The following is a 56,748-nucleotide window of genomic DNA, read 5'->3' on the forward strand; positions in this document are numbered from 1 at the left end:
TCGACCAGAACGGGGACTTTCGACTGTTCGACGATCAGGCGGATGTTGATCGGGTTCTGGATGCCGAGGCCGGAGCCGATGGGGGCGGCGAGCGGCATGATCGCGCAGCAGCCCATCTCTTCCAGCTTCTTCGCCATGATCGGGTCGTCGGTGCAATAGACCATGACCTCGAAGCCGTCCTTCAGCAGCGCTTCCGCCGCGCGGAGCGTTTCGATCATGTCGGGGTAAAGCGTCTTCTGGTCGCCCAGCACTTCGAGCTTCACGAGGTTCCAGCCGCCGGCCTCGCGCGCGAGGCGGAGCGTGCGCACCGCGTCTTCGGCGGTGTAGCAGCCGGCCGTGTTCGGCAGGTAGATCACCTTCTTCGGGTCGATGAAGTCGACCAGCATCGGCTCGTCGGGGTTGGTGACGTTCACCCGGCGGACGGCGACGGTGACGATCTCGGCGCCCGCCGCTTCGACGGCGGCGGCGTTCTGCGCCAGGTCCTTGTATTTGCCCGTGCCGACGATGAGGCGCGATTTCAGCCGGCGTCCGGCGACGATGAAGGGATCGTCGTCCGCCGCTGCCGGTGTCTCGATGCGCGCTGCCGCTTCAGTCACTTCACTCACTCCTGTTCAGGCGGCTATCCGCCCACCCTCTTGTTCTGGCGGCTATCCGCCGCCGACAAAATTCACGATCTCGATACGGTCGCCGTCGCCGAGCGCCACTTCGCCATAGGCCGAGCGCGGCACGATCTCGAGATTGCGCTCGACGGCGATCTTGGCGGGCTTCAGGCGCAGGCTTTCAATGAGACCGAGAACCGTCAACGGGCCGTCCATCTCGCGCGTTTCGCCGTTGATCGTTAGTTTCATCTGACCGTTAACGTCTTCTGGGTGCCGCGCGGGCCGCCGGATGGGCCGCTGGCCGGATAATGGGTGAGCGGGAGCCTCAGTTCAAGGCCGGGGCCGTGCCCCGACGGAAGGGGCCAAGCCCTTCTTTCCACATGTCTTTTACCGGCCTTTTACTGGCGGGGCGACTTGCGTATAAAAGAGACTTCCGAATCGGGGGCGAGCCGGGACAAGGCCGGGTGGCGGGGACCACAATTTCGCCCTTTTAGAGCCCTTATGTCCCCTTCCGAGATCAGGCGGTCACGCCGGAAAGCCCGTTCGACCCGATGGCCAAACCGAGTTCCAAAGCGGCCGCGAAGCCCATCTTCGTGCTCAACGGCCCGAACCTGAACCTGCTCGGGCAGCGGGAGCCGGAAATCTATGGCAGCACGACGCTGGCCGATATCGAGAAGCTGGTGAAGGCGCGGGCGAAGACGCTCGGCCTCACCGTCGATTGCCGCCAGTCGAACCATGAGGGCGAGCTGGTCGACTGGATCCAGGAGGCGCGCGGAAGCGCGGCGGGCCTGATCCTCAATGCGGGCGCCTATTCGCACACTTCCATCGCCATCCACGACGCGCTGGCGACGCTCGACATACCGGTCGTCGAGGTTCACATCTCGAATGTTTACAAACGCGAGAGCTTCCGTCACCACTCCACCATCTCTTCCGTCGCCACGGGCGTCATCTGCGGCCTCGGCACGATCGGCTACGAACTGGCGCTTGAAGCCGTAAAGTCAAAAATCTGAACAGGAGTTCGTTCACGTGGCAACACCCCGCCCACCGGCCAGCGGCAAACCCACGAGTGAAAAGGGAAGCAAGAAAAGCGAGATGAGCAAGTCAGGCGTCGATCAGGAACTGATCCGGCAGTTGGCCGCCCTCCTCACGGAGACGGACCTCAGCGAAATCGAGATCGAGACGGATAATCTGAAGCTGCGCGTCGCGCGCCAGATCACGCAGACCGTCGCGCATGTGCCGGCGCCCGCGCCCATGGCCGCACCGGCGGGCCACGCGGCTCCGGCGACCGCCGCCGAAGCGGCGGCGCATCCCGGCACGGTGACCTCGCCGATGGTGGGCACGGTCTATCTCGCGCCGGAGCCCGGCGCGCCGGTCTTCATCCAGCCCGGCAGTTCGGTCACCGAAGGCCAGACGATCCTCATCATCGAGGCGATGAAGACGATGAACCACATTCCCGCGCCGCGCTCGGGCAAGCTGACGGCAGTTCTCGTCGACGACGGCCAGCCGGTCGAGTTCGCCGAAGCCCTCTTCGTGATCGAATAGAGAGACCGGACCCGCACATGTTCGAGAAGGTCCTCATTGCAAACCGCGGCGAAATCGCGCTGCGCATCCATCGTGCCTGCCGCGAGATGGGCATCAAGACGGTCGCCGTCCATTCCACGGCGGATGCCGACGCGATGCATGTGCGGCTCGCCAACGAGAGCGTGTGCATCGGCCCGCCCGCCGCGAGCGAAAGCTACCTCAACATTCCGGCGATCATTTCCGCCTGCGAGATCACGGGCGCGGACGCGGTCCATCCGGGCTACGGCTTCCTGTCGGAGAATGCGAAGTTCGCCGACATCCTGAAGGCGCACGGCATCACCTTCATCGGACCGAGCGGCGATCACATCCGCCTGATGGGCGACAAGATCCAGGCGAAGGTGACGGCGAAGTCCTTGGGCATTCCTTGCGTGCCCGGTTCCGACGGCGCCATCACCAGCGACGAACAGGCCTACAAGGTCGCCGAGGAGACGGGATATCCCGTGCTCGTGAAGGCGGCGGCAGGCGGCGGCGGGCGCGGCATGAAGGTCGCGCGCTCGCGCGGCGAGCTGTCCTCCGCGCTCTCGACCGCGCGCGCGGAAGCGAAGGCCGCTTTCGGCGACGACGCGCTCTACATGGAAAAATATCTCGGCCAGCCGCGTCACATCGAAGTGCAGGTGATCGCCGACGCGCATGGCAACGTGGCCCATCTCGGCGAGCGCGACTGCTCGCTGCAGCGCCGCCACCAGAAGGTGCTGGAGGAAAGCCCCTCGCCCGCGCTCAACACGGCGCAGCGGGCGGAGATCGGCGGCATTGTCGCGAAGGCGATAAAGGGGCTCGGCTATCTCGGCGTCGGCACGGTCGAATTCCTGTTCGAGGATGGCGAGTTCTTCTTCATCGAGATGAACACACGCCTGCAGGTCGAGCATCCGATCACCGAGGCGGTGACGGGCATCGACATCGTGCGCGAGCAGATCCGCATTGCGGCGGGGCTGGAGATGAGCTTCAGCCAGGACGATGTGGAATTCTCCGGCCACGCGATCGAATGCCGCATCAACGCGGAAGACCCCAAGACCTTCGCGCCCTCCCCCGGCACCATCAAGGATTTCCACACGCCGGGCGGGCTCGGCGTGCGCGTCGACAGCGCGGTCTATTCCGGCTACCGCATTCCGCCCTATTACGACAGCCTGATCGGCAAGCTCGTCGTGCATGGCCGCAACCGCAACGAATGCCTGATGCGGCTCCGGCGGACGCTGCATGAATTCGTCATCGACGGCATCAAGACGACCATTCCGCTGTTTCAGGAACTGGTCAACGAGCCGGATTTCATCAACGGCGAATATCATATTCACTGGCTGGAAGATTTCCTGAAGAAGAACGCTTGAGGGACTGAGGGGAACGCATCGCGCGGCCGGACGTTTCAGTCCGGATGAACTGGCGTGCGCATCCCCGGCTCGCGGCCCTCGCCATCTTCGTGCTGGCCGTTGTTGCCGCTGTTATCTTCTGGGACTGGAACTGGTTCCGCCCGCTGGTGGAAGCACGCGCCTCCGCCGCTCTCAGGCGCGACGTCCGGATCGGTCACTTCGATCTTCATATCTCCCGCATACCCCTCGCCGTCCTCGACGATGTGACGGTCGAAAACCCGCCCGATTTCGGCGAAGGAGAGCCGCTCGCGACCGTCGAGCGGCTGAGCGTCAGCCTCGACGCACTGGCGGCGCTTCGCGGCCGGACCGTCATTCCCGAAATCCGCGTGGAGAAGCCCAGAGGCAACCTCCGCAGCGATGGCGAGGGACGGCGCAACTGGGTATTCGAACAATTCTCCGGCGAACAATCCGGCGGTGAAGGCGGGACACCGCCTGAGATCGGCAACCTCGTCATCGAGGACGGCACCGTCCGCTTCGCCGATCCCGAACTGCAGGCGGACGTGACCATGCGCATTCACACGGAGACGGCGGAGGACGGCGAGCCGATGCTGGTGGCGCGCGCGGAGGGGACCTATAACGGCCAGCCTGTCGATGCCCGCTTCCGGGGCGGCGCCCTCCTCTCGCTGCGCGAGACGGAGAAGCCCTATCCGGTCGACTTCAAGGCACGCAACGGCGACACGCGGATTTCGCTGCAAGGCACGGTGGTCGATCCGCTGCGCCTCGCGGGCGCGAGGCTTGCGCTCGAACTGGAGGGAAAGACGCTCGACGATCTCGAACCTCTGATCCTCATTCCCCTCGTCTCGACGCCGCCCTATCGGCTTGAAGGCCGGCTCGATTATGCGGACGGAAAAATCCGGTTCGACGATTTCGCCGGCCGGGTCGGCCAGAGCGACCTGTCGGGCACCTTCACGGTCGATCCCGGCGAGGAGCGTCCCCGCGTCGCCGCCGATCTGCGTTCCGAGCGGGTGCTGCTCGCCGATCTCGGCGGCTTCATCGGCGCCGCGCCCGGCGAGGCGGACCAGCCCGATATGTCGGCGGAGCAACGGGCCGAACATGCCCGGGCGGAAGCGAACCCACGGCTGCTGCCCAACGAGCCGTTCGAAATCCCCGACATCCGCGCCGCCGATTTCCATGTGCGTTACGAGGCCGCGCGGATCGAAGGCGAAGGCATGCCGCTCGACGATCTGGTGACGACGCTGAGGATCGAGAACGGCAAGGTGACGCTGAAGCCGCTCGATCTCGGCGTCGGCCAAGGCAAGATCGCCAGCAACGTCGTACTCGATGCGCGCGAAGATCCGATGCACGTCACCGCCGATGTCGATTTCCACCGGGTCGATCTCCGCCGGCTGATGGAGGCGACGGGCGTCTTCGAGGGCACCGGCACCATCGGCGGCCGCGCCGTGCTGGAAACGAGGGGAAATTCGATTGCGACGATGCTCGGCGCCGGCGACGGCGAACTGAAGCTCTTCATGGCAGGCGGCGACATGAGCGCGCTACTGGTCGACCTCGCAGGGCTCGACCTCGGCAATTCGATCCTGTCGCTGCTCGGCCTGCCCGACCGGACCGGCATTCGCTGCATGGTGAGCGACTTCGCGCTGGAGAAGGGCGTTCTACGGACGCGCACGCTTTATGTGGACACGGAGAAGGCCAATATCGTCGGCACCGGCACCGTCAACCTCAAGGACGAGACCATCGACTACCGGATCGTCACGGAGCCGAAGCAGCCGAGTATCGGCTCGGTGGCGGCGCCGATCGACATCGAGGGACGGCTGAAGGATCCCGGGATCGGGCCCGACGCGGAGGCGCTGGCCGCGCGGGCGGGCACGGCGGCGGTGCTGGGCGCGCTGCTGACGCCGCTCGCCGCCCTGCTCCCCACCATCCAGCTCGGCCTCGGCGAGGACAATGACTGCGCCGAAAGCGTGACGCGGCTGGAGCGCGAAAGCGAAGCCCTGCCCCGGAATTAAGCGCCGTCCGCGCGGGACCGGTATCGCCGCCGCCGCGTCTCCGCTACATTCCGACGGGTTGCGGCGTATCGACGGCATCGGCAGGACAGCAAGACCAAGATGAGCAACATTGATTCCGATGTGCTGCTCCGCGCCTATGCCTACGGCGTCTTTCCGATGGCAGAGTCGCGCGACGATCCGCAGCTCTACTGGATCGATCCGGACGCGCGCGGCATCCTGCCGCTCGACGCCTTTCATGTGCCGCGGCGGCTGCGGCGCACCGTCCGCCAACAGCCTTTCGAAGTCAGGATCGACACCGCCTTCCGCGACGTCATGCTCGGCTGCGCGGAAGGCGGGCCGAACCGCAACGGCACCTGGATCAACGACCGTATTCTCGCGCTCTATTGCGAGCTTCACGAGCGCGGGCGGGCGCATTCGGTCGAATGCTGGCGCGAGGGGCGGCTGGTCGGCGGGCTCTATGGCGTATCGCTGGGCGCGGCCTTTTTCGGCGAGAGCATGTTCAGCCGCGAAACCGATGCGAGCAAGGTGGCGCTGGTCTATCTCGTGGCGCGGCTGATCGCCGGGGGATACAGGCTGCTCGACACGCAGTTCGTGACGTCGCATCTGCAGCAGTTCGGGGCGGTGGAAATTTCGCGCAACGCCTACCGGGCAAAGCTCTTCGAGGCGACGGCGATGACGGCCAATTTCTATTCGCTGCCGCTCGACGCGCCGCCCGACGCGGTTTTGCAGTCGGTCACCCAGATGTCGTAGACCGGATGCTCCAGCCCGTTGAGGCCGGGGCTTTCGGCGAACATCCAGCCTTCGAATATCGGCGCCGGCTGGACCGCATCCTTCTCGCGGTCGATCTGGCGGATTTCGAGAAAGGCGGCCGTCTGCGGCGGCTCTTCGGGCGGCCGCTTGTCGCAGGCCCGGACGATGACCTCGAGCGAGCCGAAGCGGGCCGGCTCATTCACTCTCGCGCTGAAGCTCGTGACGCGGGCGGTGGTCTTGTCGAGGCCGCTGAAGACGGCGACCGGATATTTGTCGGCATGGGCCGGTGCGGCCGATAGCGCGAGGAAAAGCGATGCGGCTGCGAGCAGGCGCATCTTCTAGTTGCCGCCCGCCGGGCCGTCGCCCGACGAGTCCCCGCCGCCCTGCGTGGAGAACACGGCCTGGCCGATCAGGCTCATCAGGTCGACGGAGCCTTGCGTGAACATGATCTCGCTGCCGTCGGCGAGGTATTCCTCGCTGCCGCCCGGCGTGACCGAGATGTAGCTGCCGCCGAGAAGGCCTTCGCTTGTGATCTTGGCGCTGCTGTCGTCCGGCAGCTTCACGTTCCGGGCGATATCGAGGGTGACGACCGCCTGGAATGTTTCGGGATCGAGGTTCTGGCGCACCACGGTGCCGACCTTGATGCCGGAGACGCGGACGTCGGCGCCGTTCGCCAGCCCGTCGATGGCACTGAAGGCCGCATCGACGCGGTAGCCGGCGGAGCTGCGCATGCCCGATGTGCTGTAACCGTAGAAGAGGAAGACGGCGGCGACCGCGACAACCAGCGTGCCGATCAGCGTTTCGACGAGATTGCTTTGCATGGCGGTCCTTAAATCATCCTGTGTCGGAAATGCTCGGGCGGCACCGGGTTCACTCCGGCCGCCAGGCCTTGTAGTCGCCGGTCGCCTGCGGGCGGTGGGCGCCCTTGAGCAGGCTGCCCTCGGGCCGGTAGGCATGGGGCGTGCCGGTCATGTTCGGCATATGCGGCCGCTGCCACTCGCGGGGGGCATAGTCCTCCTCGCTCGGCGGCACGTCGACCGTGTGGTGCAGCCAGCCATGCCAGTCCGGCGTCACGCGCGACGCGTCCGCGACGCCGTTATAGATCACCCAGCGGCGCGCGTAGCCGCTGATCGCCGCGCCGTCCTTCGACTCATAATAGCGGTTGCCCTGTTCGTCGGTGCCGACCAGACGGCCCTTGCGCCATGTGTGGAAGCGCGTGCCCATGGTCTGGCCGTTCCACCAGATGAAGATTTCCTGAAACAAACCCATGGACCGATATCCCGTTGACGCTGTGACCCGAGCGAATCCGGCCCGCGGGGGCCGGAAGGCGCGCCGAATATGACATTGAGGGAGAGGATGGTCCAGACCGGAACGGCCGGAGCCTAATCGAGCGACCAGGTCGTCTGGGCGGCGGTACGGCGGCGCATGCCAGCCGTCTCGTGGATCAGCATGGGCTGGCGGTAAATGCCGCCCGCGACCTCGAATTCGCGCTGGTCGGCCAGCACCCATTCGATGCGGTGAAGGAGGCTTGCGGGCGTGACCGGCTTCACGAGCAGGTGGGTCGCGCCGATTTCGAAGGCTTCCGTGAGGAGCGAGCGAGAGGCGTGGCCGGTCAGCACGATGATGGGGGTGAAGCAGAAGGGCTCGTTGCCGACGGCGCGGATACGGGTGATGAAGTCGCGGCCGTTCATCGGCTGCATCTCCCAGTCGGAGATGACGAGGTCGATGTCGTAGACCTGCATTTCGATGAGGCCGTCGGTGCCGTCCCGGGCCTGGCGGATATTGGTGATGCCGAAGGTGGTCAGCATGGTGCGCAGCAACAGGCGCATGCCGCCGTTGTCCTCCACCATCAGAATATTGAGCGACTTCAGGTCCTTGCCGAAAGCCGTGCTCTTCTCTCCCACTCGCCTTCTCCACCCTTTCCAGGTTTTGAACCGAATTGGTAGCAGGTTGCAGGTTTCCACCTCGTTAACCGCCGATTCGGAGGGGAACTACACCGCATCTCGTGGCGGCGATGCCCGTCCCGTCTACATCTTGCGAGTCAAGCTTGACGGGCCGGGCCGATGGTCCCTAGGATTGATCTCCCTTGCGGGGGACGAGGCAGAAGAGACAGGCGGACATCCGAAAAGAGCGCATAGCTCAGCGACGAAAACCGTAACGGAATCAGACACTTGAATGTCTGGAGCCGGGCGGTGCGGCGCAACGGATTGCCATGCCTGAACGACCGGGGGAAGCCATATGGCCGAAGCCGCTGCCCCGCCTCGCGAGACGAGCCAGAAGCCGAAAAACCGGGGGCCAGATGCGTATCCAGCGTTGTTTCACCGTCGAGGGTCAGTCGCCTTACGAAGGCATCGCCTTCAGGACGACAGCGAGCGAAATCCGCAATCCGGACGGTTCCGTCGTGTTCCGCCTGCAGGACATCCAGGTGCCGGCGGAGTGGAGCCAGGTCGCCTGCGACGTGCTCGCCCAGAAATATTTCCGCAAGGCCGGCATCGCGGCGGTGCTGAAGCGCGTGCCGGAAGAGGATGTGCCGGAATTCCTGTGGCGGCATGCGCCGGACCACGATGCGCTCGAGGCGCTGCGCCCGGAAGACCGTTTCGGTCCCGAAATGGACGCGCGGCAGGTTTTCGACCGCCTTGCCGGCACCTGGACCTATTGGGGCTGGAAGGGCGGCTATTTCGACTCGGAAGCCGACGCCCTCGCCTTCTACGACGAACAGCGCTTCATGCTGGCGGCGCAGATCGCGGCGCCCAATTCGCCGCAATGGTTCAACACCGGCCTTCACTGGGCCTATGGCATCGACGGGCCCGCGCAGGGCCACTGGCGGACCGACCCGGCAACGGGCGAGACGGCGCGGACGGAGAGCGCCTATGAATATCCGCAGCCCCATGCCTGTTTCATCCAGAGCGTGAACGACGATCTCGTGAACGAGAACGGCATCATGGACCTCTGGGTGCGCGAGGCGCGGCTCTTCAAATACGGCTCCGGCACCGGCTCCAACTTCTCGGATTTGCGCGGCGAGGACGAGAAGCTGTCGGGCGGCGGCAAGTCGTCGGGCCTCATGAGCTTCCTCAAGATCGGCGACCGGGCGGCGGGCGCGATCAAGTCGGGCGGCACGACGCGGCGCGCGGCGAAGATGGTGATCGTCGATATCGACCATCCCGACATCGAGGATTTCATCAACTGGAAGGTGACGGAGGAGCAGAAGGTGGCGGCGCTCGTCACCGGCTCGAAGATCAACCGGAAACATCTGAACGCGATCATGCGCGCCTGCCTGAATTGCGAGGCGGATGGCGACGCGTGTTTCGACCCGAAGCGGAACCCCGCCCTCAAGCGCGAAGTGCTGGCGGCGCGCAAGGCGCATGTGCCGGAAAACTATGTGCAGCGCGTGATCCAGTTCGCTCGCCAGGGCTATGACGAGATCGACTTCAGGGTCTACGACACGGACTGGGATTCGGATGCCTATCTGACGGTGTCGGGGCAGAACTCCAACAACACCGTGCGCGTCACCGACGACTTCCTGCGCGCGGTCGAGGAAGACGGCGACTGGACGCTCAGGAGCCGCCTCTCGGGCGAGGCGACGAAAGTGCTGCCCGCGCGGGAGCTCTGGGAGCAGATCGGCCATGCCGCATGGGCGAGCGCGGATCCCGGCATCCAGTACCACACCACCATCAACGACTGGCACACTTGCCCGGCCTCCGGGCCGATCCGCGCCAGCAATCCGTGTTCGGAATATATGTTCCTCGACGACACGGCCTGCAACCTCGCCTCGCTGAACCTGATGCAGTTTCGCGACGCGGCCTCCTCGTCCGAAAAGAGAGGGCGTTTCGACGTCGAGGCGTTCGAGCACGCCGTGAAGCTCTGGACCATCGTGCTGGAAATCTCGGTTCTGATGGCGCAGTTCCCGAGCCGGGAAATCGCGGAGCGCAGCTTCCGTTACCGCACACTCGGCCTCGGCTTCGCGAATATCGGCGGCCTCCTCATGTCGCTGGGGCTCGGCTACGACTCCGCCGAGGCGCGCGCGCTCACGGGTGCCATCAGCGCCGTCATGACGGGCGTCTCCTATGCGACCTCGGCGCAGATGGCGAAGGAGCTCGGCACCTTCGAAGGCTATGAGGAGAACGCCGGTCACATGTTGCGCGTGATGCGCAACCATGCGCGCGCGGCGCATGGGCTGACGAAGGGTTACGAAGGTCTCGCCGTCGCCCCCGTGCCGCTCGACGCGGCGAACTGCCCGCAGGCGGACCTCGTCGATCACGCGCGCGCCTCATGGGACCTCGCGGTCGCGATGGGCGAGAAATACGGCTACCGCAACGCGCAGGCGACCGTGATCGCGCCGACGGGCACCATCGGGCTCGTCATGGATTGCGACACGACCGGCATCGAGCCCGATTTCGCGCTGGTGAAGTTCAAGAAGCTCGCGGGCGGCGGCTATTTCAAGATCATCAACCGCGCCGTGCCGCAGGCGCTCCGCACGCTCGGCTATTCCCAAGCCGATATCGAAGCCATCGTGAATTATGCCGTCGGCCAGGGCACGCTCGCCAATGCGCCGGGTGTCAACCACGAGCGGCTGCTCGAGCGCGGCTTCACGCCGGCGAAGATCAATACGATCGAGGCGGCGCTGGCGACCGCCTTCGACATCCGCTTCGTCTTCAACAAGTGGCAGCTCGGCGAGGAATTCTGCACGGAGGTGCTGGGCCTCGACGGCGACGCGATGGACGATCTCGATTACGACATGCTGGCGGCGCTCGGCTTCACGAAACAGGAAATCGACGCGGCGAACCTCCATGTCTGCGGCGCGATGACGCTTGAAGGCGCGCCGGGCCTGAAGGACGAGCACCTCTCCGTCTTCGATTGCGCCAACCCCTGCGGCCGCATCGGCAAGCGCTATCTCTCGGTCGAAAGCCACATCCACATGATGGCGGCGGCACAGCCTTTCATCTCGGGCGCGATCTCCAAGACCATCAACATGGCAAATGCGGCGAGCGTCGAGGATTGCAAGGAGAGCTACATGCTTTCCTGGAAGCTCGGCCTCAAGGCGAACGCACTCTACCGCGACGGCTCCAAGCTTTCGCAACCGCTCAACTCCCAGCTTCTCGAAGACGAGACGGAGGAAGACGAGGAGAGCGCCATCGAAACGCTGATGGCGCAGGCGCCGCAGGAGCGCGCCCGCGTGGTCGCGGAGCGCAGCGTCGCGCAGCTCGTCGAGCAGGTGACGGCGGCGGAGCAGAAGCGCGAGAAGCTTCCCGACCGCCGCAAGGGTTACACGCAGAAGGCGCTGGTCGGCGGCCACAAGGTCTATCTCCGCACCGGCGAATATGACGACGGCAAGATCGGCGAAATCTTCATCGACATGCACAAGGAGGGCGCCGCCTTCCGCAGCCTGATGAACAATTTCGCCATCGCGATTTCGCTCGGCCTCCAATATGGCGTGCCGCTGGAGGAATATGTCGAGGCCTTCACCTTCACGCGCTTCGAGCCGGCGGGCCTCGTGCAGGGCAACGACCGGATCAAGAACGCGACCTCGATCCTCGATTATGTCTTCCGCGAGCTTGCGGTCTCCTATCTCGGCCGCTCCGATCTCGGCCATGTCGATCCGAAGGAGTTCGCCTTCGACGCGATGGGCGACGGCGCCGACGAGGGCAAGGCGCCCGCGCTGCCCGCCTCCGCCGTGGTGAGCCCCGGCTACACGCGCAATGCGCAGATGGGGAACCTCTATCTCGTGCGCGGCGGCGCGGCGGCCCTCGCCAGGGCGACCGTCGCGGAAGCCGTGGCGGCGCCCGCGATCCGCGAGCAGACGGTGAAGGCCGAAGTCATGGCGGCCGGCGCGCTGATGCGCGCGGGCTCGTCCGAAAGCTTCGCGGCGGTTGCCGTCGGCGCCGTATCGTCAGGGGGCGGATCGTCCGGCGGCGGCATCAGCCGCGCCGCCGAAGCCCGCATGAAAGGCTATGAAGGCGAAGCCTGCAGCGAATGCGGCAACTTCACGATGGTCAGGAACGGCACCTGCCTGAAATGCGACACCTGCGGCGGGACCAGCGGGTGTAGCTGAGAAAGTCGGCGATACCCGATCAGCAATCCATGCGGGGTACTCGAGATCTTTTGCCGCCACGAGGCTTTTGGCTGACGCTTGACGATCTCATTTGAAGACGTTTATTGTCAAAGTTGACAAGATTCGTTTTCGTGAGAGATGCGATGGCGCGGCCGAGGGTTGGCGACGAGAGGCGGGAAGAGATTCTTGCGGCATTCGAGACGTGCGTCGTGCGCAAGGGATTCGCCAAGACCACGTTGATCGACGTTGCGGAACAGGCTGGCCAACCGCGTTCGCTGGTGCGCTATTTCATCGGCAACCGGGCGGACATGGTGAGCGCACTGATCGATCGGCTGCTTGAGCGGGGCGAGGCGCAGTTCAGACAATTGCCCTCTGACGGCACGGCTGGGCAGGCCCTGGACCTGGTGCTCGACACCATCTTTGCCGATTACACGACCAACATCGTCATCATGGAATTGTGGCATCTCTCGATGCGCGACGCGGAGCTCCGCGCGCGGCTGGCGGCGCTATATGAGCGTGTGATCTCGGAAGTGGCAGCGCTCATCGCGGACGACGAGACGTCAGGTCGGGATAGGGCCTTTGTCGCTGTGTCGCTGGCGTTCGGCGCGGCCTTTTTCCGCCATCTCGGCCTTGCACCTCATGCGCCGGACACCGTCCGTGCGGCGGCCCTTCACGTGGCGACCAGTCCTTTTGCACCCCCCGCCAAAACCGGAATCTGATTCCATGACCGATAAGCACATTACCGATCTCGGCCTGTTCACAGGCAAATCCCAATATGAGAATTTCGCCCGCTTCAAGGAGATGCTGCCCGTCTCCCGCATGGCGGCGTCCTCAGCGGCATATCGATTTGCGGATGGCCGGACGATTGCTTTGCCTGCGACCTATGCGTTCGAAGGCAAGGAGCGGTCATCGGATTCTTTCCTCACGGAAACCGACACGTCCGCGGTGCTGGTGCTCAAGGACGGCGAAGTTCGCCATGAGCTTTACCGTCTGACCGGCGGGCGCGATGTGCAGTGGATATCATGGTCGGTGGCCAAAAGTTTTGTCTCGGCGCTGGTCGGCATTGCTGTGGCCGAAGGCCATATCCGCGGGATCGGTGATCCGATCAGCGATTATATCGGCGTCGAGCCCGGTTCCGCCTATGACGGGGTGAGTATCAAGGACGTGCTGCAAATGTCTTCCGGCGCACGCTGGAATGAGGACTATACCGACACCGGTTCCGACGTGCACCGGCTGGCCGCAGCGATGGCGGGCGTAATGCCGCTCGATACCTTTGTCGCGACGATGGTTCATGAGGCGGAACCCGGCACTATCTGTCGCTACAATAGCGGTGACACGCAGGCGCTGGGCGGCCTGCTGGTACGCGCGACGGGCCGCTCGCTGACCGATTACATGCGCGAGAAGCTCGTCGAGCCGCTCGGCTTTGAATCTGATGCCTATTGGTTGATCGATGGCGTGGGGATGGAGATGGCCTTTGCGGGTCTCAACGTCACCGCGCGCGACTTCGCCAAGCTGGGAGAGCTCTATCGCAACCATGGCCGCTGGGACGGAAAGCAGATTGTGCCGGAAACCTGGGTCCATGCCTCTGTGCGGGCGGATGCGCCCCCTCACCAGCCGGGCCAACCCATACTCGCCGATCATCCGCTCGATCTGGGGTATGGCTATCAATGGTGGCTTCCGAATGGCGATCGCGGCGAATTCAGCGCAATCGGCATCTACAACCAGCTGGTCTATGTCGATCCCTCGCGCGGCGTGACCATCGTCAAGCTGTCCGCCAATCCGGCCTACGGCACGAGCATGGATGAGCGCACCAATCGCGAGATGGAAAATATCGCCTTCTTGCGCGCTATCGCGGCGTCTTTTGACAACCAATAAGGAAGAACCGTCCCACGGCATTTCCGGCCATTTTCGACTGCCTGCGTCCGCCCTCCCGAAAATAAACTTGTCCCCGCCTGTTCCTCCGTACCCATATTAAATCCATCTCGCTCCACCGAAGGGCGCGTCCGGACTGGCCGAATGCGTGGAGAGGGTGTCGATGCCTGCGGCGTGGGGAATTCCAGACCTCGCGTCCCGGGGGATCCCGTCGGTTGGTGGATACTACGGTCCACGGGCGTCCCGGCCGATAAAAGCCGGGAGTGCGCCAGAGTTGGAATGGGGGATCCGAAAAATCGCCGCGCGGAGCGTCGGAGGAGGACGCACCCCGCCAATATAAACAAACAAAGGCGGCGTCGCCGCCGCTCCGCGCATCCTTCTTTTCTCGAAGGCCGCAGACGAAAAGCAAAACCCCGGAGGCATCGCCTTGCGGGGTCGGTCGTGCGTCTCATGCGGCTTCCGCGAAAACCCGCTCCGCCAGCACCCTCGCCGCCACGCCCCAGGCGTCGAACTGAGCGATGCGTTCCTCCCGCGAGACTTCCTTGCGTCCCTCTTCCGCCAGCTTCGAGGAGAAATGCCAGGTATTGCCGCCGGGATTGACCTCGAGCATGTAGAGGTCGTTGGTCGTCCGCTCACGGATGATATCCATACCCTGCAGCGGGATGCGCGGCATGGCCTTCGAGGCGCGGCGGGCGAAGTCGAGCACCTCGGGTTCGGCTTCGAGCGTACAGGTGAAATGCGGATCGACATTCGAGGCGAAGGAGGCGCGCATCAGTTCCTCGTCCGGCACGTCGAGCGGAGGCCTCGGGTTTTTGGCGCGGTAGATCATCGACATGATCGGCTCGCCGAACAGCGTCAGCACGCGATAGCTCCAGGGGTATTCGCCCGTGTCGATGAACTTTTGCACGAGGAGCGGCGCTTCGCGCGCCGCATGGCCGGGCGGAAAGACGACGGGCGCGAGGTCCGCCACGCGCTCCGTCCGCATCACGAAGACGGCGTCGCCGTTCGACATAGCGCGCACCGCCGTCGGCTTGACGATGACATGCTCTCCCCAGACGGCGTGCTTCAGCCGCCAGCCGAGACGGTAGGCCAGCGTCCGGGGAACGGGGAGGCCGGCGGCGGCAAACTTCCGCATCTGCTGGAATTTCGGCACCGGAAAGCCGTGATAGAGCGGCCCGCGCCGGGGGCGGAAGGCCGGCAGCGTCATCGAAACCGTCAGCGCGGGGCGCTCCCACACCTCGCGCGGCAGCACGCCCGCGTTCCCCGCCGCATCGACGATATGCACGCCGATGCGCGGCGCGATCGCCGCCATCCGCTCCGCGATCTCGATGAAATCCTGCACGTCCTGCGCGCCGGGACGGTTCACAAGGATGAGGCTGTGTGTCTGTTCGGGCATGCCGGGAAAGTATAAGTGGCGGTGCGCCCGGCCTCGCTTTCGTTGCGGCCGGAATGGACCGGATTTTCGTCTTTAAGCGAAATGGGGAGGTGTGGGACCGTTCTGCGACCGCTAAATGGGGGCCGATTAACGCGGAGTTTTCGTCCGCAATTTTCCCGCAAACCGGGCGACATTCAATTTGACCGTCCCATTCTGAGACTGCTTAAATTAGCCGTTTCATCAAGGGGGGAAATCAAATGAAACATACATCCAAGCTCATCGCCGCCACGGCGCTTCTGACCATTCTGGCCTCGCCCGCTTTCGCCGACGAGGTTGCAGTCGGCGACACCTATTTCAAATTGTCGGGCGGCGTGCTGGTCATGGAGGACATCGACGGTACGGCCGGCGGCACACCGGTCGAGATCTCCTTCGATACGGGTTGGACCGTATCCGGCGCGATCGGCTACCACCTCAATCCGCAGCTCGCGCTTGAGGCCGAACTCACCTATCTGACCGCCGACTTCGATCAGGGCACCACTGGCGGCGTGTCGGTTCCCATCGACGGCGATGTCAGCTCGGTCCTGACGATGGTGAATGCGCATTTCCATCCGATGGCCGGCGGCAGTTTCGATCCCTATATCGGCGGCGGCGCCGGCGTGGCCTTTTCGAAACTGAAAGTCGATTCGATCGGTGGCGTGCCCACGAATATCGACGACAGCAGCTCCGACCTCGCCGTGCAGGGCACTGCGGGCCTCAACCTGGCCCTTGGCGGCGGCGCCAAGATCGGCGGCCAGTACCGCTACATCTGGACCGATACGGGCGGCAGCAACACGGACGAGCTCAGTGGCCACGCCTTCACACTGCAGTTCATCACCTCATTCTGATTTCTGTCCGCACGCTTTGAGAAGGGGATGGTGCGCCATCCCCTTTTTTCATTTCCGCCGCTACCAGGTTAGACTCCGGCAGATGCTGCAAGCGGGGGAAGCCGGTGGACGCCTATGATGTTCTCGTCGCCGTCGCGCTGCTGATCGTCGCCTACGGGCTCGTCTCGGGCGGGCGCATCGGGCGCTACGTCACGGGGCCGATGGTCTTCACGGCGGCCGGTGCCGGGCTCGCCGCCATCGGCCTTGGCGGCGGCGAAGGCGCGGCGGCGACCGAGATCGCCAACCAAACGATGCGGCTCCTGGCGGAATTCGGTCTCGCGATCCTGCTCTTCACCGATGCCGCGCGGATCAATCCCTCGCATCTGAAGCAGGAGGAAAACCTGCCCGCGCGCCTGCTGCTGGCCGGGTTGCCGGGGGCGGTCCTGATCGGCTTCCTTGCTGCATGGCTGCTTTTTCCGGGCGAGGCATGGTGGTGCCTCGCGCTGATCGCGCTCATCCTCGCGCCGACCGACGCCGCCCTCGCCCAGAGCGCCATCGCCAATCCGCAAATGCCGGAAACGGTGTCGCAGACGCTCAATGTCGAAAGCGGGCTCAATGACGGGCTGGTGCTGCCGCCCATCCTCATCGTCTTCGGGATCGCGGCCGGACATGGAACGGAACAGGGTATCGCGGCGACACTTGCCGGCCATCTCATTCTCGGGCCGTTGGCCGGTGCCGCCATCGGGTATGGCGGCGGCTGGCTCGTCCGGCGGGCGGCGAACCGGCGTGAGATGACACCTCTTTTCCAGCGCCTCTCCGCGCCCGCCCTCGCCGTAATCGCCTATGCCGGCGCCGAGGCCATCGGCGGCAACGGCTTCATCGCCGCCTTCGCCGCCGGCCTGATGATGCCGCTGACGTTGCATACCGACGCCCCGGCGCGGCGGCTGGAGGAGTTCGCGGAGGCCGAAGCGGGTATCCTCACCTCCGCGCTGTTCCTTCTGTTCGGCGCCCTGATCCTGCCCATCGGCGTGCCGCATTGGGATTTCGCGACGCTGCTCTATGCGGTCCTCAGCCTGACGCTTGTGCGGATGCTGCCGGTCGCCCTGTCGCTCGTCGGCACGGGGCTGGGACCCGGCGCCGTCGGTCTTCTCGCCTGGTTCGGCCCCCGCGGCATCGCTTCCGTTCTCTACCTCCTGCTGGCGGTGCAGGCGCTTGGCGGGGCCGAGGGTGGGCAAGAGGCGCTGGAGCGGCTCACTTCAGTCGTTTCCCTAACCGTCTTCATCAGCATCTTCCTGCACGGGCTCAGCGCCGCGCCGCTTGCGGCCCTTTACCTCAGGCACAAGGGCCCGCGGGGCCGCCGCGGATGATTATGTCGCATTCCGGTCAAAATCGGCGTCTAGGTAAGCTCTCTACGGGGCTTTCACGCGAAAGGCAGAATGATGAAAAAAACCGGTCTGTTCCTTGCGGCTCTGGCGATCGGCGCGCTCGGCGCCGCGCCCGCCTTTGCCGCCAATGTCTATGAGACGCTCAAGAGCGATCCGCAGTTCTCGACGCTGACGAAGATCATCGAGGCGAACGACCTCAAGTTCCGCTACACGGAAGGCAACATCACCGTCTTCGCGCCGACGGACGAGGCTCTCGCCAATCAGCCGGGCGGTGTCGACGATCTTCTGGTGGGCGACAATCCGAGCAACAAGGAGAACGCACGCGCCCTCCTCCTCTACAGCATCGTGAGCGGCCGCCACACGCCTGCCTCGCTGACCGGCAAGGTCACGGAAGCGACGACGCTCCAGCGCGGCAAGGTGACGATCGACGGCACGCAGAGCCCCATCCACTACGGCCATTCGAAATTTGGTGCCAATGTCTCCGGCGATGCCATCGAGGCATCGAACGGCGTCATCATCCCGATCGACGCGCTGCCGATTCCGGTTTTCGAGGAAACGACGCCGATGGCACCTGCAATCCAGTAAACCGGACAGGCGTCAGACGTTGTAGCCTTCCGAAAGCTGCTGCTTGATCTCGCGCGGGGTGAGTTGGGTGTAATCCTTGTTCACCTCGCCGACGATCCGCTCCTTCGTCTCCGAGGCGATGACGGGCCGGAGGTTGCCGAGCATTTCGGGCGTCGCAACGACAATCAGCTGGTCGAAGGCATTGTCGCGCGTCTTCTGCTGCAGGATTTTCGATATTTCGCGGGCAAAGTCGCGCTTCGCCTGCTGGTGCCAGTCGACCGGCGGCTCCAGCGCCGAGCGGCGGTTCCCGACGCTTTCGAAAGTGCGGCCGGGGCGTTCGGTGCCCTGCTCCCGCGTCGGCGGATTCGGCACGATCAGGTCGGGCATCGCGGCCACGGGGTCCTGATTGCGTTTCTCGCTGGTGAGAAAACGGCACTTCTCGCCATCCGTGACGACGATCCAGATACGCTTCGGCTGCATTATATCCTCCGGTGCTCGGACGCCCCTTGGAAGATGGTAGGGCGAGCGGGGCCCGGCGTCACGGGACAGACTGTCACAACCGTCGAACGGGCTGAAAACCGCCATTGTCCCGCGAGGATCAGCCTTCCTTCTTCTTCTCCAGCGGCGGCACGACGCGAATATGAAGCTCCTTGAGCTGCTTCGGCTCCACTTCAGACGGCGCCTGCATGAGCAGATCCTGCGCCTGCTGGTTCATCGGGAACATCGTCACCTCACGCAGGTTTTCGACGCCCGCGAGCAGCATCACCATCCGGTCGATGCCGGGTGCGAGCCCGCCATGCGGCGGCGCGCCATATTTGAAGGCATTCAGCATGCCACCGAATTTCGTCTCGACCACCGACCTGTCATAGCCTGCGATCTCGAACGCCTTGTACATGACGTCCGGCTTGTGATTGCGGATGGCGCCTGAGGAAAGCTCGACACCGTTGCAGACGATGTCGTACTGGAAGGCCGTCATGCCCAGGATCTCGTCGGCGTCGTCCTTGTCGAGCGCAAGGAATTTGTCGAGCGGATAGTTCGGCATCGAGAACGGGTTATGCGAGAAGTCGATCTTCTTCTCGTCCTCATTCCATTCGAACATCGGGAAGTCGACGATCCAGCAGAACTTGAAGATGCCCTCCTCGATCAGCCCAAGCTCCGTGCCGACGCGGGTGCGTGCGAGGCCGGCGAAACTTGCCGTCTTGGCCGGCACGCCCGCGACAAAGAAAACCGCGTCGCCCGCCTTGAGGCCGAGCTGCGTGCGGATCGCGTCGGTGCGCTCGGGCCCGATATTCTTCGCGACGGGACCGGCACCTTCCAGCGCGCCTCCTTCCTCGCGAAAAAAGATATACCCGAGGCCCGGCTGTCCTTCACCCTGAGCCCATGAATTCATGCGGTCGCAGAAGGCGCGGTTGCCGCCGCCCGGCGCCGGGATCGCCCAGACCTCGACCTTGGAGTCCTTCTCGATGAGCCCCGCGAAAACCTTGAAGCCCGAACCACGGAAATGATCGGTCACACTCTCCATGACGATCGGGTTGCGCAGGTCAGGCTTGTCGGAGCCGTATTTGCGGATCGCTTCCGCGTAGGGAATGCGCGTGAACGGATAGGGCGAGACTTTCTTGCCCTCCGCGAACGTCTCGAACAGGCCGTGCAGCACGGGCTCGATGGCCCCGAAGACATCGTCCTGCGTCACGAAGCTCATCTCGACATCGAGTTGGTAGAATTCACCGGGCGAACGGTCGGCGCGCGCGTCCTCGTCGCGGAAACAGGGCGCGATCTGGAAATAGCGGTCGAAGCCCGCCACCATGATGAGCTGCTTGAACTGCTGCGGCGCCTGCGGCAGTGCATAGAACTTGCCGGGATGCATACGCGACGGCACCAGGAAGTCGCGCGCGCCTTCCGGGCTCGACGCGGTCAGGATCGGCGTCTGGAATTCGTTGAAGCCGGCTTCCGTCATGCGGCGGCGGATGTCCGCGACGATCTTCGAGCGAAGGAGAATATTCTTGTGCAGCGTCTCGCGGCGCAGGTCAAGAAAGCGGTAGGTGAGCCGGATGTCTTCCGGATAGTCAGGCTCGCCGAACACCGGCAGCGGCAGGTCCTGCGCTTCCGACAACACTTCCATCGAGGAAACCGCAATCTCGATATCCCCGGTCGGCAGGTTCGCATTTACCGTTTCGGCCGACCGGGCGACAACCTTGCCTTCGATCGCGACGACGTATTCGGCGCGGACCTTCTCCGCCAGTGCGAAGGCCTCCGCCCGGTCCGGGTCGAAGACGAGTTGGGTCAGCCCGTAATTGTCGCGCAGGTCGATGAAAAGGAGTCCGCCATGGTCACGTTTGCGGTGAACCCAGCCGGCGAGACGCACCGTCTCCCCCACATGCGACTTGCGAAGCTCGCCACTGGTGTGGCTGCGAAAACTGCTCATGTCATAAAGCCTTGAGATTCCAGCACGAATCGGCGCAGCGCAAATGAAATCGATACACCGCGACGACGCGAAAAGCGCATTTATTGGGGGGACTTGTCAAGCGTTGGCAGGATTTCCCGACAGCCCGGTGCTACGGACGCAGTTCGTCCCCCTGGCCGTGGCTTCCCGTTACCAGTTCAAGGATGGTGCGCTGGGCTCCTCCCCTGCCGAAACGGCGGGGCGGCGAGGCAGGCCAGATGGACGACGCGGCGAACAGCGTGGCGATATGCCGCCTGAGCTTGGACAGGTGGCGTGTCAGATCGACATTGTCGGGAAGCCAGGATTCACGAACAAATGTCAGCAGGATATCTATCCGGATCAGCACGTCCTGCGGCGTAAGGCTGTCGCTTTCGAAAGCGCGGCAAAAAAACGAGCGGGCGGCGACGGCAAGCGCGATGTCCAGATAGAGGTCGCCCTCATCCGAACAGGCATTCGACGCTGCGATAAGCAGGTCGGCCATCCGGGCGTCCCGCTCGACTGACGTATGTGGAAAGGCTTCGAGCGCCGCCCAGGAAATTCGGCAGGCCAGCGGCGACTTCCACGACAACATGTCGAGTTCTTCCGCTGGCGTCCGCTTCATGACTTCATGGATCGCGCGAACGACGGTTTCGATAAGGGCTGCAGGGCCGCTTGCTAACACGAAACACCCGTAAAAGAGTTCGCCTGTATGCAAGACAGATAAGATAAAATGACCCTTTCAAATTTTATCTTAAGTCTCGCTCCACAATTGACTTTTCAATTAGTTCACAATGGTAGCATTCAGCATTCACAGGTCGTGATAAATGTACGACCCCTACTCTATCTTCTTGGGAACTGCGACTCGTCTATTTTTATATGATTGGTATCAATATGACAACTAATAGAACAAACACTAATCCCTTGAGTTTCTCCATGGGCCGTGTGCGCGGACGATTCGGACGCAGCGTGCGCATGAACACATTGCTCTGAAATGCTGACAGCAGAACAGATCAAAGCCGCGCGCGCCCTTCTGAACTGGGGACAGCGCGAGCTTGCGGCAGCGACGGGCCTGTCTGTTCCGACCATCAAGCGCGTCGAGGCATCGCGCGGCGCCATCCGCTCGACCTACACCACCGTGCTGGCCATTCAGAATGCCTTCGAGGCGGAGGGCATTGAATTCATCAATGAAGGCGGCCTCGGCGTGAAAATAACGGCGCCCAAGGACTGACGCCCGGCTCTATCTCCGGCCTTTCTACCCCCGCGACAGGCGCGGCCGGATCGGCTATAGAGCATTTCATGGAAATCATTACGACGAATGAGGCCTTGAGGGCCGCCTGCGACCGGCTCTCCACGGCCGGTTTTGTCACGGTCGACACCGAATTCATGCGGGATTCGACCTTCTGGCCCGTGCTCTGCCTGATCCAGCTTGCCGGCCCCGGCGACGAGCTTATCGTCGATCCGCTTGCTCCCGATCTCGACCTCGCCCCTTTCTATGCGCTGATGAAGAACCGGAACGTCGTGAAGGTGTTTCACGCCGCCCGGCAGGACATCGAAATCTTCTGCCATGAGGGCAAGGCAATCCCGGATCCCCTGTTCGATACGCAGGTCGCGGCGATGGTCTGCGGCTTCGGGGATTCCGTCGGCTACGAAACGCTTGTCCGGAAACTCACCGGCGGCAGCGTCGACAAGTCGTCGCGCTTCACAGACTGGTCGCGGCGCCCCCTGTCCGAAAAGCAGCTTCAATACGCCATGGCGGACGTGACCTACCTCCGCACCATCTACGAGGTGCTGGCGAAGCGGCTGACGCAGACGAAGCGCGCCCATTGGGTGGCCGAGGAAATGGCAGTGCTGCAGGACCCCGAGACCTATGCGATGCGGCCGGAGAATGCCTGGAAGCGCGTCAAGGCGCGGTTCCGCGGCCAGCGCGGCCTCGCGGTGCTTGTCGAGGTGGCGGCGTGGCGCGAACGGCAGGCGCAGGAGCGCGACTTGCCGCGCTCGCGCGTGATGAAAGACGACGCGCTGGCGGAAATCGCGACGCAGATTCCGCGCTCAATCTCCGATCTCGACGGGCTTCGCGCCGTGCCGAAGGGCTTCTCGAACAGCCGTTCGGCGGCAAGCCTGATGGAAGCCGTCGAGCGCGGCCTCGCCATGAAGGAAGAGGACATCCCCGTCGTCGAAGGGCCGGAACCGCTGCCGCCGGGCATCGGGCCGCTGGTCGAACTCCTCAAGGTTCTCCTCAAGATCAAATGCGAGGAGCATGACGTGGCGCAGAAGCTCGTCGCCAATGTCGCCGACCTCGAACTCATCGCCGCCCATGCGGAGGCCGACGTGGCGGCGCTCAAGGGCTGGCGCCGCGAACTGTTCGGCGAGGAAGCGCTGAAGCTCAAGCGCGGCGAACTCGCCATCGGCGTCAAGGGCAAACGCATCGTGCTGATCGAGACGAAACGCTAGGGTCCGCCTTCCACCCGTTACATATGCCGGGCGATGGCCCCGTGCTCCGCTTCGCCCATCAGCCGCGCGAAATCCGCGCCGCTCATATGCACCAGCGTCTTGTGGTCGCCCGCCTCGAAATAGATTTCAGGCTGCGTGGCAACGGCATCGTCGTAGCAGACCTTCATGCCATAGGGCTCGCCGAGCGGCGGCAGCGCGCCCGCGTCGCAATCGCGGAAGCAGCTTTCGATCTCGGCTTCCGTCGCAAGGCCGATGCGCTCGTCCAGCATGTGCGACAGCCGCGCCAGATCGAGCTTGCAGGTGCTCGGGATCACCGCGATCCGGTAGCCGCCGTCGCCCTTGACGAGGACGGCCTTGGCGAGCCTGTCGCCCGGCACGTGGACCCGCTCGGCGATGCGGCTCGTCGTCACCTCACGTGGATGCCTGACCTCTTCGTAATCGATGCCGTTGTCGCGCAGATAAGTGAAGAGCTTGATCGACATTCCCATGATCGTCTCCTCCGGCTGGCCGGACGACGGTTCCTGTTGAGAAGGCCGCGCAAATCCTGCCGCGCCTTCAGCGTCCGGCGATGGGCTCACGTCACGTGAAAATAATAGGACAGAAGGATATTCCCGGCCAGCGGAACCGGGTGGAATATCCTACCTCCCCACCCGGATATCGCCTTTCCGGCCGAGCGCGCGGGCGAGCGCGGCGAGGCGCTTCAGGACGATTTCGCCTACCAGTGCCTCATATTTTTTCGGCACGACAAGCGTGACGGTATTCTTGCCGATCTCGAAGCGGGTTTTGGGGAGCATGCCGAGCGTCGCGCCGGAAAGCGTGAAGGCAAGCCTGAGCGCGAGGCCCAGCACCAGCGCGCGTTCGTGTTCGCGCTCGGTGATGATGCCGGAAAGATTGCCGAGCAGTTCCGGCTCGCCTTTTCCCTCGTGCCGGTGATATCCGACGCGCGCCAGGAAGAGGCGGCCGGCATGATCGACACCTGAAAAAGGCGCCAGCAATATCTGCGTCATCGCGTGATGCGCACGATAGTCGGGATGCACATACCAGCCGATGTCCGCCAGAATGCAGGCCGCGTGACGCAGCCGCGCTTCCGCCGGCGTCTCGCCAAGCACATCCTCCGCGAAAAGTGGCGCCGTCCATTTGTTGAACTCGTTGCCATGCTGCGGAAAGCGCGCGAGCCGCCCGGCGAGATCGCGGCAACCGGCGATCAGCGGGTCCTTCGCCTGTTCCTTCTTGTCGAGCCGGTCGAACAGAATGCCTTCACGAAGGCCGTAAGCGGAGATTACGACCTCCTTCGCCTTCAGGGCGGAGATGAGCTTGTCGAGCACAAGCGCGCCGAACGGAAGCGCCTCGACGCGGCGCTCCGACACATCGGGGATCTGGGCCAGCGTTTTGGGGCCGAGCTTCTCGATCACCTTCGAGATGTCGGCGGCGTCGCGGGCGGGGATCACATACTGATGGAGAACGTGGATCGGGTAGTTGCGCTGTGCCATGTGGATGCGCGCGAGGTTTCGCCAGACGCCGCCGACGGCGTAGAAGCGGCGGCCCTGGAACTCCTTCAGCCATTCCTGCTCACCAAGCGCCCGGTCGACCACGGCTTCGGCTTCGGCGAGGCTGCCATGCGCGAGGTCGATCAGGCGCAGGGGCCCGAGGGGGAGCGTCGCACCGGGGCCGGGTTTGCCGCCCGAAACGGGCACCAGTTCGAGGCTGCCGCCGCCCAGGTCGCCGACAAGGCCTTCCGCCTCCGGTATGCCGGAGAGAACGCCCTGCGCGGAAAGCCTCGCCTCGTCCACGCCCGACAGAAGCTCAATGTTGAAACCGCATATCTTTTCGGCGCGGGCGAGGAAATCGGGTCCATCTTCCGCATCGCGCACCGCGGCCGTCGCCGCGACCACGAGGTGCGGCACGCCGATCTGTTCGCGCAGCGCCATGAAGCGGCGCAGCGCGTCCAGCGCGCGGTCGATGCCCTTCGGGTCGAGCCGGCCGGTCGAGGCGAGCGTCCGGCCGAGACCGGCCATCACCTTTTCGTTGAAGACAAGGACGGGGTTCCGCTCGGCGCCCGCATAGACGACGAGGCGCACGGAATTCGAGCCGAGATCGACAATCCCGAACCTGCTACCCGGCTTTCCGCGGCTCACAGCATCTCCTCCGCCGTTTGCCGCAAGCTATCCTTACGCAGACTTGATGTCGAACTTGGGTGGAAGGTTTTTCTTGAGGGAGGTACCACGCCCGGAAAGGCTCGCATTGTTCATGAAATATTTGTGCGCGTTGAAAGGCTCTTCCCCTTCGCGCACGGCGATTCGCCGATATGACCCATCCGGCTGGAGTTCGTAACTCTGCTGGTTGTCCTTCAGATTGGCAACCATGATCTGATCGAGGACCTGATCGTGAACCGTCGGGTTCAGGATAGGCACCAGTATCTCAACGCGGCGGTCGAGGTTGCGGGGCATCCAGTCGGCGGACGCGATATAGACCTTCGCCTGGTCGTTCGGCAGTCCGTGCCCATTGCCGAAGCAGACGATTCGCGAATGTTCGAGGAAGCGTCCGATAATGCTCTTTACACGAATATTTTCAGACAGCCCCGGCACGCCCGGCCGCAGGCAGCAGATGCCGCGCACGACCAGTTCGATGTGAACGCCGGCCTGGCTCGCCTTGTAGAGCGTGTCGATGATCTGCGCGTCGACCAGCGAGTTGAGTTTTGCCCATATTGACGCGGGCCGGCCCGCTTTTGCGTGCGCGATCTCGGCCTCGATGTCGGACAGCAGGCGCGAACGCATATTGAGCGGCGACACGGCAAGAAGTTCGAGGTCCTTCGGCTCGGCATAGCCGGTAATGTAGTTGAAGACCTGATAGGCGTCGTGCGCGAGGCGCGGGTCGCAGGTGAACATCGAGCAGTCGGTGTAGATTTTCGCCGTCACCGCATGATAATTGCCGGTGCCGAAATGCACATAGGAGCGCAGCGCGCCGTTTTCGCGCCGCACGACCAGCGAAATCTTCGCGTGGGTCTTCAGTTCGATGAAACCGAACACCACCTGAACGCCCGCCCGTTCGAGGTTTCGGGCCCAGACGATGTTGGCCGCCTCGTCGAAACGGGCCTTCAGCTCCACCAGCGCCGTCACCGACTTGCCGGCCTCCGCCGCCTCGATCAGCGCCTGCACGATGGGGCTGTCCTTCGAGGTTCGGTAAAGCGTCTGCTTGATCGCCACCACATCCGGATCCGCTGCCGCCTGGCGGATGAACTGCACCACCACGTCGAACGACTCGTAAGGATGATGGACGATGATGTCCTTGGAGCGGATCGCCGCGAAGCAGTCGCCGCCATGGTCGCGGATGCGTTCGGGGAAGCGCGCGTTGTAGGGCGTGAATTTCAGGTCCGGCCGGTCGTCGACGATGAGCTGGCTCGTCTGCGCGAGACCGAGCAGGCCCTGCACCGAAACGAGTTCGCGCTCCGTCACGCCCAGCTCATGCACGACAAACTGGCGCAGCGAATCCGGCGTGCGCGCCTCGATCTTCAGCCGGATGACGCTGCCGCGGCGGCGGCGCTTCAGCGCGCTCTCGAAAAAGCGCACAAGGTCTTCGGCTTCTTCCTCGATTTCGATATCGCTGTCGCGCAGCAGCCGGAAAGCGCCCTGCCCGATCACCTTGTAGCCGGGGAAGAGGCGGTCGAGGAACAGTCCGATCATGTTTTCCAGGCTGATGAAGCGGATGCCCGCTTCCTTGTCGCTCGCCGGCAGCCGGATGAAGCGCTCGACCTGCGTCGGAACGGGCAGCAGCGCGTCCATCAGCTTGCCGTCCGAAACGCGGCGCAACTGCAGGGCCAGTGCAAAACCGAGATTGGGAATGAACGGGAAGGGATGCGCCGGGTCGATCGCGAGCGGCGTCAGCACCGGAAAGACCTGTTCCAGAAAGCGCGTCTCCAGCCAGGCGAACTCGTCCTTCGTGACCTCGTCCGGTTCCAGCACGAAGATGCCGGCCTCGCGCATTTCAACGCACAGCGCCACCCACTGGCGTTGCTGCTCGCCCATCAGTTCGTTCGCCATCTCGTTCACGAGATCGAGTTGCTGAGCCGGAGTACATCCGTCCTGGCTCAGCGTCGTCACGCCCGCGCTTACCTGTCCCCGAAGACCGGCGACGCGGACCATGTAGAATTCGTCGAGGTTCGATGCCGAGATCGACAGGAACCGGAGCCGCTCAAGGAGCGGGTGATTGGTGTTCTGCGCCTCTTCCAGCACGCGCCGGTTGAAGGCAAGCCACGATGCCTCGCGGTTGATGAAGCGGTCGGGACTGTTCGCGCCGATCAGCGGTCCGCCCGCCGGCAGCGACAAAGGTTCCTGCGCGGCCTCAGCGGCGACGGGTTCGGCGGCCTGGCTTTTCGGGGCGGTGGTCATGAGATCACTTCTGCAAGAAACGGAATAAGCCTCTGCTATCGCTCAAGTTTACGTCAAACATGTGACCGAGTCATGACTGGCGTGCCCGTCTCGGGACGATGCGACGCCGATTTTGCCACGGGGCGCTCCTTCCCAAGAGTCGTCCTGCGCCGTCAGAACGTCATCTCGCCCTGCGCGCCGAGGATTTCGGCGGCAAGGGGCACGGTGATGGGGCGCTTGCCCGACAGCGAGGCGCGGTCGAGTTCGGCCACGGCGTCGCGCGCGGCCTTCACCGACCGCTCGATACGCGCCGCAAGCCACGCGATCACGGCGGGCGCTACACGAAGCTGGCGGTCATCGAACAGCTTCACGAGGATCCCCGCCAGCAGCGCGTCGTCGGGCGGCCCCAGTTCCGCCTGAGGCACCGCGCGCAGCCGCGAGGCAAGGTCTGGCAGCGTCAGCGGCAGCCGGGCGAGCGGCACGCGCGCGGTGATGAGGAGGAAGGCTTTCTCCTCCCGCACCAGATTGACGAGATGGAAAAGCGCGCGCTCGGCCTCCCCGTCCGGCGCTGCGAGGTCTTCGAGGATGATCGCTCGCGCCGCCACCAGCGCCGGAACATCCGCCCGCGCCAGCGCTTCGGGCGCCAGCGACACAGCGCCGGCCGCCTTGCGCCAGACTTCGGCGAGATGCGTCTTGCCGCTTCCCTCCGGCCCCGACAATGCGACCACGCGGTCCGGCCAGTCGGGCCAGGCGTCGATCAGCGCCACCGCCGCTTCGTTCGGCGGCGCGACAAGGAAGTCCTCACGGCCGAAAGCCGGACGGTGTCCGAGTTCGAAAGCGAGCTGGCGCGGCATTTCTCTAGCTGTCGGTATCGCGCGGCGGAATAATGTTGCCGGGCGAGGAGCCGAGATAAAGCTGGCTCTTGCGGTACTGGCCGGTAGCAAACCGCGCCAGCACACCAAGTGCCGCCGCGACCGGCAGCGCGAGCAGCGCGCCGACAAATCCGAAGAGCGCCGCAAAGGCGAAGATCGCGAACATCACCCATACGGGATGGAGCTTCACCCTGTCGCCGACGAGCTTGGGCGAGAGGAAATTGCCCTCGATGAACTGGCCGATGGCGAAGACGCCGATCACCAAGCCGACCTGCACGAAATCGGTGCCAAACTGGAAGAGCGCCAGTGCAATGCCGACGATGAAACCGAGAATCGTGCCGAGATAGGGAATGAAGCTGATGATGCCGGCGACGATGCCGACAATGAGCCCGAATTTCAGGCCGACCAGCGTCAGTCCCACGGCATAGATCGTGCCCAGCACGAGGCAGACGATCACCTGGCCCCGAATGAAGCCCGCCAGCACCTCGTTGATTTCGCGCGAGAGGCGGCGGATCGTTTCGGCATGGTCGCGCGGCAGCAGCGTATCCACGCGCTCCACCATCCGATCCCAGTCGAGCAGAAGGTAGAAGGCCACCACCGGCGTCACGACGATCAGCGAAATCAAACCGACGATCTGCAAGCCTTGCGAGCCTACCGAGGTCAGGAGGTTCACCAGCCAGTCAAGCGAGCCGCCGAGGCTTTGCTTGATGGCCTGCTCGACATCCTGCCCCTCGACGCCGAGAAGGCGCCCGATGACGCCGTCGCCGACCGTCAGCAGCCACTCCTGCCCCCGCTGCATCAGCGAGGGGAAAATTTCGACAAGCGCGATCGACTGGTTGTAGAGAACCGGGACCAGAACGATCATCAGCACGACGGCGATGAGGAGGAAGAAGACGGTGATCGTCGCCGTCGCCGCCAGCCGCGACAATCCGTAACTCTCCAGCCTGTCGGCCAGCGGGTCGAGAAAATAGGCGATCGCCATGCCCGCGACGAAGGGCAGCAGAATGCCTTTCAGCAGCCAGAGCAGCAGGATGAAGGTCGCGATGACAACCGCCCAGATAATCGTTTGCCGCTGTATGCTCATGCCCCGGCCTCTCGTCATCTTATTGCCGGACGCCGAGGCGCCAGCGCGGCGCCGGTCCCGCCGTCGAGCCATCGGCCGGCACACCGGTTTCGGCAACGGCGTCCTTCAGCGTCACATTCTGCTGTGCGAGAGACAGCGCCAGCATTTCCGTCGTGCCCTTGTGCGAGATACGGATTTCGGCGCCGCGTGAGGAAATGCCGGCCACCTCCATTCCCTGCACCAGCGGTGTCGAAGTCAGGCCTTTGCGGATGGTTTCCCATTCTCCGAGATTCGCGAATCCCGCCTGCGCCGTCAGCGTAGAGAGCCTGCCGTCGCGGACGATGATCTGACGTTTCCAAGCCACCGCGAGGGCGTTCAGCATGTCGGCGGCGGCGGCTTTCATCGTTTCTGCCTCGTCCCTGCCGTTCTTGCCATAGGTGCCACTCAGGGGCTCGGCGGAAGTGCCGCCGATGCGCTTCACGGTAACGGAGAGCGTATCACCGTTGAACGTCGCTTCCGCAACGACCACTTCGCCGGTGCCGTAATTGGCGGCAAGCGCCTCGAGCGCCGCCTCGTCGTCCGCCGACGCCTGTTCGGCGGAGACGGTATTGATCTCCATGATGTCACCGAGCGGCAGGATGAGCGGCGCCAGTTCATCGGCGGGTTCGAGCGCGGCCCAAGCGTCGCGCCACGGGTTCACGTCATCCCACAGCAGCTTGCGGCCATCGCGGTTCAGCACCGCCAGCAGCACCGCCGGCCGCGCCTGCGTCTCGCCGAAGGGAATGCCCGCGTCGCGCAACAGCCGGCGCACGGCTTCGGGCTGGAAGCTCACGATCATTTCGGCAATGTAGCGGGTCGAGCTGGTCTTCTCGCTTGCGACCTGGAAGCCGCGAACCGCGCGCTGGGCTGTCGCATCGTCGGCGGCGGGCAGCGACGCCCAGTCTTCCGGCAGCGTCAGCTTCTTCATCATCTCCGTCAACGCGAGCCGCTGGCCCTCGGCCTGCGCGGCGGTGCGGGCGGCGGTCGCGCTTTCGGCGGTCTGGTCGACATGGATGCCGCGCACGGTAAAAACATCGGCAGCAGCGGCCGGCAGGGCGAAGGTCGTGGCAAACGCGAGCAGGAGTGCCGGCGCACACAGAAGCCTGAAGGCAAGGTTCATGGATAGGCCCTTGATCCGTCTCGATAATCGGCGATACGGCAAATCGCCGCGAGGCACACTATAACATCGCGGCGGGCCCGCGAAGGCGGACCTCGGGGGATTTTAGGCTTTCTCTTGCACCCGGAGACAAATTCGGGTGATTTGTGCCCTCCGCAGCCCGTTTGAGTCCCCAGAGAGCGACATGGCCCCCACCCCCCCAAAGGACCGTCAGAACCGCTATACCTACGCGCAGGCGGGTGTCGACATCGACGCTGGAAACGAACTCGTGCGGATGATCGGGCCGCTGGCCGCCTCCACGCGCCGTCCGGGTTCGGATGCGGCGCTGGGCGGCTTCGGCGGGCTGTTCGATCTGGCGGCCTGCGGCTTCAAGGATCCGGTGCTGGTCGCCGCCAATGACGGCGTCGGCACCAAGCTCAAGGTCGCCATCGACGCGGATCGTCACGACACGGTCGGCATCGATCTCGTCGCGATGTCGGTGAACGACCTCGTGGTGCAGGGTGCCGAGCCCCTTTTCTTCCTCGACTACTACGCGACCGGCAAGCTTCATGTGGATGTAGCGCGCGACGTCGTCGCGGGGATCGCCGAAGGCTGCCGGCAGGCGGGCTGCGCGCTCATCGGCGGCGAGACGGCCGAAATGCCCGGCATGTATGCCAAGGGCGACTACGACCTCGCGGGCTTCGCGGTCGGCGCCGTCGAACGCACGAAGATATTGCCGCGCGGCGACGTCGCGCCGGGCGACGTGCTGCTCGGCCTCGCTTCTTCCGGTTTCCATTCCAACGGCTTTTCGCTCGTTCGCCGCATCGTCGAGGACAATCGCATCTCCTACTCCGCGCCCTTCCCCGGCGGCGACGGCGCCAGCATCGGCGAAGTCCTGCTCGCGCCGACCCGCATCTATGTGAAGGCGATGCTAAAGGCGATCCGCGAAACGGAAGCTGTGAAGGCGATGGCGCATATCACCGGCGGCGGCTTCGTCGAGAACATTCCCCGCGTCCTGCCGGAAGGTATCGATGTCGAGATCGACGGCGCTTCATGGACCATGCCACCCGTCTTCCGTTGGCTGATGGAACTCGGCGGCATCGACGACACCGAGATGGGCCGCACTTTCAATTGCGGCATCGGCATGGTCGTGGTGGTCCGTGAAGATCAGGCGCTCGAAGTCTCCGACGCACTCGCAGAGGCCGGAGAAACCGTCTGCCGCATCGGCCGCCTCGTCGAAGCTACCGGTGGCCCCCGCGTCGCCATCAGAGGCGCATTGGGAAGCGGGAAGTGAGGATCGGCGTCCTCATTTCGGGCCGGGGGTCCAACCTCAAGGCCCTGATCGACACCTGCGAGACGCCGGGCTTTCGCGGCCGTATCGCCCTCGTCATTTCGAACCGTCCGGGCGCCGCCGGCCTCGCCATCGCCGAGGCGGCGGGCATTCCGACACTGGTCATCGATCACAAGGAATATGCGACGCGCATGACCTTCGATGCCGATCTCGACCGGGCGCTCCGCCAGGCGGGCGTCGAGCTCATCTGCAATGCGGGCTTCATGCGCATTCTCACCGACGAATTCGTCGAGAAGTGGCGCGACCGGCAGCTCAACATCCACCCGTCGCTTCTTCCCGCCTTCAAGGGAATGCATGTCCATCAGCGCGCGCTCGATGCAGGCGTGAAGATTACCGGCTGCACGGTCCATTTCGTGCGCGCCGAAATGGACGAAGGCCCCATCGTCGCGCAGGCCGCCGTGCCGGTCCTGCCGGGCGACACCGTGGACACGCTCGCCGCCCGCGTGCTCGAAGCCGAACACAAGCTCTATCCCCTCGCGCTGCGCCTCATCGTCGACGGACGCGCGCGCGTCGTCGGCGAACATGTCGTGATCGACTATGAAGGCGGGACGGGGACGGGACCGCTGTTCGTGCCCGGCGTATAGGCCACAATGAAAAAGCCCCGCTCGATCGGCGGGGCTTTTCCGAATTCCGTGTCAGAGAAAATCAGCCGACGATTTCTTCGTCCTTGAAGAAATATTTGATCTCTTCGGCGGCCGTTTCCGGGGCGTCGGAACCGTGGACCGAGTTCGCCTCGATCGATTCAGCGAAGTCCTTGCGGATGGTGCCCTCGGCGGCGTTGGCGGGGTTCGTCGCGCCCATCACTTCGCGGTTCTTCGCGATGGCGTTCTCGCCTTCCAGCACCTGGACCACGACCGGGCCGGAGATCATGAAAGAGACGAGATCGTTGAAGAAGGGGCGTTCCTTGTGGACGGCATAGAAGCCTTCCGCCTGCGCTTTCGTCATGTGGATGCGCTTGGAGGCGATCACACGCAGGCCCGCGCTTTCGAAGCGGTCGATGATCTTGCCGGTGAGGTTCCGCCGGGTCGCGTCCGGCTTGATGATCGAGAAGGTGCGTTCGAGAGCCATGCGGGGCTTCCTGTATCTGAAGGGTCAGGGAATTGGCGCGGTTTATAGCGGGGGTTGGTGACGCGGGCAACAGGGGGTGCTAAAAGCCCGGCCATCATGCTGCATATCAACGATCTGACCTTCCGAATGGAGGGGCGCCTGCTCCTCGACCATGTCACCGCCGCCGTGCCCCCCGGGCAACGGACGGGCTTTGTCGGCCGAAACGGTACCGGCAAATCGACGCTGCTGAAGCTCATTACAGGCGAATATACGCCGGAGACCGGCGGCATCAGCTTTCCGAAAAGCTGGCGTATCGGCATGGTCCGGCAGGAGGTGCTGGCGGGTCCGACCTCGCTTCTCGACACGGTGCTCGCCGCCGATGTGGAGCGGTCGTCGTTGCTCGCCGAAGCGGAAACGGCGAGCGATCCGCTCCGGATCGCGGAGATCCATACACGGCTTGCCGATATGGGCGCCCATGCGGCTCCTGCCCGCGCGGCCACCATTCTTTCCGGTCTCGGCTTCGACGAGGCGGCGCAAGCGCGGCCTTGCTCGGATTTTTCGGGTGGCTGGCGGATGCGTGTGGCACTGGCGGCGGTGCTCTTTTCCGAGCCCGATCTGCTGCTGCTCGACGAGCCGACCAACTATCTCGATCTGGAAGGCACGATCTGGCTTGAGGATTATCTGCGGTCCTATCCCTATACCGTCCTCATCGTCAGCCATGACCGCGACCTCCTGAACAATGTCGCGCAGAACATCCTGCATCTCGAACACAAGAAGCTCACCGTCTATAGCGGCAATTACGACCGCTTCGACCGGACGCGGCGCGAGAAGCTGATGCTCCAGCTTTCGATGAAGAAGAAGCAGGAAGACCAGCGCCGCCACATGGAGAGCTTCATCGAGCGCTTCAAGGCGAAGGCCTCGAAAGCGCGCCAGGCGCAGAGCCGCATGAAGGCGCTCGCGAAGATGGAGCCCATCGCCGACATCCTCAACGAGCGCGTGCTGCCGTTCCGCTTTCCGGCGCCCGACAAGCCGCTCGCCTCGCCGATCATCCGGCTGGAACATGCAAGCGTCGGCTACGAGCCCGGCAAGCCGGTGCTGAAAGACCTCGATCTCCGCATCGACCAGGACGACCGCATCGCGCTTCTCGGTGCGAACGGCAACGGCAAGTCGACATTCGCAAAGCTGCTTTGCGACCGTTTGCAGGTGACGGGCGGACACAAATACGATTCCAAGAAGCTCCGCATCGCCTATTTCGCGCAGCACCAGCTCGACGAACTCAACATGGGCGATACGCCTTACGAGCATTTCCGCGAGCTGAAACCCGATGCAACGCAGGCACAAGTGCGCGCCATTGCAGGCTCCTACGGGTTCGGCGCGGACAAGGCGGACACGAAAGTGGAGAAACTTTCGGGTGGCGAGAAGGCGCGTCTCCTGTTTGCCATCGCGACCTTCCACAAGCCGCACATGATCATCCTCGACGAGCCGACGAACCATCTCGATGTCGACAGCCGCGAGGCGCTGGTCATGGCGATCAACGATTATGACGGCGCCTTCATTCTGATTTCGCATGACCGGCATCTTGTCGAAACCTGCGCGGATCGGCTCTGGCTCGTCGCGGACGGCACCGTTGCGCCTTACGACGGCGACCTCAACGACTACCGGAAATGGCTGCTCGATCCCGCGCGGCGCATCAAGCCGCTGGTCGCAGAGGACGATGCCGATGCGGATGCGGCACCTCCGCCTCCCCGTCCGTCGAACGACAAGAAGGAAGCACGACGCCTGGCCGCGCAGAAGCGCGAGCAGATGGCACCGTTGAAGAAAAAAGCTCAGGCGGCGGAGCATGAGGTCGCGCGCATCCAGAAGCTCATCGAGACGCTGACAGCGAAATTGGGCGATCCGAAAGTTGCCGGCGACCCCGCCGCTACGGCCGCGACGGCGAAGGAACGAGCCGATGCGCTGAAGGCGCTGGCGCGGGCGGAGGAGGCCTGGCTGGAGGCGAGTTCGGCCTATGAGGAGGCCATGGCGGACTAGCCTGGCACCCCAGAAAGGCCGCCTGTCACTCAACTGTCACAAAAATGTCATCGAGTGATTTTTACCGGATTCAGCTACGCGGAACAGGTCTCTGGGAGGCACCTGAAAATGCCCGAAACGGAGTCCAAAAAAAAGTAATCCCCGGTTTCGGGACAGAGCCCCTTCACTCCCCTCCGGCGGCACTCGTGAAGCCTTCCGCCAGGACCCCGGATTCGATCAATTCGCCGACGATTTCGCCGTCATGCCCGGGTACGATGGCAATCTCCGGCTCGGCGTCGTTCAGCGCCTTCAACGCGGCGAGCTGCCCGAAGACGGCGGTTCGGTCTTCCTTCAGAAAGAACTGGGTCACAAGGCGCGCGCGTTCGCGTTGCGTCGCGATATTGCGATAGTGCCAGGCGACGTCGCCGATGAAAAGCATCTCCGAACCGTCCGCGCGCTGAACATAGATCATCTGGCTGCCCGGCGAGTGACCCGGCGCCTTGATGAGCACGATGCCCGGCGCGACCACTTTATATTTGTCGTAGTCCAGCGGCTCATACCCTTGCAGGGCGCCGTCCGGAAACTTCGCGGGCACGCTGCGTTCCGGGTGATCGAATTGTTCGCGCGTCAGCTTCGTCGCGGGCAGCACGGCCGGAAGATCGGCATGCACGGTGAGGCCGCCGATGTGATCCATGTGCTCGTGGGTGATGAGGATCAGCGATGCTGTCTGCATCGCCTGTTCCATGCGCGCATAGGCATCCGCGTCGAAGGCGACAAGATTGTCGCCGCCGAGTTCGGCATTGAGCGCGGTGTCGATGATGACGCTGCTCTCCGGCGTGACGAGGCGGTAGGAGAATACGGGCAGCTCGCGCTGAGACCATCCGTCGCCCGCCACAATGGCCGTTGCCGGAAAACTGAACGCCGCGACCTTTTCGACTTCGACCGAAACAGGTTTGTCGCCCGGCACGGCGGCCACCATGCGGCGGACCTCGCCGATATCCAGCGCGTAAGCGGCGTCGGACGGCATCCGGCTTTCGACCACAAGCCAGTAATAGGCCGCGCCGCCGACGGCGACCAGCACTCCCAATGCGATGAGACTTCTCTTGAGCCAGACCGGCATGACTTCCCCCCTACCTGTGCGGCCCATCATGATCCGGCCCCGGACACGGATCAATCCATGAACTGCGTATGCGGACTATGCTTTTTTGCAGAGCCTCACGCCTTCTTTTCTCACCGGCTTTTCCCACCGGCCTTCTATACCGGCCAAGATGGCCCCTATTTCAGCAGACCAAGGTCACGTGCCGCATCGAGAGAATTCGTCAGCGCAGACCACCACTGTGGCTCTGGCACCCCGGAACACCACCAGATGACAGGACTAATGAAACTGTACAGGACCCCCAGCCGATAGCGATCATAGAAAGCAGCCTCCTCTACAGGTGAACCACAAGCCGCCATTTGACTGAGATAGACGCCTATCATCTCTTGCTCCCACTCCCTGCGCAGGTTTGGTGGAAGATTCAACGCAAGTGCGTGCGCCAGATCGATCTCTCCAAATCCGATCATTGGCATACCCCAGTCAATGAGACACGCGCGCTGTTCAGGAGAAAAGAGCGCGTTTCCAAAGTGCGCGTCCCCGTGAACGATCACATCGGCTTGAGCTCCCATCCGCTTGATCCGATGTTCGAGGTCGCTCAAGTCGGTCAGAAAGCTCTCAACCGCGCGATCTACTCGTTCATGAATCATGGCGATGAATGAGCCCAGCACCAATTGAAAGAAACTCAGCCTCTGTTGGATCGTGCCAGCCGGAAGATCAGCCGCGACCTTTATCCATTCACTCTGGATTGTTGAATGACGCCCTGTTAGTCCATGCAAAGTCGCCAGCGCTTCCACAAAACACCGACACTCCATGCGGGTCGGCGCAGGGCTGCAGGCTGAGCGATGTGACCCGGACAAGTCCTTGATGAATAACCTGCCGGTCTGATCCCCTTCAACTATCAGCAAGCACTCAGGAACGAGCCAGCTTGGCAAGAGTGGCGCGATGTGACGGTAGAATTGTCGTTCCCTCTTAGCCAGTCCAGCGACATCTGCCGCGCCCGACTTTTTGAGGATCACACTCGTGGACAGCGAATCCAATCGAACGCGGTAGACCTCTGAGTGCGCGAGCGTCTGCAGTGGTTCGACATGAATATCGTGAAGGGAAAGGTTTCCAAGCCCTTCGAGGGATATGAGGTGGTTGTAAGTTTCTTCGATCATGCCCCGCTCTGGACGATCTATGCTTTCTTCTCCCATTTTCCCCGCTCGTCCTGCTGCCAATAGGTCGCGTCGTGCCCCTCCGCTTTCAGCGTTTTCCAGTGTTCCCGCGCGGCGGCGAGCGCCGCTTCGTCACGGCCGTCGAACATCAGCACACAGCGTTCATAGGGGCCGATATTGCCGGGCGCAGCGCCATCGACCAGGAAGAGGACATAGGCGTTGTTCGGGTTTTCATCATCCACGGTCAGAAAGACGGGCTCCAGCGCCGCAGGCCCGTCATCCTTCGTGCCGTGCGGCAGGAAGCTGTCGTCGCTATAGGTCCAGAGGACATTGTTGAGCGCGTCGAGGCGCTCCGGCCCGCCCGCTCTCACGATGGCGCGCCAGCCGCGCTCCAGCGACCGTTCGAGCAATTGCGGCAGCACCTGTTCCAGAGGCGCGTTCTGCAGATGGTAGAACAGAACCTCCGTCACGATGCTTTCCCTCAGGCTTCGTAATTGTCCGCGACCAGCCTGTTGAGCAGACGCACGCCCCAGCCCGAGCCCCAGCTCTGGTTGGTCGCCGTCTGCGGCGACGCCATTGCGGTACCCGCAATGTCGAGATGCGCCCAGGTGACCTTGTTGACGAAGCGCTGAAGGAACTGCGCCGCCGTGATCGAACCGCCGTCGCGGCCACCGACGTTTTTCATGTCGGCAAAGCGCGAGTCGATCATCTTGTCGTAGGCGGGACCCATCGGCAGGCGCCAGACCTTTTCGCCTTCGGCCTCGCCGGCTTCGTAGAGCTGCTTCGACAGCGTGTCGTTATTGGAGAAGAGGCCCGCATATTCCTTGCCGAGCGCGACCATGATCGCACCCGTGAGCGTCGCGAGGTCGACCATGAATTTCGGCTTGAAGCGGTTCTGCGTGTACCAGAGCGCATCGGCGAGCACGAGGCGGCCTTCGGCGTCGGTGTTGATGACTTCGATGGTCTGGCCGGACATGGATGTCACGATGTCGCCCGGACGCTGCGCCTTGCCGTCCGGCATGTTCTCGACGAGGCCGATGACGCCGACGACGTTGACCTTCGCCTTGCGTGCCGCGAGCGCGTGCATGAGCCCGGTTACGCAAGCGGCGCCGCCCATGTCGCCCTTCATGTCTTCCATGCCGGCGGCGGGTTTCAGCGAGATGCCGCCCGTGTCGAAGCAAACGCCCTTGCCGACGAAGGCAACCGGCTTCTCGCCCGGCTTGCCGCCGGTCCAGCGCATCACGACGAGCTGGCTCTCGTGCTGGCTGCCGTAGCCCACGCCGAGCAGCGAGCCCATGCCGAGCTTCTTCATCTGCGCTTCGCCAAGCACTTCAACCTTGACGCCGAGCCTGGTGAGCGTGCGAGCCCGTTTCGCGAACTCGCCGGGGAAAAGAATGTTGGCCGGTTCGTTGACGAGGTCGCGCGTGACGAACATGCCTTCCGCGACCTTCGACAGCGGCGCATAGTCCTTGCGCGCGGTAGCTGCCGCGCGGGTCATGACGGTGAGCGACTTCAGGCCCGTCTTGTCATCGCCTTCCTTCTTCTTCGTCTTGTATTTGTCGAAGCGATAGGAGCGGAGCTTCGCGCCGAGAGCGACGCGCGCCGCCGCCTCGCCGGCCGGGAGCTTCGGCGCCGAAATTCCATCGAGAACAACCGAGAGCGCCGTTTCCTTCGTCTTTTCAAGACGGCCGGCAAGCTCGCCGCCGGCCTTTTCGAGGTTCGCCGCCGACAGGTCCGCCGACTTGCCCAATCCCGCGAGCAGGACGCGGCTTGCGCCGACACCCTGCGGGCCGACGACTTCGAGCACGGTGCCCGACTTGCCGGTAAATCCCGCCGCCTTCATGGCCCGCTTCAGGGCGCCGCCCAGCTTTCCGTCGAGGTCGGCCGCGACGCCTCGCAGCGCGGCTCCCTCGGTGACGAGGACGGCAAGGGCACCCGGTTTGGCAAGCGAGATATCGGCAAACGTAATATTCATAGCGGGACCTTTCCTGATCCTGTCCGGCACATCAATTCAGGCCGATATAAGCGCGATTCGGCGGACCGGTGGCGGCTCACGGCGCCATCGTGCCTTTCCCCAGGTGGCGAAATGGGATAACCATTTCCCTCAACGCCGTCCGGCAATCCGGCGCGTATCCTAACTGAATCGGAGCGGAGGGAAAGCCATCCCTGACGGCTGCGGCAAGGAAGCGGCGAGTAAACCGGCCGCAAAGGGAATGCCCGGCATGCGGCACGATCGAAGACCTGCGTTCAGGAGCCCGGCTTCATGCTGAAAAGCCTGTCACGATACCTGTTCCTGCAGGCCATCGGTCCGTTCATCGTAGCGAGCATCGTGCTGACCGGCATCATCTGGCTGACGCAGGCGTTGCGCATGCTCGATGTGCTCATCACACAGGGACAGACACTGCCGACGTTTTTCGAGCTGACGGCACTCGCGCTGCCGAGCACGCTCATCATCGTCCTGCCGATCTCGCTCTTTTGCGCAGTTCTCTACATGCTGCACAAACTCATCAGCGACAGCGAGATCGTCGTGATGTTCGCGGCCGGCGTCAGCAGATGGGTGGTCGCCCTGCCGCTGCTTGCGATTGCCGTGGGCACATCCATCGTGATCCTCTCCTTCAGCATCTATGTCGCGCCAGCAGGCATGCGGGAACTCAAGGTCCGCCTCTACGAGATCCGCAGCGACGTGGCGACGGCGATGATCCGCGAAGGCGCGTTTTCCAATCCCGCAAACGGGCTCACCGTCTTCGTCCGCGAGCGCGACGCAGACGGCACGGCACACGGCGTTCTCGTGCATGACAGCCGGAACCGCCTGGAGCCCGTTACCTACATGGCAGAGACCGGCAGCCTGGTGCGGGGTCCGAACGGGCCGCTGCTCGTGATGTTCAACGGCAACATTCAGCGCGTCTCGCGCAAGAGCGCCAAGGAGATGGGTGCGGCGACGTTGCTCTATTTCGACAAATATACCTACGATCTTTCGCAGTACATGGAGGATCGTCCGACCTTCACATATGAAGGGCGCGAGCGTTATTTCAACGAGCTCATCTCGCCTGCCGCCGACGACGGATATGGCCAGCAGAACCGCGTGAAACTGCGCGCCGACGCGCATGAGCGTCTGGTCGAGGGCTTCTATCCGACGATGCTCACGCTGATCGCGCTGGCCGCCCTGCTGCCCGCACCGTTCAATCGCCGCGGCTACGCATCGCGCATGGCACTGGCGGCCGGGATCGCGCTTACGGTGAGGATCGGCGGTTTCGCGCTCGCCGACGCGGCCGGGCACAACCTCCAGCTCGCGCCGCTCATGTATCTGCTGCCCATCACGGTCTGCGCCTTCTGTCTTGCCGTCATCGCCGGCGTGCCGTTCGACGTCTGGTGGCGAAGGCTGTGGCGATATGCCATTCCAGCCAGCGGCAGGAAGAGAGGCAGGTCGCCGTCATGAATTTTTCATGGACGCTTTCCCGCTATCTCGGACGCCAGTTCCTGACGGTGGTGCTGATTACCTTCGGCATTTTTCTCGCGCTTATCTTCATGATCGAGCTGGTGGAACTGCTGCGGCGCGGGACGGACAAGCCCGGCGTGACGTTCGGCCTTCTGGTGTCGATGTCGCTGATGGAGCTGCCGCGGATCGGCGGCCAGACGCTGCCCTTTGCCGTGCTCTTCGGCGGCATGGCGGCGTTCCTCCGGCTCAGCCGGAACAACGAACTGGTGGTCGCGCGCGCAGCCGGCGTGTCGGTGTGGCAGTTCATCGCCCCGGCGCTTGTGGTCGCCTTCGTGATCGGCTCGTTCGTGGTGACGGTCTACAATCCGGTTTCGGCAACGCTGACGACGCGGTTCGGACAGCTCGAATCCAAGTATCTCCAGCAACGGGCGAGCTTCGTTGCCGTGTCCGCCAACGGGTTGTGGCTCCGCCAGGCCGACCCGGCCGGGCAGTCGGTCGTCCATGCCCAGCGCATGGACAACGGCTTCGAGCTCCAGGAAGTGACCATTTTCCTCTACGACCACGGGGATCGTTTTCTCGGCCGCATAGATGCGCAGGTGGCCGCGCTGAGGCCGGGATACTGGGACCTCCAGGACGTCTGGGTCCTGATGGGGAACGACCAGCCTCGCCAGTACGATTCGTTCCGGCAGGAAACTTCCCTCACCCAAAAGCAGATCGAGGAAAGCTTCGCGCGGGAAGAGACCATTTCGTTCTGGGAACTGCCGCATTTCATCGAAACGGCGGAGGCGGCGGGTTTTTCGGCCCGGCGATACCAGATTTATTTCCACCAGCTCCTCGCCACACCGGCGCTGCTGTGCACGATGGTGCTGGTTGCGGCGGCCTTCTCCATGCGGGTTACACGGATGGGCGGGCTGCTTCAGATGGTCCTCGGCGGCATATTTTCGGGCTTTTTGGTCTATTTCCTCGGCAATCTGGCGATCGCCCTCGGGTTGTCGGGCATCCTGCCCGCCGCACTCGCGGCCTGGGCTCCCCCGGTCGTGGTGACGCTTTTGGGGCTTGCTGTTCTCTTTCACCTCGAAGACGGTTAGAAATCAGGAGGCGGCGCCCGCAAGCGGGGCGATTCTGGAAGCGGCCGGGGGGCGAGACGTACACGTGACTGAGGGGCTCTGGATGGGTTTGGGCGGCCGGCGCGGCATCCTGTGGTTGGCGGCGGCTTTCGCCGTGGCAACGCTTGTGGCGGAGCCGGCGCGGGCCCAGCCGGAGATGCCGACCGAACGCGGGCAGGCCAAGCAGGCCTTCCCGGAATCGGGCGAAGTTCTCATGCAGGCGGACGAGCTCGCCTATGACCGCGAGGCGCGGGTCGTGACGGCGACCGGCCATGTCGAGCTTGCCTATGGCGAGCGGATCCTGCTTGCCGACCGCGTCACCTATAACGAGACCACCGGCGTCGTCACGGCGGACGGCAACGTGTCGCTGCTCGATCCGCAGGGCGATGTCGCCTTCGCCGATCATCTCGTGCTGCGCAATGAAATGCGCGACGGGGTGATACAGACGCTGCGGGTGCTTCTGAGCGACAATTCACGGCTCGCGGGCCACGACGTGGTGCGCAGCGGCGGCAACATGACGACCCTTCACCGGGGCGTCTACAGCCCGTGCGACATCTGCGAGAAGAAGGGGCAGACGACGCCGCTTTGGCAGATCAAGGCTTTCCGCGTCATTCACAACAAGCAGGAACAGAGGATCATCTACGAGGACGCCTATATGGAGTTCTTCGGGGTGCCGGTTCTTTATATTCCCTATTTCTCGCAGCCCGATCCGACCGTGAAACGGCAGTCCGGCTTTCTGCCCCCGAGCTTCGCCAGTTCGTCGGACCTCGGGCAGCAGGTGGAAATTCCCTATTACTGGGCGATCTCCCCCGACAAGGACACGACGATCATTCCGCGCTTCACGACAAAGGAAGGGACCGTCTACCAGGGCGAATACCGGCAACGCTTCGAGAGCGGCCAGTTCGCCATGTTCGGCACCGGCACATGGCCGAGGACGCAGCAGACGGGAACGCCGAGCGACAATGATTTTCGCGGAAGCCTCTTCGGCACCGGCACTTTCGCCGTCGACGAAAACTGGCGCTGGGGGTTCCGTTCGGAACTCGCCTCCGACGATACGTATCTGCGCAGATACGGACTGTCGTCGGCCACCGATCTCATAAGCAACCTGAACGCGACCTATGTCGACGGCCGGAACAGCTTCACCGCCGACGCCTATTATTTCCGCGGCCTGCTTTCGACCGACGACTCGGCGACGACGCCGTGGGTCGCGCCGCTGCTGCAGTACGACTATTCCTATCCCGAGCAGATCGGCGGCGGCCGCGTCAGCTTCTCCGCCAACGGCATGGTGCTGGAGCGCCGCCAGGGCGCGAAATCGCGGCGCGTGTCCAGTACGGTCCGGTGGGACCGGCGCGAAACATCGTCGAACGGCTTCGTCTACCGGCTGTTCGGCAGTCTTCGCGGCGACGTCTACTCGGTCGACGACGTTTCGAATTCGGCCGTGCCCGGCGCCACTTTCGACAGCACGACCATCGCGCGCGCCCTGCCGACCATCGGCACCGAATGGAGCTATCCGCTGGTCCGCTCCGACAGCGGGCTCCGGCAGGTGCTGGAGCCGATCGCGCAGCTCATCTATTCGCCCAATGTGGGCAACACCGAGGAAATACCGAACGAAGACTCGCTGAGCTTCGAGTTCGACGACACGAACCTGTTTTCGGAAGACAGGTTCGCCGGTCTCGACCGCTGGGAAACCGGGGCGCGGGCGAATGTCGGCGTGCGGTATTCGATCTATATGCCCGAGGGCGGCCAGGCGAGCGCACTGTTCGGCCAGAGTTTCCGTCTCGAGGACAATGACAGCCTCGCCAGCGGGACCGGCCTTCAGGACGAGACGTCCGATTATGTCGGCCGCGTCATGCTGGCGCCTTCCGACGACCTGTTGCTGGTCTACAGGTTCCGGCTGGACGACGAGCGGTACAAGATCCGGCGCAACGAAATCAACGTGCTCGGCCGTGTCGGGCCCTTGAGCGGCGATATCGGCTATGCCTATTTCGCGGCCGACCAGTCCGTCTCATTCCAGCCGCGCGAGGAAATCTACCTCGGCTCGGTGCTGAAGCTGGACGAGTACTGGCGGCTCTTCGGCCAGACAAGGCGGGACCTCGAGAACGATCGCACGGTGGCAAACCGCGTGGGCATCGGCTACGAAGACGAATGTTTCGATTTTTCGGTCGGGCTCTACCAGTCGTTCTACCGCGACAGAGACATCGAACCAGACAGCTCGATAAGCTTCCAGATTACCTTCAAAACCCTGGGGACTGCTTCCAACTGAGGGTTGGACAAATTGTCCAACATACTGAAAACGGGCGCTTTTCTGCGCGCTCTCTCGGTTGATTAGGGACCCGATTCAAGTATTCTGTCGGCCCGTGAGAGCCGGCAGATGGAGGGCCCAAGGCCCCCAAAAGAAAGACGCTATGAAGCCAGCAGATATTTTCGCAAGTGCCCCCTTCTTCGGCGGAAGACGCCTTCGCGGGTTCGTTTCGGGTGTTGCCGTAGCGTTTCTCATCGGTTTCACGACATGGGCCGCAGATGCCGCCGTCGCGCAGGAATCCCGTGCGTCGGACTCGCAGGCCATCGCCGCCATCGTCAACGACCGCGTCATTTCGTCCTACGATCTCGACCAGCGCGTGAAACTCATCATGCTCAGCTCGGGCATTCCCAACACAGGCGAGAACGTCTCCCGGATTCGCGGCCAGGTGCTCCGGTCGCTCGTCGACGAATATCTGCAAATGGAAGAAGCGCAGCGGCTCAACATCTCGGTTTCACAAGAGGAAATCGACACGGCCTTTCAGCGCATCGCCCAACGCGCCAACATGTCGGTCGAGCAAATCGAGGGGTTCCTGAAGGAGGGAGGCATCTCGCGGGCCACGCTGGAGGCGCAGATCCGAAGCGACCTTGCATGGAACCGCGTCATTCAGCAGCAGTTCGGCCCGCAGGTGACGGTCGGCGATGTCGAGATCGACGAGGTTCTGCGCCGGCTTGAAGAGGAATCCGACCAGCCGCGCTATCTCGTTTCGGAAATTCTCATCACATTCGACAGCCCTTCCCATGCCGAAGAAATTGCGGCGGGCACAAAGCGGCTTGTGGAGCAGATGCGAGAGGGCGCGCCTTTCGAGGCGGTTGCCCATCAGTTCAGCCAGTCCGCATCGGCGGCGAACGGAGGCGATATCGGCTGGGTGCATGCGAGCCAGCTTCCCGACGGCGTCGGGTCCGTCGTCGCCAAGATGCAGCCGGGAATGATCTCCGATCCGATCCGGACGCTGAACGGCTACTACATCATCCAGCTTCGTTCGATGCAGACCGGGACGGGCGCCGATCCGATGCGCGATCAATACTCGCTCATGCAGGTATTGCTGCCGCTGACGCCGGATGCCGAGCCGCAGGCCGTCAGCCGCCGCGCGCGCGAGGCGGAGGAATTCCGCAGGGAGACAAAATCCTGCGACGACGTTCCGAGGCTCGTCGGCAAATATCTGAGCGGCGCGGCCAGCCCCAAGAAAGACGTCATCGCCGGTCAACTCGACCCGAGGCTGCGTCAGGCTCTCGCGGGCCTCAAAGTGGGCGGGACGACCGAGCCCATCCGCTCCGAACGCGGCATCGAGATGGTCGTCGTCTGCGGCCACAAGGCGGCCGAGGGCGAAACGCCGACCCGCGAGCAGATCGACAGCACGCTCTATGAACAACAACTGTCCATGATGGGACGGCGGCATCTGCGCGACCTGCGCCGCGACGCGGTGGTCGTCTATCGCTGATCCGGCGATCGCTCAAAACGGTAAGGTCATGACGCGAGACACGGCTTCCATATTGCCACTCGCGCTCAGCATGGGCGATCCGGCCGGCATCGGACCCGAGATCACACTGAAAGCATGGGCGGCGCGAGCCGTTGAATCGCTGCCGCCCTTTTTTGCGGCCGGCGATCCCGCGCTCTACCGCGAGATGGCGAAGCGGCTCGGCCTTGCGGTATCGATCGTGGAAGTGACGGACGCGATGGAGGCGGCCCATGCATTCCGAACGGCCCTGCCGGTGCTGCCGGTCACCCTCGCCGAGGATGCCGTTGCCGGCCAATTGTCGCCCGCCAATGCACCGGCCGTCCTGCGCGCGATAGACCTCGCCTGCGATCTCGTCATGCGCGGCGAGGCGGCGGGCATGGTGACCAATCCCATCCACAAGCGCGCGCTCTACGAGGCCGGCCTCGATGTGCCGGGACATACGGAATATCTCGCGGAACGCACGGGCGGCGCAAAACCAGTGATGATGCTGTCCTGCCCGGGCCTGCGCGTCGTGCCGGTCACCGTGCATCTCTCGCTCAGGGATGCGGCCGCCGCGCTCAGCGGCTCCGATATCGTGGAACAGGGCATCATTCTCGGACGGGCGCTCATTTCCGATTTCGGCATTGCCCGGCCGAGGATCGCGGTCGCGGCGCTCAATCCACATGCGGGCGAGGAAGGCCATCTCGGGCGCGAGGAGATCGACATCATCTCGCCGGCCGTCCAGGCCATCGCCGCCGCCCTGCCCGATGCCGAAATAAGAGGCCCCGTTCCGGCCGATACGCTTTTTCATGCCGCCGCGCGACGGCGCTACGACGCCGCGCTCTGCATGTATCACGACCAGGCGCTGATCCCCCTCAAGACCATCGATTTCGAACGGGGCGTGAATATAACGCTCGGTCTTCCGATCGTCCGCACGTCGCCGGATCACGGCACAGCACTCGACATTGCTGGCCGGGGGACGGCGCATGCCCGCAGCCTGATAGAGGCGATCCGCGTGGCGGCCGAGATCGCGCGTCACCGGCTGCAGGCATGACCTCCGCCTCCCCGCCCCTGCCGCCTCTGCGCGAGGTGATTGCGAAGCACGGGCTCGCGGCACAGAAAGCGCTCGGGCAAAACTTTCTTCTCGACCTCAACCTGACCGGCCGCATCGCGCGTTCCGCCGGCGGGCTCGAGGGGCACGACGTGATCGAAGTCGGGCCCGGTCCGGGAGGCCTGACCCGCGCGCTGCTCGACAACGGCGCCAGGCGCGTCATTGCGATCGAGCGGGACCGGCGCTGCATCGCCGCGCTGGAGGAAATCGCGGCGGCATATCCGCAGCGGCTTGTCATTGTCGAAGGCGACGCATTGGCGACCGACATGGCCGCGCTTGTCAGCGGGCCCGCGCGCATCGTCGCCAACCTGCCCTACAACATTGCCACGCCTCTTCTGGTGGGCTGGTTGCAGACGGAGCCCTGGCCGCCGTGGTTCGAGAGCCTCACTCTCATGTTTCAGCGCGAGGTCGCGGAACGGATCGTCGCCGGGCCGGGTGGCAAAGCCTATGGCCGGCTCGCCGTTCTCGCGCAATGGCGGACGAAGCCGCGCATCCTGTTCGATATAGACAGGCGCGCGTTCACGCCGCCGCCCTCCGTGACGTCATCCGTCGTGGAGCTGGTTCCGCGGCCCGCTCCGCTGGCCGAAGCGGAGCCGCGCGCGCTGGAGACCGTCGTCGCGGCGGCCTTCGGACAGCGCCGCAAGATGCTGCGCGCCAGCCTGAAATCTCTCGGCATCGATCCCGCGCCCCTCATCGAGGCGGCGGGCGTGCATCCGACGCAGAGAGCCGAAGAATTGAGCGTGGAAGAGTTCTGCGCGCTCGCGCGCGCCTATACGCGGATGCGCTGACCGGCAGCAACCGAGGTTGTGGCCGTCATCGTCGCATGTCACATTACCGGCAAAACGGGCGATCTATCGCTCACAAAGTGTCCAGGAGCAATCTCATGAAGTCCGAAGCTATCGTCGAGTATGGCCAGCCGTTGCAGATGATCGACGGGGAAACGCCGCAGCCGCAAGGCACGGAAGTGCTGCTGAAGGTGACCCATTGCGGCGTCTGCCACTCCGACGTGCATATTCACGACGGTTATTTCGACATGGGCGGCGGCAACAAGCTCGATGTTCGCGGCGGCCGGAAACTTCCGTTCACGCTCGGCCACGAGATCGAGGGTGAAGTCGTTGCGACCGGCCCCGACGCCAAGGACGTAAAGATCGGCGCTCACCGGGTGGCCTATCCGTGGATCGGCTGCGGCGAATGCCCCACCTGCAACCGCGGCGACGAACACCTCTGCAACAAGCCGCGCAATCTCGGCATTCAGGTCGCGGGCGGCTACGCCACGCATGTGCTGGTGCCGCATCCGCGCTATCTGCTGGACTATGAGGGCGTCGCGGACGGCCTTGCCGCCACTTACATGTGCTCGGGCCTCACCGCCTACGGCGCCATGAAAAAGCTCGGCGATATCAGCCCCGAAGAGCGCGTGATGGTCGTCGGCCTCGGCGGCGTCGGCATGATGGGCCTGCAGTTTGCGAAGGCGATGTTTCCCGCCGCTCCTCTCGGCGCCGATGTCGACGACAACAAGCTGCAGTCGGCCAAGGGCGCGGGCGCGCATGAGGTCTACAATCCGAAAGACCCGGAAGCGATCAAGAAGGTGCTGGCCGACAGCAATGGCGGCGTACCTGCCGCCGTCGATTTCGTCGGTTCGGAAGCCTCGCTCAAATTCGCGACGAGCATCGTGCGCAAGGGCGGTCAGGTCGTCGTGGTCGGGCTCTTCGGCGGCGGCTTCTCGATGCCGATCCCGCTGTTTCCGATGCGCGCGATCTCGATCGGCGGCTCCTATGTCGGTTCGCTCGGCGAAACGCACGAGATGATGGAGCTTGTGAAGGCCGGCAAGATCGATCCCATTCCGGTCAGCGAGCGGCGCCTCGGCGAAGGCTCGAAGTCGCTGGACGATCTGCGTGCGGGCTCCGTGATGGGCCGCGTCGTGCTGAAGCCCTAATCCAGACAGAGCGACGGCGTCATAGAGGCCCGGTCCCGCAAGGGGCCGGGCCTTTTTTCATATGCAGCCGGGGTCATGGAAATCGCCCCGCAATTGCAGGATCCGCGACGGAATATCTCCTTTGGCTTCGTAGAAGACATTGTCGCGGTCGCAGCAGCAGCGCGACGGAACAATCCGCTCAGGCGTACCCAGCCTTATCAGTGGACCTCCGCCGGAATGATGAGACTACTTTCGAAGACAAGAAAATTCTTTCGCCGTCTTGGTTATCGGATTGCGCGCTGTCGTGAGGATTTGACGGCGCAGGGGAAGAAGCCACGCGTTGTGTTCATCCATACGCCGAAGACGGGGGGCAACTCGATCAATACATATTTCAAGGAGTATGTTGGATCGAAGGGGAGCGGGCGCATCGTGCGCTACGACGATTTCACTTCGCACGCAGTCGACAAATTCGCGGCATGCGCCCAATCGGCAAAATTCGTCACCGGCCATATGCCGTGGACCGCCTTTGAGCGATGCAGGGACGGCAATACTTTCGCCTTCACTATTCTTCGCGATCCCTACGATCGACTGCGGTCATTGTATTATTTCATCGTCAATCTTCCCGACAAGTATGAGCGGGCGGAGGAGATCAACGACATTCAGAAAATGTCGATCCGGGAATTTCTGTCGTCGCCGGAGAGGCGGGTCAGATTCTATACGGACAATTATATCGCCCGGCAGTTTGCAGGTTCGCTCGATGTCCTTGCCGAGACCCCGGCAGAAAGGGCTCGTCTGGCGGAGAGCGCAATCCAGAACCTGTCGTCGCTCGACCTGGTCGGATTCAACGATAACCTGGACGGTGCATTCACCGAAATCGCTCGAACGGCCGGCCTTCCTGCGCCCTGCGCCGGACGCAAACTGAACGTGACTGCGAACCTGGCGGCCTCCGAGGAAAAAAGAGCGGAGGCATCGCTCCCCCTGAACGAAGAGATGCGCGCCCTCGCAAAGCCCCTCGTGGAGGCGGACATGATGGTTTACGAGTACTTCCTGAAAACGCGCAAGATCACCGAGTGAGCGATCCGCCGCGTTTGCGCTTTCGCAACGCGGCGGAATAGTCCGCTCGGGCGTACCTAGCCTTTGGACGCCACCCGGCGGAGCCAGGCGTCGGGCCAATGCGTCACATTTTCGGAAAGCGTCGACTCGTTGAACGGCCATGCGGGCTGCTCGATGACGAAATCCGGATTTGCCGCCGCGAAGTCGCGCGCCGCCTTCGCGGGATTGTCATCGCCCCAATTCGGCTTGCCGCGCGGAACGTCGACCAGGTCCTGCATCACACCGTCCGTGGCGACGATCCACGAGCCTTCGGAGACAAGCGGCGCGTAGGCGTTCAATTCGTCCATGACGTGACGATAGGAATGGTCGGAATCGAGCATGACGAGCACCTTGTCGCCCGGCTTGATGGCGGCCCGCACCTGCTCCACGACTTCCGGCGCCGTCGAGGATGCTTCGATAAGCGTTATGAGATCGAAGAGCGGGTGGCTCTCGATCCGCTTCCGGTTGTGCGGCCTGATCTCGATGTCGATGGCGATGACGCGGCCCTTGCCGATGAGGCGGCAGAGGCTCGCGGAAAAGATCGCCGAGCCGCCATGCGCCACGCCCGTCTCGATGATCACGTCGGGCTTGAGAGCGAATACAGCTTCCTGATACCGGATCATATCCTCCGGGAGCTGAATGACGGGTACGCCGAGCCAGGAAAAACAATAGGGATATTTCTGGTTCCAGCCGGTATTGACCCAAAGGTCCGAGACGATACGAAAGGCTTCGTCGCTGTAGAGATCCAGCGTCTTGCCATCGGCGTCCAGCGTTCGCGACTTCGTGTCAATGCTGACTTTCATTCGGTTCCTCGTAACCCACAAGAACAAGCCGCCAGGGCTTTGTCCGATCCTACTTTACGCAGCAGCCTTATGCCAAAAAGACAAGACGTCCCGCAATCCGCTTTCCAGCGGGCGGCTGCCGCCATACCCCACTTCATGCCGTAAACGGTCCGTCGCGGCAACAATACGGGGCGGTTCGCCCGGCCGGTCGGGCAAGGCGCCGAGCCGGACGAGGTCCGGCCGGCCGGCCAGTTTCCCCATCATGGATGCCGCATCCGCGACGCTTACGCCTTCGCCGGTGCCGATGTTGACCGCGCCTTCGACAGTCGACACTGCCAGGGCGGCGATCGCGGCGCCGGCATCCCGAACGTCCATGAAGTCGCGCACGGCGGCGCCTCTTGAACAGAGCGCCGGTTCACCGGCGGAGAGCGCACGCGCGACGGAGGGCATGAGCCGGCCGGGCGCTTCATGCGGACCGTAGAGAAAGAAGAGCCGCGCCCAGGAGAATTGAATTTCCGTCTGGCTGAAGAATGCCTCGAGCATGCGGCGGCTGCCATCCTTGGCGGTGTCGTAGAGCGTATGTCCGAGGAGGGGGGTCGAGCGCTCGTCGCAGTTGCCGCTTTCCGGCCAGTCATATTCGTAGCAGGTGCCCGTGCCGACGAAGCGCGTCACCCCTGCCCCGGCCGACGCCTGCGCGAGCCGCAGCGTTGCGCCGGCCCAATCGAGATTGGCGGCATCGGTCCAGAATTTTCCGTGTTCCACGCACCAGGCGAGATGAACGATACAATCGGGCCGAACCGAGCTCACGAGAGACGGGGCCGCCGCGGGATCGAGAAGATCGGCTTCATGCCATGTGCAGGCCGCCTCGACCGGCGGACGGCGGCGCGACACCGCATGGAGATCCACATTCATGGAAGCGAGCGAAGCAAGCACATGGCGGCCTACGAAGCCGGACGCACCGGTCAGAAGTATCCGCATCCTGTCGCCCGTTGCCCTGCCAATCATCTTGCAATATCTGTTCTTTTAGCAGAATTGCCGCTGCCTCCACAGTCGAATATTATCCAAAAGCTCAGACTTTCGGGGCCGATCAAAGCAAGGCGCTAGCCGATAATGAAGAACAGTTCAGGCGGTCCCAAGATGACCGTCATCATTCCGACGCGCGAGCGGGCCGATGTCTTTGCCGGTGCCCTGCGGACGGTAACCAGCCAGGACTACGAAAATCTTGAAATTCTGGTGAGCGACAATTTCAGCGGCGACGCGACGGAAGAGATTGCCCGCAGTACCGGCGACCCGCGCGTCAAATACCTGAACACCGGCAAGCGACTGAGCATGGCGCATAACTGGGAGTTCGCGCTCGGCCATGCGACCGGCGAGTGGGTGGCGATCATCGGCGACGATGACGGGTTGATGCCCGGTGCATTAACCAAGGTCGCGGCGCTTATCCACGAGACCGGGGCGCTGGCCGTTCAGTCCGCGATATGCCGGTATCGCTGGCCCGGCAACAAGAGCCGGAGCTATGGACGCATTCGCGTTCCCCTGAGCCATGGTCACGAAATCCGCGACAGCAAAGTGTGGATGACGAAGGTGCTGGAGGGGCGCGCCGCCTATGCCGAGTTGCCGATGCTCTATACGGGAGGGTTCGTCAGCATGACGGTGCTGGAGGAACTGAAGCGCAGGACGGGCGCCTTCTACAAATCCCGGATACCCGATGTCTATACGGGCTTCGCGGTCGCGAGCCTCATTCCGAGTTACGCCTATTCCCGCACACCGCTCGCGGTGGCCGGCATATCCAGGCACAGCATCGGCGTCGATCAGTTTTCCAAAAGCAAGAAGTCGAAGGAGTCCCCGTCGCAGAAATTCCTTCAGGAAGACAACATCCCGTTTCACAAGGACATGCCGCTGACGGAGAGCGGCGACGTGCCGCCGTCGCTGCAGGCCGTGGTGTTCGAGTCCTACCTGCAGACGATCTGCCTGCGGGACGGCGCCCCGATCGAACCGTTCGACCATCAACTCGAGATCATACTGGCGAGTTCTCCGCCCGACGACGACCAGCTGGCGGCATGGGCGAAGACATTCGCGCGGATGCACGGGCTCGACTACGAACGGATACGCGCTCGCGCACGCATCACGCGGTTTCGGCTGAAGCTCGAATCCATACCGATCAATTTCGCGCGGCGGATCGGCCGCCGCAATATCGGCTCGCCGCGGCAGCCGATAGCAAATGTCTACGATGCAAGCCTTGCCGCGGCGGCGGTTCTAGAGCGGGCGCGGCGCGGATGAGGGCGTGACTTTCAGTTCGGGTATTGCGGTCACGAATTGCGCGCCCCACTCCCGGACATAGGCGAGCTGCTCCATGACCTCGGCGCGGATGTTCCAGGGCAGAATGACGATGAGATCGGGGCGGTCCGCCTTCAGATGCTCTTCGGCCACGATCGGTATACGGCTGCCGGGCATGAACTTGCCCTGCTTCGCCGCCGCGCGGTCGACAACGTAGGGCACGAGATCGGGGCGGACGCCCGCGAAGTTGAACAGCGTGTTGCCCTTGGCGGCGGCACCATAAGCGCCGACCTTCAGCCCACGGCTCTTTGCGTCAATCAGGAAAGTCAGAAGATCGTCCTTCACCTTTTCGGCCCGCTTCTGGAAACCGCCATAGAAAGCTTCCGTTTCCATGCCGGCTTCGACTTCCCGCGCCAGCAGCGCCGTCAGCCGATCCGTCACGTCGCGCGCACCGCTGCCGGCGCGCTGGGCATAGACGCGCAGGCTGCCGCCATGCGTCGGCAGTTCCTCCACGTCGAAACATTGCAGACCGTTGGCGGCAAAGATGCGGTTCACGGCGACGAGCGAGAGATACGAGTAGTGCTCGTGGTAAATCGTGTCGAACTGGTTTTCCTGCACCAGTTTCAGGAGGTGCGGAAATTCGAATGTCGATACGCCAGCCGGCTTCAGAAGCGCCGCGAAACCGGACACGAAATCGTTGATGTCCGGCACATGCGCCAGGACGTTGTTGGCCGCCGTGAGATCGGCCTGCCGGCCTGCCGCGGCCAGTTCCCTTGCGAGCTGCACGCCGAAAAATCTCTCGTCGATTTCGATGCCTTTGGCGCGCGCGGCGGCGGCGGTGCTCGCCGTCGGCTCGATGCCGTAACAGGGGATATTTCGCTCCTTCACATACTGGAGCAGATAGCCGTCATTGGCGGCGACTTCGACGACCATGCTGTTCGTGCCGAGAGCGAAGCGCTCCACCATCGCCGCAACATATACTTTCGAATGGGCGAGCCAGCTTGTAGAGGTCGAGCTGAAATAGGCGTAGTCGGACGCGAACAACTCTTCGCGGCCCGCGTGATCCTCAGTCTGCACGAGCCAGCAGGATGTGCAGACGAGAACGCGCAGCGGATACCACGTCTCCGGACCGTTGACGGTCGCGGAGGTCAGATAGGCATTCGACGGCGGCGCCGAACCGAGATCGATCAGGGGCAATGTGAGCGGCGCTCCGCAATGACGACACTTCACCTTTTTTCTCTTTCCTCGCGTTCGGCCAGAAGGGGGAAATTACGGTCGCGCTCCGAACGCTCCGTTATATCCAGCGGCCAGGCAATGGCAATCGTGGGATCGTCGGCCCTGATCCCGTCTTCCGCTTCCGGTACGTAAGAAGCTGAATGGACATACAGCATCTCGACATTGTCCGTCAGCGTCTGGAAGCCGTGGGCGAATCCCGGCGGGATGAGAAGGCTCGCGGCGTTGCCGTCCGACAGAATTTCTCCATGCCAGCGGCGAAAGGTGGGGGAGTTTTCACGAAGGTCCACCGCGACATCCAGCACCTCGCCCCGGAGGCAGGTGACGAGCTTCGCTTCCTCGTGGGGCGGATGCTGGAAATGCATGCCGCGCACCGACCCTTTTCTGGCCGTCAGCGTGCGGTTCATCTGCGTGACAGGCCACGACCATCCGGCATCTTTCAGCTCCTCCGCGCAGAACAGGCGCTCAAGCCAACCGCGTTCGTCGCCCATTCGCCGGCGTCGCAGCAGCATCAGGCCTTCAAGCGGGGTCCGGATGATTTCGAAGCGTCCTGTCATGAGCTGGCGGCTCGCGCATGGAGCTTCTGGTAAGCGGCGATCTGGCCCAGCGTCACGTCGCGCATATCGGCGCCCGTGTTGAGCGCACGGTACCAATCCGCCAGCCACTGGACGCAGGGCGCGCCCGCGAGCTGGTCCTGCCAGCCGAGAAGAGCGCGTGCGCGGCGGCTGTCGATTTCAAGCGTGGTCATTTCGCGGGGACCGGGTTCATTGGCCGGCTTCCACGGCGCGCCCGTGCCGAGCGCGGCCTGGACCGCTTCCGCGAGTTCCGCGACCGTGAGCAACGGCGCGTCGTGCGGCGGCCCGAAATTCAGTGCCGCGGGGGGCTCCGGCAGATCGGTGAGGCCACGTACAAACGTGAAATAGCCGCAGAGGCAATCCAGCACATGCTGCCACGGACGGGCCGCGCCCGGATTGCGCAGGAGCAGCGATTCCCTGGCCCGCAGCGCGCGCCAGATGTCCGGCACCAGACGATCTTCGGAGAAATCTCCGCCGCCGATCACATTGCCGCCGCGCGCCGTCGCAACCCGGACGCCGCGCTCATCCAGGAAGGAGCGCGCGTAGGATGCGGTGACGATTTCGGCCGCCGCCTTCGACGCCGCATAGGGGTCGTGGCCGCCGAGCGGATCGTCCTCGCGGAAGGAGATGCCCTGCTCCGCATTCTCGTAAACCTTGTCGGTGGTGACGACGAGGACCGATTGAAGACCGTCGACACCCCGGAGCGCTTCCAGAAGATTGACGGTGCCCATCACGTTCACTGCGAAAGTTCCGACGGGATCGGCGTAGGAGCGGCGGACAAGGGGCTGCGCCGCCATGTGAATCACAATTTCGGGATTCGCATCCGTGACGGTACGGCGGACGGCATCCGCATCCCTCAGATCGCCGATCCGCGACTGAATTTCGTTTCCGGCCCGTGCCAGATCAAAGAGGTTCGGCTCGGTGTCCGGTGCGAGCGCAAATCCCGTTACTTCCGCGCCGAGACGGGAAAGCCAGAGCGCCGCCCACGAACCCTTGAAGCCGGTATGCCCGGTCAGGAGGACGCGCTTGCCGCTCCAGAAGCTTTCGTCGAGACCGTCGATGCGCAAGCTAGTCCCTCCAGACCTTCCACGGCGCATCGCCGCGCGCCCATAGTTCTTCCAGATGGTTCTTCTCGCGGAGCGTATCCATCGGCTGCCAGAAGCCGGCATGCCGGAAGCTCATCAACTGCCTGTCCCGCGCGAGCCCCATCAACGGCTCCGCCTCGAAGGACGTCGCGTCGCCCTCGATCCGGTCGAGCACCGACGGTTCGAGAGCGAAAAATCCACCGTTGATCCAGGCATTGTCGCCGGGCGGCTTCTCGATAAATCGCCGCACGGTATCGCCTTCGAGTTCGAGCGCGCCGTAGCGTCCGGGCGGCACCACACTCGTCAGCGTGGCTTCCCGGCCATGCTTCTTGTGGAAGGCGAGAAGCGCACCGATGTCGACATCCGCCACGCCGTCGCCATAGGTCATGAAGAAGGTTTCGCCGGGATCGAGATAGTCGCGCACGCGTTTCACGCGTCCGCCGGTCATGCTGTCGGCGCCGGTGTCGACCAGGGTCACGCGCCAGGGCTCCCGCGCCTTCTGGTGAAAGACGATGTCGCCATTCGCTGCGTCGATCGTCACGTCCGACGAGTGCAGCACGTAGTTGGCGAAATATTCCTTGATCATGTAGCCGCGGTAGCCGACGCAGATCACGAAATCCGTATGCCCGAAATGGGTGTAGATTTTCATGATGTGCCAGAGGATCGGGCGGCCGCCGATCTCGATCATGGGCTTCGGGCGGAGCTGGCTTTCCTCCGAGATGCGGGTGCCGAGACCACCCGCCAATATCACCACCTTGGTCATTCGCCCCTCCCCCGTCCCTATAGCGCTTCGCGAAGCTGCTTCACGAAGTTGGACAGGCCCGTCAGGCGGCGGCGCCGCAGCCGCTCCGCACGGAGAACCGCCTGCAGTTCCGCAAAGGCCTTGTCCACATCATCGTTGATGATGATGTATTCGTATTCCTGATAGTGGCTTATTTCATCGGACGCCTTGGCCATGCGGGCCGCCACGACTTCCGCCGGGTCCTGGGCGCGGCGTTCCAGACGCTTTTCCAGTTCCTGCGCCGAGGGCGGCAGTATGAAGACCTTCACGAGGTCCTCGGGCGCGGTCTCGTCGAG

The 56,748-nt window shown here is 63.6% G+C and carries 53 protein-coding genes (1 of these 53 only partly in view); 25 read left to right on the forward strand and 28 right to left on the reverse strand.

Annotated features, from left to right (window positions below):
* Together Q8S60_RS04925 and thiS are read right to left on the reverse strand one after the other, a co-directional pair.
* A partial coding sequence (locus tag Q8S60_RS04925; protein WP_305668396.1) for a thiazole synthase occupies positions 1-596 on the reverse strand: 596 nt, incomplete at its 3' end.
* A gap of 51 nt (positions 597-647) precedes the next feature.
* Positions 648-848 (reverse strand): sulfur carrier protein ThiS, encoded by a 201-nt coding sequence (thiS, locus tag Q8S60_RS04930; protein WP_305277560.1) that lies wholly within the window; start codon positions 846-848, stop codon positions 648-650.
* 302 nt (positions 849-1,150) lie between these two features.
* Between thiS and aroQ the strand changes: the two genes are divergently transcribed.
* From aroQ to aat, 5 genes are all read left to right on the forward strand, one after another.
* Positions 1,151-1,609 carry a type II 3-dehydroquinate dehydratase gene (gene aroQ, locus Q8S60_RS04935; RefSeq protein ID WP_305277559.1) on the forward strand — a complete coding sequence of 153 codons (459 nt, stop codon included), beginning with the start codon at positions 1,151-1,153 and terminating at the stop codon, positions 1,607-1,609.
* An 82-nt stretch (positions 1,610-1,691) separates the two neighbouring features.
* Entirely contained in the window at positions 1,692-2,141 is a 450-nt protein-coding gene (gene accB, locus Q8S60_RS04940) for an acetyl-CoA carboxylase biotin carboxyl carrier protein (RefSeq protein WP_305277558.1), read from the forward strand.
* A gap of 17 nt (positions 2,142-2,158) precedes the next feature.
* Positions 2,159-3,502: an acetyl-CoA carboxylase biotin carboxylase subunit gene (gene accC / locus Q8S60_RS04945; protein WP_305277557.1), complete on the forward strand. Its 1,344-nt coding sequence runs from the start codon at positions 2,159-2,161 to the stop codon at positions 3,500-3,502.
* A 44-nt stretch (positions 3,503-3,546) separates the two neighbouring features.
* Positions 3,547-5,505 carry an AsmA family protein gene (locus tag Q8S60_RS04950; protein WP_305277556.1) on the forward strand — a complete coding sequence of 653 codons (1,959 nt, stop codon included), beginning with the start codon at positions 3,547-3,549 and terminating at the stop codon, positions 5,503-5,505.
* Positions 5,506-5,604: 99 nt separating this feature from the next.
* Complete coding sequence (aat, locus tag Q8S60_RS04955; RefSeq protein ID WP_305277555.1) at positions 5,605-6,255, forward strand: leucyl/phenylalanyl-tRNA--protein transferase; 651 nt, start codon at positions 5,605-5,607, stop codon at positions 6,253-6,255.
* Here the strand turns inward: aat and Q8S60_RS04960 are convergent.
* The 4 genes from Q8S60_RS04960 to Q8S60_RS04975 form a co-directional block, all read right to left on the reverse strand.
* The gene (locus Q8S60_RS04960; protein ID WP_305277554.1) at positions 6,192-6,590 is read right to left on the reverse strand and encodes a DUF2155 domain-containing protein; all 399 of its coding nucleotides are present in this window, start codon (positions 6,588-6,590) and stop codon (positions 6,192-6,194) included. The genes aat and Q8S60_RS04960 overlap by 64 nt on opposite strands.
* 3 nt (positions 6,591-6,593) lie before the next feature.
* Positions 6,594-7,076: an outer membrane lipid asymmetry maintenance protein MlaD gene (gene mlaD, locus Q8S60_RS04965; RefSeq protein ID WP_305277553.1), complete on the reverse strand. Its 483-nt coding sequence runs from the start codon at positions 7,074-7,076 to the stop codon at positions 6,594-6,596.
* A 49-nt stretch (positions 7,077-7,125) separates the two neighbouring features.
* A complete protein-coding gene (locus tag Q8S60_RS04970) occupies positions 7,126-7,524 on the reverse strand; it encodes an NADH:ubiquinone oxidoreductase subunit NDUFA12 (RefSeq protein WP_305277552.1) in 399 nt (132 codons plus the stop codon).
* Between the two features lie 113 nt (positions 7,525-7,637).
* On the reverse strand, positions 7,638-8,159 hold the full coding sequence (locus Q8S60_RS04975) for a response regulator (protein ID WP_305277551.1): 522 nt from the start codon (positions 8,157-8,159) through the stop codon (positions 7,638-7,640).
* Between the two features lie 395 nt (positions 8,160-8,554).
* On the opposite strand from Q8S60_RS04975, the gene Q8S60_RS04980 reads away from it, so the two are divergent.
* The 3 genes from Q8S60_RS04980 to Q8S60_RS04990 all read left to right on the forward strand — a co-directional run bounded on the left by Q8S60_RS04980 (position 8,555) and on the right by Q8S60_RS04990 (position 14,179).
* On the forward strand, positions 8,555-12,304 hold the full coding sequence (locus tag Q8S60_RS04980) for a vitamin B12-dependent ribonucleotide reductase (protein WP_305277550.1): 3,750 nt from the start codon (positions 8,555-8,557) through the stop codon (positions 12,302-12,304).
* Positions 12,305-12,447: 143 nt separating this feature from the next.
* Positions 12,448-13,023, forward strand: a complete 576-nt coding sequence (locus tag Q8S60_RS04985; RefSeq protein ID WP_305277549.1) for a TetR/AcrR family transcriptional regulator — start codon at positions 12,448-12,450, stop codon at positions 13,021-13,023.
* 4 nt (positions 13,024-13,027) lie between these two features.
* Positions 13,028-14,179, forward strand: coding sequence for a serine hydrolase (locus Q8S60_RS04990; protein ID WP_305277548.1), 1,152 nt, complete (start codon positions 13,028-13,030; stop codon positions 14,177-14,179).
* A 445-nt stretch (positions 14,180-14,624) separates the two neighbouring features.
* Here the strand turns inward: Q8S60_RS04990 and Q8S60_RS04995 are convergent, their stop codons facing one another.
* Positions 14,625-15,572: a hypothetical protein gene (locus tag Q8S60_RS04995; protein WP_305277547.1), complete on the reverse strand. Its 948-nt coding sequence runs from the start codon at positions 15,570-15,572 to the stop codon at positions 14,625-14,627.
* 236 nt (positions 15,573-15,808) lie between these two features.
* On the opposite strand from Q8S60_RS04995, the gene Q8S60_RS05000 reads away from it, so the two are divergent.
* The 3 genes from Q8S60_RS05000 (at position 15,809) to Q8S60_RS05010 (ending at position 18,384) form a co-directional block, all read left to right on the forward strand.
* Positions 15,809-16,435, forward strand: a complete 627-nt coding sequence (locus Q8S60_RS05000) for a porin family protein (protein ID WP_305277546.1) — start codon at positions 15,809-15,811, stop codon at positions 16,433-16,435.
* Positions 16,436-16,539: 104 nt separating this feature from the next.
* Positions 16,540-17,781 carry a sodium:proton antiporter gene (locus tag Q8S60_RS05005; protein ID WP_305277545.1) on the forward strand — a complete coding sequence of 414 codons (1,242 nt, stop codon included), beginning with the start codon at positions 16,540-16,542 and terminating at the stop codon, positions 17,779-17,781.
* Positions 17,782-17,850: 69 nt separating this feature from the next.
* Complete coding sequence (locus Q8S60_RS05010) at positions 17,851-18,384, forward strand: fasciclin domain-containing protein (protein WP_305277544.1); 534 nt, start codon at positions 17,851-17,853, stop codon at positions 18,382-18,384.
* Positions 18,385-18,396: 12 nt separating this feature from the next.
* Here the strand turns inward: Q8S60_RS05010 and Q8S60_RS05015 are convergent, their stop codons facing one another.
* The 3 genes from Q8S60_RS05015 to Q8S60_RS05025 all read right to left on the reverse strand — a co-directional run bounded on the left by Q8S60_RS05015 (position 18,397) and on the right by Q8S60_RS05025 (position 21,404).
* Positions 18,397-18,843 (reverse strand): host attachment protein, encoded by a 447-nt coding sequence (locus tag Q8S60_RS05015; protein ID WP_305277543.1) that lies wholly within the window; start codon positions 18,841-18,843, stop codon positions 18,397-18,399.
* 118 nt (positions 18,844-18,961) lie between these two features.
* Complete coding sequence (gene aspS / locus Q8S60_RS05020; RefSeq protein WP_305325863.1) at positions 18,962-20,785, reverse strand: aspartate--tRNA ligase; 1,824 nt, start codon at positions 20,783-20,785, stop codon at positions 18,962-18,964.
* 130 nt (positions 20,786-20,915) lie between these two features.
* The gene (locus Q8S60_RS05025) at positions 20,916-21,404 is read right to left on the reverse strand and encodes a hypothetical protein (protein WP_305277541.1); all 489 of its coding nucleotides are present in this window, start codon (positions 21,402-21,404) and stop codon (positions 20,916-20,918) included.
* Positions 21,405-21,773: 369 nt separating this feature from the next.
* Between Q8S60_RS05025 and Q8S60_RS05030 the strand changes: the two genes are divergently transcribed.
* Positions 21,774-22,010: a helix-turn-helix domain-containing protein gene (locus Q8S60_RS05030; RefSeq protein WP_305277540.1), complete on the forward strand. Its 237-nt coding sequence runs from the start codon at positions 21,774-21,776 to the stop codon at positions 22,008-22,010.
* Between the two features lie 68 nt (positions 22,011-22,078).
* Positions 22,079-23,233, forward strand: a complete 1,155-nt coding sequence (rnd, locus tag Q8S60_RS05035; RefSeq protein ID WP_305277539.1) for a ribonuclease D — start codon at positions 22,079-22,081, stop codon at positions 23,231-23,233.
* A gap of 17 nt (positions 23,234-23,250) precedes the next feature.
* Here rnd and Q8S60_RS05040 read toward each other — a convergent pair whose 3' ends face one another.
* The 6 genes from Q8S60_RS05040 to Q8S60_RS05065 all read right to left on the reverse strand — a co-directional run bounded on the left by Q8S60_RS05040 (position 23,251) and on the right by Q8S60_RS05065 (position 30,691).
* Entirely contained in the window at positions 23,251-23,721 is a 471-nt protein-coding gene (locus tag Q8S60_RS05040; RefSeq protein ID WP_305277538.1) for an aminoacyl-tRNA deacylase, read from the reverse strand.
* A 150-nt stretch (positions 23,722-23,871) separates the two neighbouring features.
* Entirely contained in the window at positions 23,872-25,368 is a 1,497-nt protein-coding gene (ppx, locus tag Q8S60_RS05045) for an exopolyphosphatase (protein ID WP_305277537.1), read from the reverse strand.
* A 33-nt stretch (positions 25,369-25,401) separates the two neighbouring features.
* Positions 25,402-27,618, reverse strand: coding sequence for an RNA degradosome polyphosphate kinase (locus tag Q8S60_RS05050; protein ID WP_305277536.1), 2,217 nt, complete (start codon positions 27,616-27,618; stop codon positions 25,402-25,404).
* Between the two features lie 152 nt (positions 27,619-27,770).
* Entirely contained in the window at positions 27,771-28,451 is a 681-nt protein-coding gene (locus tag Q8S60_RS05055; RefSeq protein ID WP_305277535.1) for a DnaA ATPase domain-containing protein, read from the reverse strand.
* Between the two features lie 4 nt (positions 28,452-28,455).
* Positions 28,456-29,553 carry an AI-2E family transporter gene (locus tag Q8S60_RS05060; RefSeq protein WP_305277534.1) on the reverse strand — a complete coding sequence of 366 codons (1,098 nt, stop codon included), beginning with the start codon at positions 29,551-29,553 and terminating at the stop codon, positions 28,456-28,458.
* A 19-nt stretch (positions 29,554-29,572) separates the two neighbouring features.
* Positions 29,573-30,691 (reverse strand): DUF2066 domain-containing protein, encoded by a 1,119-nt coding sequence (locus Q8S60_RS05065; RefSeq protein ID WP_305277533.1) that lies wholly within the window; start codon positions 30,689-30,691, stop codon positions 29,573-29,575.
* 181 nt (positions 30,692-30,872) lie between these two features.
* Here Q8S60_RS05065 and purM point away from each other — a divergent pair, with 181 nt between their 5' ends.
* A complete protein-coding gene (gene purM, locus Q8S60_RS05070) occupies positions 30,873-31,961 on the forward strand; it encodes a phosphoribosylformylglycinamidine cyclo-ligase (RefSeq protein WP_305277532.1) in 1,089 nt (362 codons plus the stop codon).
* Positions 31,958-32,602 (forward strand): phosphoribosylglycinamide formyltransferase, encoded by a 645-nt coding sequence (gene purN / locus Q8S60_RS05075; protein ID WP_305277531.1) that lies wholly within the window; start codon positions 31,958-31,960, stop codon positions 32,600-32,602. The genes purM and purN overlap by 4 nt, the downstream gene beginning before the upstream one ends.
* 61 nt (positions 32,603-32,663) lie before the next feature.
* Here the strand turns inward: purN and ndk are convergent, their stop codons facing one another.
* Positions 32,664-33,086: a nucleoside-diphosphate kinase gene (ndk, locus tag Q8S60_RS05080; RefSeq protein WP_305277530.1), complete on the reverse strand. Its 423-nt coding sequence runs from the start codon at positions 33,084-33,086 to the stop codon at positions 32,664-32,666.
* Between the two features lie 96 nt (positions 33,087-33,182).
* Here ndk and Q8S60_RS05085 point away from each other — a divergent pair, with 96 nt between their 5' ends.
* Positions 33,183-35,096, forward strand: a complete 1,914-nt coding sequence (locus Q8S60_RS05085) for an ABC-F family ATP-binding cassette domain-containing protein (protein WP_305277529.1) — start codon at positions 33,183-33,185, stop codon at positions 35,094-35,096.
* A 163-nt stretch (positions 35,097-35,259) separates the two neighbouring features.
* Here Q8S60_RS05085 and Q8S60_RS05090 read toward each other — a convergent pair whose 3' ends face one another.
* The 4 genes from Q8S60_RS05090 to Q8S60_RS05105 all read right to left on the reverse strand — a co-directional run bounded on the left by Q8S60_RS05090 (position 35,260) and on the right by Q8S60_RS05105 (position 39,300).
* Positions 35,260-36,195: an MBL fold metallo-hydrolase gene (locus Q8S60_RS05090; protein WP_305277528.1), complete on the reverse strand. Its 936-nt coding sequence runs from the start codon at positions 36,193-36,195 to the stop codon at positions 35,260-35,262.
* 155 nt (positions 36,196-36,350) lie between these two features.
* Entirely contained in the window at positions 36,351-37,328 is a 978-nt protein-coding gene (locus Q8S60_RS05095) for a phosphotransferase (RefSeq protein ID WP_305668397.1), read from the reverse strand.
* Between the two features lie 17 nt (positions 37,329-37,345).
* Positions 37,346-37,795 carry a DNA polymerase III subunit chi gene (locus Q8S60_RS05100; protein ID WP_305277526.1) on the reverse strand — a complete coding sequence of 150 codons (450 nt, stop codon included), beginning with the start codon at positions 37,793-37,795 and terminating at the stop codon, positions 37,346-37,348.
* Between the two features lie 11 nt (positions 37,796-37,806).
* Positions 37,807-39,300 carry a leucyl aminopeptidase gene (locus tag Q8S60_RS05105; RefSeq protein WP_305277525.1) on the reverse strand — a complete coding sequence of 498 codons (1,494 nt, stop codon included), beginning with the start codon at positions 39,298-39,300 and terminating at the stop codon, positions 37,807-37,809.
* Between the two features lie 288 nt (positions 39,301-39,588).
* On the opposite strand from Q8S60_RS05105, the gene lptF reads away from it, so the two are divergent.
* From lptF to Q8S60_RS05145, 8 genes are all read left to right on the forward strand, one after another.
* Positions 39,589-40,761: an LPS export ABC transporter permease LptF gene (lptF, locus tag Q8S60_RS05110; RefSeq protein WP_305277524.1), complete on the forward strand. Its 1,173-nt coding sequence runs from the start codon at positions 39,589-39,591 to the stop codon at positions 40,759-40,761.
* Positions 40,758-41,849, forward strand: coding sequence for an LPS export ABC transporter permease LptG (gene lptG, locus Q8S60_RS05115; protein WP_305277523.1), 1,092 nt, complete (start codon positions 40,758-40,760; stop codon positions 41,847-41,849). The genes lptF and lptG overlap by 4 nt, the downstream gene beginning before the upstream one ends.
* Before the next feature lie 64 nt (positions 41,850-41,913).
* On the forward strand, positions 41,914-44,130 hold the full coding sequence (locus tag Q8S60_RS05120; protein WP_305277522.1) for an LPS-assembly protein LptD: 2,217 nt from the start codon (positions 41,914-41,916) through the stop codon (positions 44,128-44,130).
* 142 nt (positions 44,131-44,272) lie between these two features.
* Positions 44,273-45,607 (forward strand): peptidylprolyl isomerase, encoded by a 1,335-nt coding sequence (locus Q8S60_RS05125; protein WP_305277521.1) that lies wholly within the window; start codon positions 44,273-44,275, stop codon positions 45,605-45,607.
* 28 nt (positions 45,608-45,635) lie between these two features.
* Entirely contained in the window at positions 45,636-46,658 is a 1,023-nt protein-coding gene (gene pdxA, locus Q8S60_RS05130; protein WP_305277520.1) for a 4-hydroxythreonine-4-phosphate dehydrogenase PdxA, read from the forward strand.
* Entirely contained in the window at positions 46,655-47,503 is an 849-nt protein-coding gene (gene rsmA / locus Q8S60_RS05135) for a 16S rRNA (adenine(1518)-N(6)/adenine(1519)-N(6))-dimethyltransferase RsmA (protein WP_305277519.1), read from the forward strand. The genes pdxA and rsmA overlap by 4 nt, the downstream gene beginning before the upstream one ends.
* 95 nt (positions 47,504-47,598) lie before the next feature.
* Entirely contained in the window at positions 47,599-48,648 is a 1,050-nt protein-coding gene (locus Q8S60_RS05140; protein ID WP_305277518.1) for an alcohol dehydrogenase, read from the forward strand.
* Positions 48,649-48,723: 75 nt separating this feature from the next.
* On the forward strand, positions 48,724-49,701 hold the full coding sequence (locus Q8S60_RS05145; RefSeq protein WP_305277517.1) for a sulfotransferase family 2 domain-containing protein: 978 nt from the start codon (positions 48,724-48,726) through the stop codon (positions 49,699-49,701).
* A gap of 56 nt (positions 49,702-49,757) precedes the next feature.
* On the opposite strand, the gene Q8S60_RS05150 is transcribed toward Q8S60_RS05145, so the two are convergent.
* Both Q8S60_RS05150 and Q8S60_RS05155 read right to left on the reverse strand, forming a co-directional pair.
* The gene (locus Q8S60_RS05150) at positions 49,758-50,522 is read right to left on the reverse strand and encodes a cephalosporin hydroxylase family protein (RefSeq protein ID WP_305277516.1); all 765 of its coding nucleotides are present in this window, start codon (positions 50,520-50,522) and stop codon (positions 49,758-49,760) included.
* Positions 50,523-50,576: 54 nt separating this feature from the next.
* Positions 50,577-51,506 (reverse strand): NAD(P)-dependent oxidoreductase, encoded by a 930-nt coding sequence (locus tag Q8S60_RS05155; RefSeq protein ID WP_305277515.1) that lies wholly within the window; start codon positions 51,504-51,506, stop codon positions 50,577-50,579.
* 132 nt (positions 51,507-51,638) lie between these two features.
* Between Q8S60_RS05155 and Q8S60_RS05160 the strand changes: the two genes are divergently transcribed.
* A complete protein-coding gene (locus tag Q8S60_RS05160) occupies positions 51,639-52,781 on the forward strand; it encodes a glycosyltransferase family 2 protein (protein WP_305668398.1) in 1,143 nt (380 codons plus the stop codon).
* On the opposite strand, the gene Q8S60_RS05165 is transcribed toward Q8S60_RS05160, so the two are convergent.
* The 5 genes in view from Q8S60_RS05165 to gmk are tightly spaced (at most 17 nt apart) and all read right to left on the reverse strand, a layout consistent with a single transcriptional unit that may run on beyond the window.
* A complete protein-coding gene (locus Q8S60_RS05165; protein ID WP_305277513.1) occupies positions 52,758-54,008 on the reverse strand; it encodes a class I SAM-dependent methyltransferase in 1,251 nt (416 codons plus the stop codon). The two genes, Q8S60_RS05160 and Q8S60_RS05165, sit on opposite strands and share 24 nt — an antisense overlap.
* Complete coding sequence (gene rfbC / locus Q8S60_RS05170; RefSeq protein WP_305277512.1) at positions 54,005-54,568, reverse strand: dTDP-4-dehydrorhamnose 3,5-epimerase; 564 nt, start codon at positions 54,566-54,568, stop codon at positions 54,005-54,007. Before rfbC ends, Q8S60_RS05165 begins: the two co-directional genes overlap by 4 nt.
* On the reverse strand, positions 54,565-55,653 hold the full coding sequence (rfbG, locus tag Q8S60_RS05175; protein ID WP_305277511.1) for a CDP-glucose 4,6-dehydratase: 1,089 nt from the start codon (positions 55,651-55,653) through the stop codon (positions 54,565-54,567). The genes rfbC and rfbG overlap by 4 nt, the downstream gene beginning before the upstream one ends.
* Before the next feature lies 1 nt (position 55,654).
* Complete coding sequence (rfbF, locus tag Q8S60_RS05180) at positions 55,655-56,434, reverse strand: glucose-1-phosphate cytidylyltransferase (RefSeq protein WP_305277510.1); 780 nt, start codon at positions 56,432-56,434, stop codon at positions 55,655-55,657.
* A 17-nt stretch (positions 56,435-56,451) separates the two neighbouring features.
* Positions 56,452-56,748 carry the 3' end of a guanylate kinase gene (gmk, locus tag Q8S60_RS05185; protein WP_305277509.1) on the reverse strand. It continues 342 nt past the right edge of the window, so only the last 297 of its 639 coding nucleotides appear in the window; its start codon lies off the right edge, out of view; its stop codon occupies positions 56,452-56,454.

The organism is Parvibaculum sp., from assembly GCF_030694575.1.
Classification (GTDB): Bacteria; Pseudomonadota; Alphaproteobacteria; order Parvibaculales; family Parvibaculaceae; genus Parvibaculum.

Excerpts from the sequence above, each read along its gene's own strand:
- Q8S60_RS05030 (WP_305277540.1), top strand. The coding sequence starts at position 21,774 with ATGCTGACAGCAGAACAGATCAAAGCCGCGCGCGCCCTTCTGAACTGG.
- mlaD (WP_305277553.1), bottom strand. The coding sequence starts at position 7,076 with ATGCAAAGCAATCTCGTCGAAACGCTGATCGGCACGCTGGTTGTCGCG.
- Q8S60_RS04985 (WP_305277549.1), top strand. The coding sequence starts at position 12,448 with ATGGCGCGGCCGAGGGTTGGCGACGAGAGGCGGGAAGAGATTCTTGCG.
- Q8S60_RS05095 (WP_305668397.1), bottom strand. The coding sequence starts at position 37,328 with ATGATCGAAGAAACTTACAACCACCTCATATCCCTCGAAGGGCTTGGA.
- Q8S60_RS05065 (WP_305277533.1), bottom strand. The coding sequence starts at position 30,691 with ATGAACCTTGCCTTCAGGCTTCTGTGTGCGCCGGCACTCCTGCTCGCG.
- Q8S60_RS04995 (WP_305277547.1), bottom strand. The coding sequence starts at position 15,572 with ATGCCCGAACAGACACACAGCCTCATCCTTGTGAACCGTCCCGGCGCG.
- Q8S60_RS05085 (WP_305277529.1), top strand. The coding sequence starts at position 33,183 with ATGCTGCATATCAACGATCTGACCTTCCGAATGGAGGGGCGCCTGCTC.
- Q8S60_RS05145 (WP_305277517.1), top strand. The coding sequence starts at position 48,724 with ATGGAAATCGCCCCGCAATTGCAGGATCCGCGACGGAATATCTCCTTT.
- thiS (WP_305277560.1), bottom strand. The coding sequence starts at position 848 with ATGAAACTAACGATCAACGGCGAAACGCGCGAGATGGACGGCCCGTTG.
- Q8S60_RS05025 (WP_305277541.1), bottom strand. The coding sequence starts at position 21,404 with ATGAAGCGGACGCCAGCGGAAGAACTCGACATGTTGTCGTGGAAGTCG.
- Q8S60_RS05105 (WP_305277525.1), bottom strand. The coding sequence starts at position 39,300 with ATGAATATTACGTTTGCCGATATCTCGCTTGCCAAACCGGGTGCCCTT.
- Q8S60_RS05055 (WP_305277535.1), bottom strand. The coding sequence starts at position 28,451 with ATGCCGCGCCAGCTCGCTTTCGAACTCGGACACCGTCCGGCTTTCGGC.
- Q8S60_RS05060 (WP_305277534.1), bottom strand. The coding sequence starts at position 29,553 with ATGAGCATACAGCGGCAAACGATTATCTGGGCGGTTGTCATCGCGACC.
- Q8S60_RS05015 (WP_305277543.1), bottom strand. The coding sequence starts at position 18,843 with ATGCAGCCGAAGCGTATCTGGATCGTCGTCACGGATGGCGAGAAGTGC.
- Q8S60_RS05125 (WP_305277521.1), top strand. The coding sequence starts at position 44,273 with ATGAAGCCAGCAGATATTTTCGCAAGTGCCCCCTTCTTCGGCGGAAGA.
- lptG (WP_305277523.1), top strand. The coding sequence starts at position 40,758 with ATGAATTTTTCATGGACGCTTTCCCGCTATCTCGGACGCCAGTTCCTG.
- Q8S60_RS05090 (WP_305277528.1), bottom strand. The coding sequence starts at position 36,195 with ATGCCGGTCTGGCTCAAGAGAAGTCTCATCGCATTGGGAGTGCTGGTC.
- Q8S60_RS05160 (WP_305668398.1), top strand. The coding sequence starts at position 51,639 with ATGACCGTCATCATTCCGACGCGCGAGCGGGCCGATGTCTTTGCCGGT.
- Q8S60_RS04970 (WP_305277552.1), bottom strand. The coding sequence starts at position 7,524 with ATGGGTTTGTTTCAGGAAATCTTCATCTGGTGGAACGGCCAGACCATG.
- Q8S60_RS05150 (WP_305277516.1), bottom strand. The coding sequence starts at position 50,522 with ATGAAAGTCAGCATTGACACGAAGTCGCGAACGCTGGACGCCGATGGC.
- pdxA (WP_305277520.1), top strand. The coding sequence starts at position 45,636 with ATGACGCGAGACACGGCTTCCATATTGCCACTCGCGCTCAGCATGGGC.
- rsmA (WP_305277519.1), top strand. The coding sequence starts at position 46,655 with ATGACCTCCGCCTCCCCGCCCCTGCCGCCTCTGCGCGAGGTGATTGCG.
- aspS (WP_305325863.1), bottom strand. The coding sequence starts at position 20,785 with ATGAGCAGTTTTCGCAGCCACACCAGTGGCGAGCTTCGCAAGTCGCAT.
- Q8S60_RS05010 (WP_305277544.1), top strand. The coding sequence starts at position 17,851 with ATGATGAAAAAAACCGGTCTGTTCCTTGCGGCTCTGGCGATCGGCGCG.
- rnd (WP_305277539.1), top strand. The coding sequence starts at position 22,079 with ATGGAAATCATTACGACGAATGAGGCCTTGAGGGCCGCCTGCGACCGG.
- Q8S60_RS05140 (WP_305277518.1), top strand. The coding sequence starts at position 47,599 with ATGAAGTCCGAAGCTATCGTCGAGTATGGCCAGCCGTTGCAGATGATC.
- aat (WP_305277555.1), top strand. The coding sequence starts at position 5,605 with ATGAGCAACATTGATTCCGATGTGCTGCTCCGCGCCTATGCCTACGGC.
- rfbC (WP_305277512.1), bottom strand. The coding sequence starts at position 54,568 with ATGACAGGACGCTTCGAAATCATCCGGACCCCGCTTGAAGGCCTGATG.
- Q8S60_RS04990 (WP_305277548.1), top strand. The coding sequence starts at position 13,028 with ATGACCGATAAGCACATTACCGATCTCGGCCTGTTCACAGGCAAATCC.
- aroQ (WP_305277559.1), top strand. The coding sequence starts at position 1,151 with ATGGCCAAACCGAGTTCCAAAGCGGCCGCGAAGCCCATCTTCGTGCTC.
- purM (WP_305277532.1), top strand. The coding sequence starts at position 30,873 with ATGGCCCCCACCCCCCCAAAGGACCGTCAGAACCGCTATACCTACGCG.
- Q8S60_RS05050 (WP_305277536.1), bottom strand. The coding sequence starts at position 27,618 with ATGACCACCGCCCCGAAAAGCCAGGCCGCCGAACCCGTCGCCGCTGAG.
- Q8S60_RS05040 (WP_305277538.1), bottom strand. The coding sequence starts at position 23,721 with ATGGGAATGTCGATCAAGCTCTTCACTTATCTGCGCGACAACGGCATC.
- Q8S60_RS04960 (WP_305277554.1), bottom strand. The coding sequence starts at position 6,590 with ATGCGCCTGCTCGCAGCCGCATCGCTTTTCCTCGCGCTATCGGCCGCA.
- Q8S60_RS04980 (WP_305277550.1), top strand. The coding sequence starts at position 8,555 with ATGCGTATCCAGCGTTGTTTCACCGTCGAGGGTCAGTCGCCTTACGAA.
- accC (WP_305277557.1), top strand. The coding sequence starts at position 2,159 with ATGTTCGAGAAGGTCCTCATTGCAAACCGCGGCGAAATCGCGCTGCGC.
- lptF (WP_305277524.1), top strand. The coding sequence starts at position 39,589 with ATGCTGAAAAGCCTGTCACGATACCTGTTCCTGCAGGCCATCGGTCCG.
- Q8S60_RS04950 (WP_305277556.1), top strand. The coding sequence starts at position 3,547 with ATGAACTGGCGTGCGCATCCCCGGCTCGCGGCCCTCGCCATCTTCGTG.
- accB (WP_305277558.1), top strand. The coding sequence starts at position 1,692 with ATGAGCAAGTCAGGCGTCGATCAGGAACTGATCCGGCAGTTGGCCGCC.
- ndk (WP_305277530.1), bottom strand. The coding sequence starts at position 33,086 with ATGGCTCTCGAACGCACCTTCTCGATCATCAAGCCGGACGCGACCCGG.
- rfbF (WP_305277510.1), bottom strand. The coding sequence starts at position 56,434 with ATGACCAAGGTGGTGATATTGGCGGGTGGTCTCGGCACCCGCATCTCG.
- Q8S60_RS05000 (WP_305277546.1), top strand. The coding sequence starts at position 15,809 with ATGAAACATACATCCAAGCTCATCGCCGCCACGGCGCTTCTGACCATT.
- Q8S60_RS05155 (WP_305277515.1), bottom strand. The coding sequence starts at position 51,506 with ATGATTGGCAGGGCAACGGGCGACAGGATGCGGATACTTCTGACCGGT.